Annotated in this window: 52 protein-coding genes and 1 pseudogene (1 of these 53 running past the window's edge); 32 read left to right on the top strand and 21 right to left on the bottom strand. The window is 65.1% G+C overall.

What is annotated here, in order from left to right; all coding sequences use genetic code 11:
* Together lolB and CHB99_RS24090 are read right to left on the bottom strand one after the other, a co-directional pair.
* On the bottom strand, window positions 1-325 hold the 5' portion of the coding sequence (gene lolB, locus CHB99_RS24095) for a lipoprotein insertase outer membrane protein LolB (protein ID WP_042127143.1). The gene continues 293 nt to the left of window position 1, outside the view; only the first 325 of its 618 coding nucleotides appear in the window; the start codon lies at window positions 323-325; its stop codon lies beyond the left edge, outside the window.
* Between the two features lie 4 nt (window positions 326-329).
* Window positions 330-2,063 carry a tetratricopeptide repeat protein gene (locus tag CHB99_RS24090; protein WP_042127141.1) on the bottom strand — a complete coding sequence of 578 codons (1,734 nt, stop codon included), beginning with the start codon at window positions 2,061-2,063 and terminating at the stop codon, window positions 330-332.
* A gap of 177 nt (window positions 2,064-2,240) precedes the next feature.
* Here CHB99_RS24090 and hemA point away from each other — a divergent pair, with 177 nt between their 5' ends.
* The 6 genes from hemA (at window position 2,241) to CHB99_RS24060 (ending at window position 7,608) form a co-directional block, all read left to right on the top strand.
* Window positions 2,241-3,518 carry a glutamyl-tRNA reductase gene (hemA, locus tag CHB99_RS24085; RefSeq protein ID WP_042127139.1) on the top strand — a complete coding sequence of 426 codons (1,278 nt, stop codon included), beginning with the start codon at window positions 2,241-2,243 and terminating at the stop codon, window positions 3,516-3,518.
* Window positions 3,515-4,597, top strand: coding sequence for a peptide chain release factor 1 (gene prfA / locus CHB99_RS24080; protein WP_042127137.1), 1,083 nt, complete (start codon window positions 3,515-3,517; stop codon window positions 4,595-4,597). The genes hemA and prfA overlap by 4 nt, the downstream gene beginning before the upstream one ends.
* Window positions 4,598-5,428 (top strand): peptide chain release factor N(5)-glutamine methyltransferase, encoded by an 831-nt coding sequence (gene prmC / locus CHB99_RS24075; protein WP_042127135.1) that lies wholly within the window; start codon window positions 4,598-4,600, stop codon window positions 5,426-5,428. It abuts the gene before it with no gap.
* Window positions 5,422-6,177 (top strand): molybdopterin-synthase adenylyltransferase MoeB, encoded by a 756-nt coding sequence (locus CHB99_RS24070; RefSeq protein WP_042127132.1) that lies wholly within the window; start codon window positions 5,422-5,424, stop codon window positions 6,175-6,177. Before prmC ends, CHB99_RS24070 begins: the two co-directional genes overlap by 7 nt.
* Window positions 6,170-6,970, top strand: a complete 801-nt coding sequence (gene murI, locus CHB99_RS24065; RefSeq protein ID WP_042127131.1) for a glutamate racemase — start codon at window positions 6,170-6,172, stop codon at window positions 6,968-6,970. The genes CHB99_RS24070 and murI overlap by 8 nt, the downstream gene beginning before the upstream one ends.
* A gap of 113 nt (window positions 6,971-7,083) precedes the next feature.
* Window positions 7,084-7,608 (top strand): acyloxyacyl hydrolase, encoded by a 525-nt coding sequence (locus CHB99_RS24060; RefSeq protein ID WP_042127129.1) that lies wholly within the window; start codon window positions 7,084-7,086, stop codon window positions 7,606-7,608.
* Between the two features lie 57 nt (window positions 7,609-7,665).
* Here CHB99_RS24060 and CHB99_RS24055 read toward each other — a convergent pair whose 3' ends face one another.
* From CHB99_RS24055 to CHB99_RS24035, 5 genes are all read right to left on the bottom strand, one after another.
* Complete coding sequence (locus CHB99_RS24055; RefSeq protein WP_084702837.1) at window positions 7,666-8,364, bottom strand: SDR family NAD(P)-dependent oxidoreductase; 699 nt, start codon at window positions 8,362-8,364, stop codon at window positions 7,666-7,668.
* Window positions 8,354-9,793, bottom strand: a complete 1,440-nt coding sequence (gene phrB / locus CHB99_RS24050) for a deoxyribodipyrimidine photo-lyase (RefSeq protein ID WP_042127127.1) — start codon at window positions 9,791-9,793, stop codon at window positions 8,354-8,356. The genes CHB99_RS24055 and phrB overlap by 11 nt, the downstream gene beginning before the upstream one ends.
* The gene (locus CHB99_RS24045) at window positions 9,784-10,698 is read right to left on the bottom strand and encodes a MerR family transcriptional regulator (RefSeq protein ID WP_042127125.1); all 915 of its coding nucleotides are present in this window, start codon (window positions 10,696-10,698) and stop codon (window positions 9,784-9,786) included. The genes phrB and CHB99_RS24045 overlap by 10 nt, the downstream gene beginning before the upstream one ends.
* On the bottom strand, window positions 10,688-11,644 hold the full coding sequence (locus CHB99_RS24040; RefSeq protein WP_042127170.1) for a YbgA family protein: 957 nt from the start codon (window positions 11,642-11,644) through the stop codon (window positions 10,688-10,690). The genes CHB99_RS24045 and CHB99_RS24040 overlap by 11 nt, the downstream gene beginning before the upstream one ends.
* A gap of 110 nt (window positions 11,645-11,754) precedes the next feature.
* Window positions 11,755-12,741: an NAD(P)/FAD-dependent oxidoreductase gene (locus tag CHB99_RS24035; protein ID WP_042127123.1), complete on the bottom strand. Its 987-nt coding sequence runs from the start codon at window positions 12,739-12,741 to the stop codon at window positions 11,755-11,757.
* Window positions 12,742-12,933: 192 nt separating this feature from the next.
* On the opposite strand from CHB99_RS24035, the gene CHB99_RS24030 reads away from it, so the two are divergent.
* A complete protein-coding gene (locus CHB99_RS24030) occupies window positions 12,934-13,836 on the top strand; it encodes a TIGR01777 family oxidoreductase (RefSeq protein ID WP_042127121.1) in 903 nt (300 codons plus the stop codon).
* 12 nt (window positions 13,837-13,848) lie between these two features.
* Window positions 13,849-14,862, top strand: coding sequence for a ferrochelatase (hemH, locus tag CHB99_RS24025; protein ID WP_042127119.1), 1,014 nt, complete (start codon window positions 13,849-13,851; stop codon window positions 14,860-14,862).
* Window positions 14,863-14,919: 57 nt separating this feature from the next.
* On the opposite strand, the gene CHB99_RS24020 is transcribed toward hemH, so the two are convergent.
* Together CHB99_RS24020 and upp are read right to left on the bottom strand one after the other, a co-directional pair.
* Window positions 14,920-16,194, bottom strand: coding sequence for a uracil-xanthine permease family protein (locus CHB99_RS24020; protein WP_042127116.1), 1,275 nt, complete (start codon window positions 16,192-16,194; stop codon window positions 14,920-14,922).
* 2 nt (window positions 16,195-16,196) lie between these two features.
* Window positions 16,197-16,835, bottom strand: a complete 639-nt coding sequence (gene upp / locus CHB99_RS24015) for a uracil phosphoribosyltransferase (RefSeq protein WP_042127114.1) — start codon at window positions 16,833-16,835, stop codon at window positions 16,197-16,199.
* 164 nt (window positions 16,836-16,999) lie between these two features.
* Between upp and CHB99_RS24010 the strand changes: the two genes are divergently transcribed.
* The 4 genes from CHB99_RS24010 to CHB99_RS23995 all read left to right on the top strand — a co-directional run bounded on the left by CHB99_RS24010 (window position 17,000) and on the right by CHB99_RS23995 (window position 18,942).
* Entirely contained in the window at window positions 17,000-17,557 is a 558-nt protein-coding gene (locus tag CHB99_RS24010) for a hypoxanthine-guanine phosphoribosyltransferase (RefSeq protein WP_042127112.1), read from the top strand.
* 3 nt (window positions 17,558-17,560) lie between these two features.
* Entirely contained in the window at window positions 17,561-18,034 is a 474-nt protein-coding gene (locus tag CHB99_RS24005; protein ID WP_042127110.1) for a WbuC family cupin fold metalloprotein, read from the top strand.
* 78 nt (window positions 18,035-18,112) lie between these two features.
* The gene (locus CHB99_RS24000; protein WP_042127108.1) at window positions 18,113-18,580 is read left to right on the top strand and encodes a hypothetical protein; all 468 of its coding nucleotides are present in this window, start codon (window positions 18,113-18,115) and stop codon (window positions 18,578-18,580) included.
* A gap of 71 nt (window positions 18,581-18,651) precedes the next feature.
* Window positions 18,652-18,942, top strand: coding sequence for a PA4642 family protein (locus tag CHB99_RS23995; RefSeq protein ID WP_042127106.1), 291 nt, complete (start codon window positions 18,652-18,654; stop codon window positions 18,940-18,942).
* Window positions 18,943-19,055: 113 nt separating this feature from the next.
* On the opposite strand, the gene mqo is transcribed toward CHB99_RS23995, so the two are convergent.
* On the bottom strand, window positions 19,056-20,561 hold the full coding sequence (mqo, locus tag CHB99_RS23990) for a malate dehydrogenase (quinone) (protein ID WP_042127104.1): 1,506 nt from the start codon (window positions 20,559-20,561) through the stop codon (window positions 19,056-19,058).
* Between the two features lie 604 nt (window positions 20,562-21,165).
* Entirely contained in the window at window positions 21,166-21,396 is a 231-nt protein-coding gene (locus CHB99_RS23985) for a hypothetical protein (protein WP_042127102.1), read from the bottom strand.
* Window positions 21,397-21,570: 174 nt separating this feature from the next.
* Between CHB99_RS23985 and CHB99_RS23980 the strand changes: the two genes are divergently transcribed.
* A complete protein-coding gene (locus CHB99_RS23980; protein WP_042127100.1) occupies window positions 21,571-22,155 on the top strand; it encodes a YajG family lipoprotein in 585 nt (194 codons plus the stop codon).
* A gap of 148 nt (window positions 22,156-22,303) precedes the next feature.
* Here the strand turns inward: CHB99_RS23980 and CHB99_RS23975 are convergent, their stop codons facing one another.
* A complete protein-coding gene (locus CHB99_RS23975) occupies window positions 22,304-22,510 on the bottom strand; it encodes a hypothetical protein (RefSeq protein WP_042127097.1) in 207 nt (68 codons plus the stop codon).
* Window positions 22,511-22,663: 153 nt separating this feature from the next.
* Here CHB99_RS23975 and CHB99_RS23970 point away from each other — a divergent pair, with 153 nt between their 5' ends.
* Window positions 22,664-22,924, top strand: a complete 261-nt coding sequence (locus tag CHB99_RS23970) for a hypothetical protein (protein WP_042127094.1) — start codon at window positions 22,664-22,666, stop codon at window positions 22,922-22,924.
* A 101-nt stretch (window positions 22,925-23,025) separates the two neighbouring features.
* Here CHB99_RS23970 and CHB99_RS23965 read toward each other — a convergent pair whose 3' ends face one another.
* A complete protein-coding gene (locus CHB99_RS23965; protein ID WP_042127093.1) occupies window positions 23,026-24,192 on the bottom strand; it encodes a 1-acyl-sn-glycerol-3-phosphate acyltransferase in 1,167 nt (388 codons plus the stop codon).
* Window positions 24,193-24,299: 107 nt separating this feature from the next.
* Between CHB99_RS23965 and CHB99_RS23960 the strand changes: the two genes are divergently transcribed.
* From CHB99_RS23960 to CHB99_RS23950, 3 genes are read left to right on the top strand one after another with little or no spacing between them, the layout of a single operon-like run.
* Window positions 24,300-24,482 carry a CPXCG motif-containing cysteine-rich protein gene (locus CHB99_RS23960; RefSeq protein WP_042127091.1) on the top strand — a complete coding sequence of 61 codons (183 nt, stop codon included), beginning with the start codon at window positions 24,300-24,302 and terminating at the stop codon, window positions 24,480-24,482.
* On the top strand, window positions 24,482-24,742 hold the full coding sequence (locus CHB99_RS23955) for a putative signal transducing protein (RefSeq protein WP_042127089.1): 261 nt from the start codon (window positions 24,482-24,484) through the stop codon (window positions 24,740-24,742). The genes CHB99_RS23960 and CHB99_RS23955 overlap by 1 nt, the downstream gene beginning before the upstream one ends.
* A gap of 10 nt (window positions 24,743-24,752) precedes the next feature.
* Window positions 24,753-25,373, top strand: a complete 621-nt coding sequence (locus CHB99_RS23950) for an SOS response-associated peptidase (RefSeq protein ID WP_042127087.1) — start codon at window positions 24,753-24,755, stop codon at window positions 25,371-25,373.
* Between the two features lie 115 nt (window positions 25,374-25,488).
* Here the strand turns inward: CHB99_RS23950 and CHB99_RS30695 are convergent, their stop codons facing one another.
* Together CHB99_RS30695 and CHB99_RS30690 are read right to left on the bottom strand one after the other, a co-directional pair.
* Window positions 25,489-26,232 carry a methyl-accepting chemotaxis protein gene (locus CHB99_RS30695; protein ID WP_410478958.1) on the bottom strand — a complete coding sequence of 248 codons (744 nt, stop codon included), beginning with the start codon at window positions 26,230-26,232 and terminating at the stop codon, window positions 25,489-25,491.
* Window positions 26,233-26,346: 114 nt separating this feature from the next.
* Window positions 26,347-26,547, bottom strand: a pseudogene (locus tag CHB99_RS30690) (HAMP domain-containing protein); the annotation flags it as partial.
* A gap of 1,241 nt (window positions 26,548-27,788) precedes the next feature.
* Here CHB99_RS30690 and CHB99_RS23940 point away from each other — a divergent pair.
* Window positions 27,789-28,607, top strand: coding sequence for a M48 family metallopeptidase (locus CHB99_RS23940; protein ID WP_042127082.1), 819 nt, complete (start codon window positions 27,789-27,791; stop codon window positions 28,605-28,607).
* A gap of 171 nt (window positions 28,608-28,778) precedes the next feature.
* On the opposite strand, the gene CHB99_RS23935 is transcribed toward CHB99_RS23940, so the two are convergent.
* From CHB99_RS23935 to CHB99_RS23915, 5 genes are all read right to left on the bottom strand, one after another.
* Complete coding sequence (locus CHB99_RS23935) at window positions 28,779-29,363, bottom strand: TMEM165/GDT1 family protein (protein WP_170946411.1); 585 nt, start codon at window positions 29,361-29,363, stop codon at window positions 28,779-28,781.
* Between the two features lie 253 nt (window positions 29,364-29,616).
* Window positions 29,617-30,615, bottom strand: a complete 999-nt coding sequence (locus tag CHB99_RS23930) for a methyltransferase (protein ID WP_042127078.1) — start codon at window positions 30,613-30,615, stop codon at window positions 29,617-29,619.
* 51 nt (window positions 30,616-30,666) lie between these two features.
* Window positions 30,667-31,623, bottom strand: a complete 957-nt coding sequence (locus tag CHB99_RS23925) for a 2-hydroxyacid dehydrogenase (RefSeq protein WP_042127075.1) — start codon at window positions 31,621-31,623, stop codon at window positions 30,667-30,669.
* Between the two features lie 19 nt (window positions 31,624-31,642).
* Window positions 31,643-31,999, bottom strand: a complete 357-nt coding sequence (locus tag CHB99_RS23920; protein WP_042127073.1) for a MerR family transcriptional regulator — start codon at window positions 31,997-31,999, stop codon at window positions 31,643-31,645.
* A gap of 12 nt (window positions 32,000-32,011) precedes the next feature.
* Window positions 32,012-32,587, bottom strand: coding sequence for an NAD(P)H-dependent oxidoreductase (locus tag CHB99_RS23915; RefSeq protein ID WP_042127071.1), 576 nt, complete (start codon window positions 32,585-32,587; stop codon window positions 32,012-32,014).
* A 180-nt stretch (window positions 32,588-32,767) separates the two neighbouring features.
* Between CHB99_RS23915 and CHB99_RS23910 the strand changes: the two genes are divergently transcribed.
* From CHB99_RS23910 to qhpG, 9 genes are all read left to right on the top strand, one after another.
* A complete protein-coding gene (locus CHB99_RS23910) occupies window positions 32,768-33,397 on the top strand; it encodes a LysE family translocator (RefSeq protein WP_042127070.1) in 630 nt (209 codons plus the stop codon).
* A gap of 138 nt (window positions 33,398-33,535) precedes the next feature.
* Window positions 33,536-35,218: a fatty acid--CoA ligase gene (locus tag CHB99_RS23905; RefSeq protein ID WP_042127069.1), complete on the top strand. Its 1,683-nt coding sequence runs from the start codon at window positions 33,536-33,538 to the stop codon at window positions 35,216-35,218.
* Between the two features lie 314 nt (window positions 35,219-35,532).
* Window positions 35,533-37,434 carry a DUF1302 domain-containing protein gene (locus tag CHB99_RS23900; RefSeq protein ID WP_042127067.1) on the top strand — a complete coding sequence of 634 codons (1,902 nt, stop codon included), beginning with the start codon at window positions 35,533-35,535 and terminating at the stop codon, window positions 37,432-37,434.
* Between the two features lie 29 nt (window positions 37,435-37,463).
* Window positions 37,464-38,828 (top strand): DUF1329 domain-containing protein, encoded by a 1,365-nt coding sequence (locus CHB99_RS23895; protein ID WP_042127168.1) that lies wholly within the window; start codon window positions 37,464-37,466, stop codon window positions 38,826-38,828.
* A gap of 261 nt (window positions 38,829-39,089) precedes the next feature.
* On the top strand, window positions 39,090-41,798 hold the full coding sequence (locus tag CHB99_RS23890) for a winged helix-turn-helix domain-containing protein (protein ID WP_042127065.1): 2,709 nt from the start codon (window positions 39,090-39,092) through the stop codon (window positions 41,796-41,798).
* Between the two features lie 220 nt (window positions 41,799-42,018).
* On the top strand, window positions 42,019-43,920 hold the full coding sequence (locus CHB99_RS23885) for a sigma-54-dependent Fis family transcriptional regulator (protein ID WP_089266658.1): 1,902 nt from the start codon (window positions 42,019-42,021) through the stop codon (window positions 43,918-43,920).
* Complete coding sequence (locus CHB99_RS23880) at window positions 43,920-45,635, top strand: ABC transporter ATP-binding protein (protein ID WP_042127062.1); 1,716 nt, start codon at window positions 43,920-43,922, stop codon at window positions 45,633-45,635. Before CHB99_RS23885 ends, CHB99_RS23880 begins: the two co-directional genes overlap by 1 nt.
* On the top strand, window positions 45,628-46,293 hold the full coding sequence (qhpE, locus tag CHB99_RS23875; protein ID WP_042127059.1) for a subtilisin-like serine protease QhpE: 666 nt from the start codon (window positions 45,628-45,630) through the stop codon (window positions 46,291-46,293). Before CHB99_RS23880 ends, qhpE begins: the two co-directional genes overlap by 8 nt.
* Window positions 46,290-47,597 (top strand): flavin-dependent monooxygenase QhpG, encoded by a 1,308-nt coding sequence (gene qhpG / locus CHB99_RS23870; RefSeq protein ID WP_042127057.1) that lies wholly within the window; start codon window positions 46,290-46,292, stop codon window positions 47,595-47,597. Before qhpE ends, qhpG begins: the two co-directional genes overlap by 4 nt.
* A gap of 554 nt (window positions 47,598-48,151) precedes the next feature.
* Here the strand turns inward: qhpG and CHB99_RS23865 are convergent.
* Window positions 48,152-49,645: an aldehyde dehydrogenase family protein gene (locus tag CHB99_RS23865; protein ID WP_042127053.1), complete on the bottom strand. Its 1,494-nt coding sequence runs from the start codon at window positions 49,643-49,645 to the stop codon at window positions 48,152-48,154.
* Between the two features lie 410 nt (window positions 49,646-50,055).
* Here CHB99_RS23865 and peaA point away from each other — a divergent pair, with 410 nt between their 5' ends.
* The 5 genes from peaA to CHB99_RS23840 all read left to right on the top strand — a co-directional run bounded on the left by peaA (window position 50,056) and on the right by CHB99_RS23840 (window position 55,196).
* Window positions 50,056-51,633: a quinohemoprotein amine dehydrogenase subunit alpha gene (gene peaA, locus CHB99_RS23860; protein WP_042127052.1), complete on the top strand. Its 1,578-nt coding sequence runs from the start codon at window positions 50,056-50,058 to the stop codon at window positions 51,631-51,633.
* 46 nt (window positions 51,634-51,679) lie between these two features.
* Window positions 51,680-53,110 (top strand): quinohemoprotein amine dehydrogenase maturation protein, encoded by a 1,431-nt coding sequence (gene peaB, locus CHB99_RS23855; RefSeq protein WP_042127050.1) that lies wholly within the window; start codon window positions 51,680-51,682, stop codon window positions 53,108-53,110.
* 1 nt (window position 53,111) lies between these two features.
* Window positions 53,112-53,435 carry a quinohemoprotein amine dehydrogenase subunit gamma gene (qhpC, locus tag CHB99_RS23850; RefSeq protein WP_042127048.1) on the top strand — a complete coding sequence of 108 codons (324 nt, stop codon included), beginning with the start codon at window positions 53,112-53,114 and terminating at the stop codon, window positions 53,433-53,435.
* Window positions 53,436-53,467: 32 nt separating this feature from the next.
* Window positions 53,468-54,589 (top strand): quinohemoprotein amine dehydrogenase subunit beta, encoded by a 1,122-nt coding sequence (gene peaD, locus CHB99_RS23845; RefSeq protein ID WP_042127046.1) that lies wholly within the window; start codon window positions 53,468-53,470, stop codon window positions 54,587-54,589.
* A 151-nt stretch (window positions 54,590-54,740) separates the two neighbouring features.
* Window positions 54,741-55,196, top strand: a complete 456-nt coding sequence (locus tag CHB99_RS23840) for an REP-associated tyrosine transposase (protein WP_042127044.1) — start codon at window positions 54,741-54,743, stop codon at window positions 55,194-55,196.
* Window positions 55,197-56,198 lie beyond the last annotated feature (1,002 nt).

Raw genomic sequence — 56,198 nt, 5'->3', positions numbered from 1 at the left:
AGCGGCCCTGGTTGGCGACTTCCAGCACCACCTGGCCCGGACGTCCGGTCAGGCGCGCGGCGCCGCGACCCAGCGGGCCGGACAGGCGGATGTCGTAGTAGTCCTGGCGCTGCAGCCAGAACAGCGTGCCGCTGCCGGAGTCCTTCGGCGCGCGGATGCCGACCTTGCCGTTGATCTGCCAGCCGTCGAGGGTGCTCAACTGCTGCTTGTGGGCCTTCCACAACTGCGGGCTGCCCTGGCCCTGGACGGCTTCGCGGGAACCGAAGCCGGCGCAACCGGCGAGCAGGGCAATCAGGCTGAAGGTGATGATGTGGCGCAGGAACATAGGCTTAGAGAGTCTCGGATCCGGTCAGGCGCAGGACGGTCTTGCGCAGGATGGGGCTGTCGGGTTGGGCTTCGAAGGCCTTGGCCCAGACCTGGCGGGCCTCGCGGCGCTTGCCGTTGGCCCAGAGCACTTCGCCCAGGTGCGCGGCGACTTCGTGATCGGGGAAGCGCTCCAGGGCACGGCGCAGCAGGCGCTCGGCCTCGTCGAGGTTACCCAGGCGATAGTTGACCCAGCCGAGGCTGTCGAGCACGGCGGGATCTTCCGGGCTGAGCAGGTGGGCTTTCTCGATCAGTTGCTTGGCTTCGCCGTAGCGCGTGGTGCGGTCGGCCAGGGTGTAGCCGAGGGCATTGAGAGCCATGGCGTTTTCCGGCTCGCGGGCGAGGATGCTGCGCAGGTCCTTTTCCATCTGCGACAGATCGTCGCGCTTCTCGGCGAGCATCGCCCGGGTATAGAGCAGGTTGAGGTCGTCCGGGTACTGCTTGATGGCTTTTTCCAGGACACGCAGGGCCTGCTCTTCCTTCTGGTTGTTGCCGAGGGTCTCGGCCTCGATCAGGTACAGCTGGATGGCGTAGTCGGGCTGGCTTTCGCGGGCTTCGTCGAGACGGCGCAAGGCTTCGTCGGTGCGCCCGTTGGCGATGAGGATATCGGCCTGGCGCAGTTGCGCCGGCAGGTAGTCGTTGCCCGGGCCGACCTGGGCGTATTCGGCCAGGGCGCCTTCGAGGTCGTTGCGTTCTTCGCGGATGCGGCCGAGGTTGAGGTGGGCGGCATCGACATGGCTGTCGCGCTCGATCAGGTCGCGCAGATAGCCGGCGGCCTCGTCCCAGGCCTTGGCTTCGAGGCTGACCAGGGCCAGGGAATAGCGCAGTTCGTCGTCGTCCGGGTACTGCTGGAGCAGGCTGGCGAACTCGACCTTGGCGTCGTCGACCCGGTCCTGCTCCACCAGCATGCGCGCGTAGGTCAGGCGCAGGCGCTTGTCGTCGGGGTTGCGCGCGATGCTCTTGCGCAGCAGCGGCAGGGCTTCGGAACCGCGGTCGAGGCTCTGCAGCAGACGTGCGCGCAGGAGGATCGGGGCGATTTCGCTGTCGTCCTTCGGCGGATGGGCTTCGAGCAGCGCCAGGGCCTGCTCGGACTTGCCGTCCTGTTGCAGCAGCAGGGCCTTGCCGAACACCAGCTGGCTGTTGTCGGGGTACTTCTGCAGCAGACGGTCGAAGCTTTTCTGCAGGCCGTCGCGGGTGTCCTGGTCGGTTTCCGCGGCGGACAGGGCGAGGAAGTCGAAGTGGGTGTCGCCCTGGCCCTGCAGGACCTTTTCCATATAGCTCATGGAGTCGTCATAGCGTCCGGCGCGGGCCAGCTGGATGGCCGCGGCGCGCTGGGCGTCGATGTTTTCCGGGTCGTTCTTCGCCCACAGCAGCGAGGTGTCCAGCGCCGACTGGTCGGCGCCGAGGTATTCGGCGATGCGGAAGGCGCGCTCGGAGATTGCCGCGTCCTGGGTCTTCTCGGCCTGGGCCATGTAGTTGTCCAGGGCGATGTCGAAGCGGTTGCGCTGCCCGGCCAGCTCGGCGACCAGCAGGCTGTACAGGGTTTCCTGGCTGAACGAGCCATAGACCGTCGGCTCGGGCGCGGCTGCCGGTGCCACGGCCTGCTGCCCGGCGGGCGCCGTGGCCTCCCCGGCGCCCGGCAGGACCTGGCAGCCCTGGAGCAGGGCAAGAGCGAGAAGCAACGCGGAAGATCTATTCATAATGAGGATTTTGAGCGGCTAACCTGCGGTCGGGCCATCATGACACAAGCGTCATGGCAAACCCACTCGCGATGGGGATTGTGGATACAGTCTATAGAGACAATCGCGAGCGGTGGTTGTTCTCGATCCAGCGAAGTAGGACAATTATCGGCTTCACGTCACAATCAGCGACCTTGAATGGCCTTTCTTGCCCTCGGTATCAACCATAAGACTGCCTCGGTAGACGTACGCGAGCGCGTGGCGTTTACCCCCGAGCAGCTGGTCGAAGCCTTGCAGCAGCTCTGCCGACTGACCGCCAGCCGCGAAGCCGCGATCCTTTCGACCTGCAACCGCAGTGAACTGTACATCGAGCAGGACCATCTGGCGGCGGACAGCGTGCTGCGCTGGCTGGCCGACTATCACCAGTTGAGCATCGACGAGCTGCGTGCCAGTGCCTATATCCATGAGGATCATGACGCCGTCCGGCACATGATGCGGGTCGCCTCCGGGCTCGATTCGCTGGTGCTCGGCGAGCCGCAGATCCTCGGCCAGATGAAGTCCGCCTATGCCGTGGCGCGCGAGGCCGGGACCATCGGCCCGTTGCTCGGACGCCTGTTCCAGGCCACCTTCAGCGCCGCCAAGCAGGTGCGCACCGATACCGCCATCGGCGAGAACCCGGTGTCGGTGGCCTTCGCCGCGGTGAGCCTGGCCAAACAGATCTTCAGTGATCTGGGGCGCAGCCAGGCGCTGCTGATCGGCGCCGGCGAGACCATCACCCTGGTCGCCCGCCACCTGCATGAGCAGGGCGTGCGCCGCATCGTCGTGGCCAACCGCACCCTGGAGCGCGCCAGCACCCTGGCCGAACAGTTCGGCGCCCACGCGGTGCTGCTGGCGGACATCCCGCAGGAGCTGGTCAACAGCGACATCGTCATCAGTTCCACTGCCAGCCAGTTGCCGATCCTCGGCAAGGGCGCAGTGGAAAGCGCGCTGAAGCTGCGCCGGCACAAACCGATCTTCATGGTCGACATCGCCGTGCCGCGGGACATCGAGCCGCAAGTCGGCGAACTGGACGACGTCTACCTGTATACCGTCGATGACCTGCACGATGTCGTCGCGGAAAACCTCAAGAGCCGCCAGGGTGCCGCCCAGGCCGCGGAGGAACTGGTCACCGTCGGCGCCGAGGATTTCATGTCGCGCCTGCGCGAGCTGGCCGCGGTGGATGTACTCAAGGCCTACCGCCAGCAGAGCGAACGCGTGCGCGACGAAGAACTGCAGAAGGCCCAGCGCCTGCTGGCCAACGGCGCCAGCGCCGAGGACGTGCTGGTGCAACTGGCCCGGGGCCTGACCAACAAGCTGCTGCATGCACCCAGCGTGCAATTGAAAAAGCTCTCCGCCGAAGGCCGCGTCGATGCGCTGGCCATGGCCCAGGAACTCTTCGCCCTCAACGAGGGCCCGACGGATAAAACCCCGCAATGAAAGCGTCACTGCTGAACAAACTGGACATACTCCAGGACCGCTTCGAGGAACTGACCGCCCTGCTCGGCGATGCCGAAGTCATTTCCGACCAGACCCGTTTCCGCGCCTATTCCCGCGAATACGCCGAAGTCGAACCGGTGGCTGCCGGCTATATGCAGTGGCGCAAGCTGCAGGACGATCTGGAGGGGGCCCAGGCCCTGCTCAAGGACAGCGATCCCGATCTGCGCGAGATGGCCGTGGAAGAAGTGCGCGAAGCCAAGGAGCAGTTGCAGGAGCTGGAAAAGCAGCTGCAACGCATGCTCTTGCCCAAGGACCCCAACGACGGGCGCAACGTGTTCCTGGAAATCCGCGCCGGTACCGGCGGTGACGAGGCGGCGATCTTCTCCGGCGACCTGTTCCGCATGTACTCGCGCTACGCCGAGCGGCGCGGCTGGCGCCTGGAAATCCTCTCGGAAAACGAGGGCGAGCACGGCGGCTACAAGGAGATCATCGCCCGGGTCGAGGGCGACAGCGTCTACGGCAAGCTCAAGTTCGAGTCCGGCGCGCACCGCGTGCAGCGCGTTCCCGAGACCGAGTCCCAGGGCCGCATCCACACCTCCGCGTGCACCGTGGCGGTGCTGCCGGAGCCGGACGAACAGGTCGCCATCGAGATCAATCCGGCCGACCTGCGCGTCGATACCTACCGGGCTTCCGGCGCCGGCGGTCAGCACGTGAACAAGACCGATTCGGCGATCCGCATCACCCACTTGCCCACCGGCATCGTGGTGGAGTGCCAGGAAGAGCGCTCGCAGCACAAGAACCGTGCGCGAGCGATGTCCTGGCTGTCGGCCAAGCTCAACGACATGCAGACCAGCGCCGCGCAGAGCGCCATGGCCTCGGAACGCAAGCTGCAGGTGGGCTCGGGCGACCGTTCCGAGCGCATCCGTACCTACAACTATCCACAGGGCCGGGTCACCGACCACCGCATCAACCTGACCCTGTACTCGCTGGACGACGTGCTGGCGGGTGGCGTGGACGCCGTGATCGAACCGCTGCTGGCGGAATACCAGGCCGACCAACTGGCCGCTTTGGGTGACTAAATGACCATCATCGCCAGCCTGCTCCGCGGCGCGGAGCTTCCCGACTCGCCCACCGCGCGTCTGGACATCGAACTGCTCCTGGCCGCCGCCATCGGCAAGACCCGCAGCTACCTGCACACCTGGCCGGAGCGCATCGTCTCCAGCGAGGCGGCGCAGACCTTCGCCGACTATCTGCAACGCCGCCGCGCCGGCGAGCCGGTGGCCTACATCCTCGGGCAGCAGGGTTTCTGGAACCTGGACCTGGAGGTCGCTCCGCACACCCTGATCCCGCGTCCGGAAACCGAGTTGCTGGTGGAAACCGCCATGCGCCTGCAGCCGGGCGACCCGGCCCGGGTCCTCGATCTCGGCACTGGCACCGGTGCCATCGCCCTGGCCCTGGCCAGCGAGCGCCGACAGTGGCAGGTGACCGCGGTGGATCGCGTCGAGGAGGCCGTGGCCCTGGCCGAGCGCAACCGCCAGCGCCTGCAACTGGACAACGTCAGCGTGCTCGCCAGCCACTGGTTCAGTGCCTTGGCTGGGCAGCGCTTCGAACTGATCATCAGCAACCCGCCCTATATCGCCGCCGCGGACCCGCACCTGGTCGCGGGCGACGTGCGTTTCGAGCCGAGCAGCGCCCTGGTCGCCGGGCAGGACGGTCTGGACGACCTGCGCCTGATCATCGCCGAGGCCCCGGCGCATCTGGTCGCGGGCGGCTGGCTGCTGCTGGAGCATGGCTTCGACCAGGCTGCCGCGGTGCGTGAACTGCTGGCCCGACACGGCTTCGAGCAGATCGAAAGCCACCTCGACCTGAACGCTCACGAGCGCATTACCCTGGGGCGCCTGCCGTGCTGAGCGACGAAGAACTGCTGCGGTACAGCCGGCAGATTCTGCTGGCGCAGATCGATATCGACGGCCAGTTGCGCCTGAAGAGCGCCAGCGCCCTGATCGTCGGCCTTGGCGGCCTCGGCTCGCCGGTGGCTCTCTACCTGGCGGCGGCGGGGGTTGGCAGCCTGCACCTGGCGGACTTCGACACGGTCGACCTGACCAACCTGCAACGGCAGATCATTCATGACGTCGCCGCGGTCGGCCAGTCCAAGGTGGATTCGGCGCTGGTGCGCTTGCGTGGGCTGAACCCGGACATCGAGCTGGTCGCCCACCGCCAGGCGCTGGACGAGGATTCCCTCGCCGCCGCGGTGGCCGCTGTCGATCTGGTGCTGGACTGCTCGGACAATTTCGCCACCCGCGAGGCGGTCAATGCCGCCTGCGTCAAGGCTGGCAAGCCCTTGGTCAGTGGCGCGGCGATTCGCCTGGAAGGGCAGTTGTCGGTGTTCGACCCGCGCCGCCCGGAGAGCCCGTGCTACCACTGCCTGTATGGTCACGGCAGCGACGCCGAACTGACCTGCAGCGAGGCCGGCGTGGTCGGCCCGCTGGTGGGCCTGGTCGGCAGCCTGCAGGCGCTGGAAGCGCTGAAGCTGCTGGCCGGCTTCGGCGAGCCGCTGGTGGGGCGCCTGCTTCTGGTGGATGCGCTGGGTACGCGCTTCCGCGAGCTGCGGGTCAAGCGCGATCCGGCCTGCGCCGTGTGCGGGAGCACTCATGGCTGACGCCGCGGCGGCGCCGGTAGGCGTGTTCGATTCCGGCGTCGGCGGTCTGTCGGTGCTGGCCGAGATCGCCCGCCTGCTGCCTGACGAGTCGCTGCTCTACGTGGCGGACTGCGGCAACATTCCCTATGGCGAGAAGTCTCCCGAGTTCATTCGCCAGCGCTGCCGCAGCGTGGCCGAGTTTTTCCAGGAACAGGGCGTCAAGGCCGTGGTCCTGGCCTGCAATACCGCCACCGTGGCCGCCGCCGCCGACCTGCGCGAGCGCTTTGCGCAGTGGCCCCTGGTGGGGATGGAACCGGCGGTGAAACCGGCTGCCGCGGCGACCCGCAGCGGGGTAGTGGGGGTCCTCGCCACCACCGGTACCCTGCAGAGCGCCAAGTTCGCCGCGCTGCTCGATCGCTTCGCCAGCGATGTACGGGTGGTGACCCAGCCATGTCCCGGCCTGGTGGAACTGATCGAGGCCGGCGACCTGAACAGCCCGGTCCTGCAACGGTTGCTACAGGGCTATGTCGAGCCCCTGCTCGCCGCGGGTTGCGACACCATCATCCTTGGCTGCACCCACTATCCCTTCCTGCGCCCGCTGCTGAGTCGAATGGTCCCGGCCTCCGTGGCGATCATCGACACCGGCGCCGCGGTAGCCCGTCAGCTGCAGCGCCTGCTCGCCGAGCGCAACCTGCTGGCCAGCGGGCCGGCACGGCCGACGCAATTCTGGACCAGCGCTGACCCCGATCATTTGAGAAACATCCTGCCTTTGCTGTGGAAGAAATCCGACGCTGTGCAAAGCTTCACTCGGTAAGTCGACAAGATTTTTACAAAGTGTCGAAATGCCACTGAACTCCTTTGTAAGCGCTGATTTCTACTAAGTTGTCTGATGAGACAAAAACCAACGAACAGGATTTCCTATAAAGGATGTTTCTCATGAAGAAACTTTGCTTGGCTGTGGTTGCAGCCGCAACCTTGGGGTACGTATTCACTGCGCAGGCCGCTGACGTCACGTTCGCCGTGGGACAGACCAGCGACTCCACCATGACCTATCGCCTCGGCCTTGAATCCGCCTGGGACGTCAGTTGGTGGCAGACCAGCGTCGGTCGCCTGACCGGCTACTGGGACGCCGGCTACACCTATTGGGACGGCGACAAAACGTCGAGCAACCACAGCCTGTCGTTCGCGCCGGTGTTCGTCTACGAGTTCGCCGGCGACTCGGTCAAGCCGTACATCGAGGCCGGTATCGGGGTCGCGGCCTTCGCCAACACCGAGCTGGAAGACAACGATCTGGGGTCCTCGTTCCAGTTCGAAGACCGCATCGGCTTCGGCCTGCGTTTCGCCGGCGGACACGAAGTCGGCATTCGCGCCATCCACTATTCCAATGCCGGACTCAGCCAGCCCAATGACGGGCTCGAGAGCTATGCCCTGCATTACCGCATGTCGCTCTGAGGCATGAACGAAAACCCCGCCGGATGGCGGGGTTTTCTTTTGCGCGGTCGTCCGCGGTCAGCGCCGCAATGGCCACAGGCTGCTCATCGACAACGCTTCCAGGACCATCTCCGGCATGCGCAGCGGCAAGCGATCGATGATCGCCAGGGCGGCGCTCTCGGCCGTCCATTGCTGGGGCAGGGCAATGCTCTGGGTGATCGGCTTCTTCAGGGTCTGCGGCGCGACCAGGGTCAGATCGATTTCCATCGGCGACAGACGAGCGCGAGCCTCGCTGAACCATTGCCCCAGGCTGTTCTGCGCGGTGGGCCATTGACTGCTTTCGTGCTGCTGCAGCGCCGTGAGGCTGCTCAGAATTCCCACGACATGGGCTTGCTGCCCGGCCACCAGCAGCGGCAGGGCACTGTCGAGGCCGTTGCGGCTGGCGGCCAGGTTACTGGCGATCAAGGCTTCGAGCATCGCGGTGCCTTGCGCCTGGTCGTCGAGGTAGTCGCAGGTGCCTGCGTTGAGGATCAGGGTGTCCAGCGCGCCCCAGTGTTCCTGGATGCATTGGGTCATGCGCTCGGCGTGGGCACTGTCGCTGAGGTCGCCGTCGAGGATCAGGCATTGTCCGGCCAGTTGTTCGGGGAGAGGGGCGAGCGGGGCTCGGCCGCTGACCGCCACCTGGTGACCGAGGGTGAGCAGGTGCAAGGCCAATGCATGACCGAGGCCGTCTCCGGCGCCGGTGACCCAGATTCGTTTTGGATGCTCAGTATTCACGGGCTGGCTCTACTTCTTGTGCTTTAGGGAGCTGCCTGAATGCGTCTATCGCTCGCTGGCGACTCATGGCCAGGTCGACGATGGGCTGTGGATAACCCTTTACCGCAAACAGGCCGCCGGGGCTGTGAACATCCTTGTCATCCAAATCTCTCAGTTCCGGTAACCAGTGTCGCAGGAAGCGTCCCTTTTTGTCGAAGCGCTCGGACTGACTCACGGGGTTGAACACCCGGAAATAGGGTACGGAGTCGGTCCCGGTGGAGGCGCTCCACTGCCAGCCACCATTGTTTGCCGCCAGATCTCCATCGATCAGGTGACGCATGAAGAATTCTTCACCCTTGCGCCAGTCGATCAGCAGGTTCTTGCTGAGGAACATCGCCACTACCATGCGCAAGCGATTGTGCATCCAGCCGGTGGCGAGCAACTGGCGCATGGCGGCGTCGACGATCGGCACGCCGGTGCGACCTTGCTGCCAGGCTGCCAGGTCTTCGGGGGCATCGCGCCATTTCACCGCCTCGGTGGCGGGACGGAAGGCCCGATGCCGCGACACCCGTGGGTAGCCGCTCAGCACATGCTTGTAGAACTCGCGCCAGAGCAACTCGTTGATCCAGCTCACCGCGCCGGGATTGCCGCTTTCGAACTCGCCCTGGTTGTTCGCCAGTGCCGCATGCAGGCACTGCCGCACCGAGATCACCCCCGCCGCCAGGTACGGCGACAATTGGCTGGTGCCGTCGATGCTCGGCACATCGCGCTGTTCAGGATAGTTGGCCATGGCATCGGCGACGAACTCTTTCAAGCGTTCACGCGCATGCTCCTCACCGGCCGGCCAGCACTCGCGCAGCGCCTCCGGCGGCGCAGGAAAACCCTCGATCGCCGTGGGGATCTCGTCACTGGCGATGCCGGTCGGTTCCTGCTTCTTCGGCAGCCTGTGCAGGGGCGGGAGGCCATGGTGGAGGCGCTGGTAGCAGACCTTGCGGAACTGGGTGAAGACCTTGAAATAGTCGCCGCTGCGGGTCAGCACCGTGCCGGGGCGGAACAGCAGCTGGTCGAGATGGGCGTGCAGGCGGATGTCGTGACGCGCCAGCAGGTCAGCGACCGCACGGTCGCGGTGCTCCTCGTTGATCCCGTATTCCTCGTTCACATGCACGTCCTGCACGCCATGCGCGCGGCAGACCTCGTGGATCACCTGGGGCGCGTTTTTCCAGTGCTCGGCGTGACGAATCAGCAGGGGGATGCCGTAGGGCGCGAGGTCGTTCTTCAGTTGGCGCAGGTTGCGCAGCCAGAAGTCGATCTTGCAGGGGGCGTCGTCATGTTCTTGCCATTGGCCGGGGCTGATCAGCCACAGGGCCAGGGTGGGGCCGCGCTCGCAGGCGGCGGCCAGGGCGGTGTTGTCGTGAATACGCAGATCGCTGCGCAGCCAGATCAATTGCATGCTGGGTTTCCGGGGACAGAGGTGTTCGGGGCAAGTGCGCCAAGTCCTTTCAGGCAGCGCAGTGCGGCCAACGGCGAGTCGAGCAGGTACCACTCGGCATCAGGTCGCGCGGCTTGCCTATGTAGAGTGACCGCGGCGCCGAACAGGAGTTTCGGCACCTCGATCAGGGTGAGACTGCGGTGCAGGCGTTCGCTGTCGGCCGCGCTATTGATGCTGAGCAGCAGGGCGCGGGCGTGCAGCCGCTCGATCGCCAGTGCCAGGTCGCGGCCCTGCAGAGGCAGGTCGAAGACCTCCACCGGATAGCCGGCATCACTGACCAGCCAGGCACACAGCCACAGCGCGGGGTCGACGGGGTACGTGTCGGCGCTGATGAGCAGTACCGGCGCGCCATTGGACTGGCGGTTGTTGTGGTACACCCGCAGCCCCAGCTTGCTGCGCAGCCAGCTATGGAAAAACGCCTGCTCGACGTTGGCGCAGGGATGCACCTGCCAGCGGGTTTCCAGATGGTCGAGCAACGGCAGCAGCAAGTGCTCGCAGAGGGTGAACGCCGGGTACAGCGCCATCGCCTGGTTGAACTGCTGGTCGAGGCGGCGCTCGGCAAGATGGGCGATGCAGTCGGTGAGCATTGCGCGCTGCGCCTGCCAGTCGTCTCCCGGGGTGGGCTGCTGCGCCGCCTGCTCATGTTCCAGCAGCGGCAGGACCTGGCTGACCGCGACGCCACGGTTGAGCCAGGACAGGATCGTCTGGATCCGTTGTACCTGCTCCTGGCTGTACAGTCGGTGCCCTTTGCTGGTGCGTTGTGGCACCACCAGGCCGTAGCGCCGTTCCCAGGCGCGCAGGGTCACCGGATTGACCCCGGTCAGCCGGGCGATTTCGCGGATCGGCAGCAGAGGCTCAGATGGCATTGCGCAGGCTCAGGTTTTCCGGGTGGGGTTGCAGGTAGACCTGGCCCAGCAGGTAGGGATCGGGGTGGTGACGCAAATGGTGTTTGAGCAGGGTCAGCGGCACGACAAGAGGCACCACGCCGGCCATGTACTGGTCGATCAGGTGGCGGATTTCCTGTTTGTCCTGCGGACCGAGGACAGGCCGCAGGTAGCCGCTCAGGTGCATCAGCACATTGCCGTGGGTGCCGCGGCTGGCGCAGCGCCGCAGGGCGGCCATCAACTGGCTGAAGTAGCGGGCGCCGAGCGCTTCGGCGTCGTCCTGGCGGGTCATGCTGCCGAGCAACTTGCCGAGGACCCGGTACTGCTCGGGGTTATGCGCCATCAACTGGTACTTGTAGCGTGAATGAAAGGCGATCAGCGCATGCCGGCTCAGGCCTTCGGCGCGCAGACGCTGCCAGTCGGCATGGGCCAGCACCCGGGTGACGAAGTTTTCCCGCAGCACCGGGTCGCACAGGCGTCCTTCTTCCTCCACCGGCAGGTCCGGACGCAGCTCGCAGAAGCGCGCGGCATACAGCCCGCTGGCGCGCTGCCGGGCCGGATAGCCGTTGGCCTGGTAGACCTTGATGCGCTCCAGCCCGCAGGACGGCGACTTCTGCATGAAGATGTAGCCGCAGATATCGTCCAGGTGCGCGGCGGTGTGTTCCGCGTAGTCACGCAGGGCGTCGGACACGTCCAGGGAGGGATCGCGACTGCCGGTCGCGCGGGGATGCTCGGGATCGCCGCTCAGGTGAATCGCCGCCCGTGGCGTGCCCAGGCCGATCGCCACTTCCGGACAGACCGGCACCAGTTCGAAATGCTCCGCCAGGACCTCGGTGCACAGGCGCGACTGCTTGTGACCGCCATTGAAGCGGACTTCCTCACCTGCCAGGCAGGCGCTGATGGCGATTTTGGGCTTGGTGTCGGGCATGATGAAACGACCTTTCTTGTACAAAGATAAAAACATGTACAACGTCACTCAGCATAGGCCGGGCGTTGTACAAGTCAATATCCTTGTAGAGGTCGTGTGGCCCGCGGGCTTTACTCCAGGTGTTCGATCAACCGGCGTGCGGCTTCCTGGCCGCTCAGCCAGGCGCCTTCGACCCGGCCCGACAGGCACCAGTCGCCACAGGCGTAGAGGCCCTGGTCGGCATCGGCGAGGACGCCCCATTCATGATTGCCGGCGGGGCGTGCGTACAGCCAGCGATGGGCCAGGCTGAAGCTCGGCGCCGGCACGGCGCAGCCGACCAGTTCGGCGAAGTCGCCGAGCAGTTGTTCGATCACGGTTTCCTTCTGCAGGTCGATGTGCTGCTTGCTCCAGGCCGACGTGGCGTGCAGGACCCAGGTGTCGAGGTGTTCTTCGCGCCCCGGTTTGCTGCGGTTGCGCGCCAGCCAGTCGAGGGCGCAGTCCTGGACGAAGCAGCCCTGCATGGGGGTGTCGAGCGGGGTGTCGAAGCCGAGGGCGACGGCCCAGGTCGGCTCCATCTGCACGCCGGCGGCGGCGGCGGCGAGTTTCGGCGTGGCGGCCAGCAGCGGTGTGGCCTGGGGCGCCGGCACGGCGACGATGACCCGGCTGAACGGGCCGTGGCTGCAGCCTTCGGTGTCCTGCAGATGCCAGTACTGCTTGCCGCGGAACACCTCGGTGATGCGGCAGCTGAAGTTCACCGTGACGTCCTTGAGCAGGCCGCGGGTGATGGCGCTCATGCGCGGTACGCCGACCCAGCGCACCTGTTCATCCGGCGAGGGCGTCAGTTGGCCGTCGCGGTAGTTGTACAACTGCGGTTTCCACTCCGCGACCCAGCCTTTCTCCTGCCATTGCTGAATCTGCTCGACGAAGCGTCGGTCGCGGGCAGTGAAGTACTGCGCGCCGAGATCGAGTGCACCGACCTCGCTGCGCTTGCTGGCCATGCGGCCGCCGCTGCCGTGCCCCTTGTCGAACAGGTGGACGGTCAACCCTTCTTTCTGCAATGCCTGTGCTGCGGAGAGTCCGGCGATGCCGGCACCGATGATCGCGATAGGTACAGTCATGATGGCCTCTTCGAACCTGTGTGAGGTACAGACAGCCGCGGCTGTCGACAAACCTGTACAACTCTGATGTTTTGTATAAGATTGATCGGCTCGTTACGACAGGTTGGCCTAATGTTTATCCCAGAGCGAACGGTCAAAAAAGTGCCTTGCTCTTAAAAATAGACCAGCCCACGCACTAGAGAGGACACGGCCATGAATATATTGCTGACCGGCGGTACCGGCCTGATTGGACAGCAACTGTGTCGTCTGTGGCTCGATCAGGGGCACCACCTGACGGTGTGGAGCCGGCACCCCGAGCAGGTTGGAAAACGCTGCGGCGCCGGCGTTCGCGGGATCGCCGAATTGCACGAATATGGCGACGCGCCGCTGGATGCGCTGGTCAATCTCGCGGGTGCGCCGATCGCCGATCGTCCCTGGAGTGCGTCACGCCGGGCCCTGCTCTGGGGCAGCCGGATCACCCTGACCGAACACCTGCTGTCCTGGCTGGAGCAGCGCGAGCAACGCCCGGCGGTGCTGGTTTCCGGTTCCGCGGTGGGCTGGTACGGCGACGGCGGCGAGCGTGAGCTGACCGAGGCCTCGCGACCGGTGAAGGAGGATTTCGCCAGCCAGTTGTGCATCGCCTGGGAAGAAACCGCGCTGCGTGCCGAAGCCCTGGGCATTCGCGTGGTGCTGGTGCGTACCGGCCTGGTCCTGTCGGCGCAGGGCGGCTTTTTGTCGCGCCTGCGCCTGCCGTTCAAACTCGGGCTGGGCGGGCCTCTGGGTGATGGTCGGCAGTGGATGCCGTGGATTCATATCGACGACGAAATCGCCCTGATCGATTTTCTCTTGCAGCGCGATGACGCCAGCGGTCCTTATAATGCCTGCGCTCCGGAGCCGGTGCGCAATCGCGAGTTCGCCCGGCGTCTGGGTCGTGCTCTGCATCGCCCGGCATTCCTGCCGCTGCCGGCACCGCTGCTCAAGGTCGGCCTGGGCGAGCTGTCGACGCTGCTGCTCGGTGGCCAGCGCGCCCGCCCGGTAAGGGCGCTGGCGGCGGGGTTCACCTTCCGTTTCAACGATGTGCAATCGGCGCTGGACGACTTGTCCCCGCGCCTCTGAAAAGGATGTTGCATGACCGATCATGCTCTGCTGCTGGTCAACCTGGGGTCGCCGGCGTCCACGTCCGTGGCCGACGTGCGCCGTTACCTCAATCAGTTCCTGATGGATCCCTGTGTCATCGATCTGCCCTGGCCGGTGCGGCGCCTGCTGGTGTCGCTGATCCTGATCAAGCGCCCGGAGCAGTCCGCCCATGCCTACGCCTCGATCTGGTGGCCGGAGGGTTCGCCGCTGGTGGTGCTGACCCGGCGCTTGCAGGAGGCCATGCGGCCGCACTGGCCCCATGGTCCGGTGGAGATCGCCATGCGCTATGGCGAGCCGGCCCTGCCCTCGGTACTGCAGCGCCTGGCTGCCCAGGGTGTGCGCAAGGTAACCCTGGCGCCGCTTTATCCACAGTTCGCCGACAGCACCGTGACCACGGTGGTGGAGCTGGCCAGGGCGACCATCGCCGAGCACAAGCTGGCGCTGGAGATGAAGGTATTGCGTCCTTTCTATGACCAGCCGGAATACGTCGACGCCCTGGTCGCCAGCGCCAGGCCTTATCTGGAGCAGGATTTCGACCATCTGCTGCTGAGTTTCCACGGCCTGCCGGAGCGCCACCTGAAGAAGCTCGATCCCACCGGTACGCACAACTTCCAGGACGCCGACTGCTGTCGCGATGCCTCGGCGGACATGCTCGCGGTCTGCTATCGCGGCCAGTGCCTGCGCACCGCCCAGGCCTTCGCGAAACAGATGGGCCTGCCCGATGGCAAATGGTCGGTGTCGTTCCAGTCGCGCCTGGGCAAGGCCAAGTGGATCGAACCGTACACCGAGGCGCGCCTGGACGAACTGGCCAGGGCCGGGGCGAAGAAGCTGCTGGTGATGTGCCCGGCATTCGTCGCCGACTGCATCGAGACCCTTGAGGAAATCGGCGACCGCGGTCGTGAGCAGTTCATCGAGGCGGGCGGCGAGGAGCTGACCCTGGTGCCGTGCCTGAACGACCACCCGCAGTGGGTCGAGGCCCTGACCACGCTCTGCGAGCGGGCCTGAAACAACGAAGGGGCTGCAGATGCAGCCCCTTCGTCATTCAAGCGAGGATGATTCCGCTCACGGCAGATGATCGTCCATCACTTTGTTCTTCCAGCCATCGTTGCCCGGCAGCAGCAAGTTCAGGGCAATCGCCACCACCGCGCACAGGGCGATGCCTTTCAGGCCCCAGTCATCCGGGCCGTCGCCGCTGCCCACCAGCACGCCACCGATGCCGAACACCAGGGTCACCGAGACGATCACCAGGTTGCGCGCTTCGCCGAGGTCGATCTTGTGGCGGATCATGGTGTTCATGCCCACCGCGGCGATGGAGCCGAACAGCAGGCAGAGAATGCCGCCCATCACCGGTACCGGAATGCTCTGCAGCAGCGCGCCGAACTTGCCGATGAAGGCCAGGGTGATGGCGAAGACCGCCGCCCAGGTCATGATCTTCGGGTTGTAGTTCTTGGTCAGCATCACCGCGCCGGTGACTTCGGCGTAGGTGGTGTTGGGCGGGCCGCCGAACAGGCCGGCGGTGGTGGTGGCGATGCCGTCGCCGAGCAGGGTGCGGTGCAGGCCAGGGGTCTTCAGGTAGTCGCGACCGGTCACGCTGCCCACCGCGATCACCCCGCCGATATGCTCGATCGCCGGGGCCAGGGCCACCGGAACGATGAACAGGATGGCCTGCCAGTTGAATGCCGGGGCGGTGAACTTCGGCAGTTCCAGCCAGGGCGCGGCGGCGATCTTGGCCACGTCGACCACGCCGAAGGCGAACGACAGGGCGAAGCCCACCAGCACGCCGGCGATGATCGGCACCAGGCGGAAGATGCCCTTGCCGAACACGGCGACGATCAGGGTGGTCAGCAGCGCCGGCATGGAGATCATCATCGCCGTGCTGTACGGCAGCAGGACCGTGCCGTCACCGGCCTTGCCCATCGCCATGTTGGCGGCGATCGGCGCCATGGCCAGGCCGATGGAAATGATCACCGGGCCGATCACCACCGGCGGCAGCAGGCGGTCGATGAACCCGGTGCCCTTGATCTTCACCGCCAGGCCCAGGAACGTGTAGACGAAGCCCGCGGCCATCACGCCGCCCATGGTCTCGGCCAGGCCGAACTGGCCCTTGGCGAGGATGATCGGGGTGATGAAGGCGAAGCTGGAGGCCAGGAACACCGGAACCTGACGGCCGGTGACGACCTGGAACAGCAGGGTGCCGAGGCCCGCGGTGAACAGCGCGACGTTGGGATCCAGCCCGGTGATCAGCGGCATCAGCACCAGCGCGCCGAAGGCCACGAAGAGCATCTGCGCGCCGGAAAGCACCTGGCGCCACAGCGGGTCGTTGAACTCGTCCCGCATGCTCAGGTGTCCTTCTGCTTGGTGCCGAAGATCTTGTCGCCGGCATCGCCCAGGCCGGGGATGATGTAGCCGTGTTCGTTCAGGCGCTCGTCGATCGAGGCGGTGTACAGCTTGACGTCCGGGTGGGCCTTCTCGACCACGGCGATGCCTTCCGGCGCGGCGACCAGGACCATGGCGCGGATGTCCTTGCAGCCGGCGCGCTTGAGCAGGTCGATGGTGGCGACCATGGAGCCGCCGGTGGCCAGCATCGGGTCGATGATCAGGGCCAGGCGCTGGTCGATCTCCGGCGCGAGCTTTTCCAGGTAGGTGTGCGCTTCGAGGGTTTCCTCGTTGCGCGCGACGCCGACGGCGCTGACCTTGGCGCCCGGAATCAGGCTGAGGACGCCGTCGAGCATGCCGATACCGGCGCGCAGGATCGGCACCACGGTGATCTTCTTGCCGGCGATCTTCTCGACCTGGACTTTGCCGCACCAGCCATCGATCTCGTAGTTCTCCAGCGGCAGATCCTGGGTGGCTTCATAGGTCAGGAGCGCGCCGACTTCCTGGGCGAGTTCGCGAAAGTTCTTGGTGCTGATATCGGCGCGGCGCATGAGGCCGAGCTTGTGGCGGATCAGCGGATGGCGGATCTCACGGATGGGCATGGGGAGGGCTCCGGAATGCGGGCAAAAAAACCGCGCTAGATTAATCTATTCGGCCACGCGTGTCCTATAGGCACACTGGACGTTAGTCCAGAAATGCTTGATCTGGTGCGTGTGGATGCGTACCTTTGCCCGCTTTTCCAAATCCTGACCACTTGGAGAGCAACATGTCCGCTGATCTCGAGCACATCCGTCAAGTCATGCGAGAAGCCGACTGCCTGCACAGCGAAGCCGACGTCGAGGCGGCGATCGTCCGTGTCGGCGCGCAGATCAGCGAAAGGCTCGCCGAGAGCAACCCGGTGGTCTTCTGTGTGATGAACGGCGGCCTGATCTTCGCCGGCAAGCTGCTGACCCAGCTGCAGTTCCCGCTGGAAGCCTCCTACCTGCACGCGACCCGCTACCGCAACCAGACCAGCGGCGGCGACCTGTTCTGGAAGGCCAAGCCGGAAGTCTCGTTCATCGATCGCGACGTGCTGATCATCGACGACATCCTCGACGAGGGGCACACGCTCAGCGCCATCGTCGACTTCTGCCGTCACGCCGGCGCCCGTGCCGTGTATACCGCCGTGCTGGTCGACAAGGACCACGAGCGCAAGGCCAGCGCCGGGCTGAAGGCCGATTTCACCGGCCTGAGCTGCGTCGACCGCTATGTCTTCGGCTACGGGATGGATTACAAAGGCTACTGGCGCAACGCCAATGGTATCTACGCCGTCAAAGGACTCTGAAGCATGAGCAAGTCGTCTTACCTGGATCAGTCGCTGTTCACCGAGATGGCGCAGAAGGCCGCGCAGAGCCCGCGCGGGCGCCAGCACCACAATTTCCACGAGATGGACGATCCCTGCCATCGCATGGCCGTTGGCCTGCAGCCGGAAACCTACATCCCGCCACACCGCCATCAGGCCCTGGACAAGGCGGAAACCCTGATCGTGCTCAAGGGCACGCTGGGCCTGCTGATCTTCGACGAGGCCGGCCAGGTCATCGACAAGCGGGTGATGCAGGCCGGCGGCGATTGCCTGGGCGTCGATCTGCCGCCCGGCACCTTCCATGGCCTGGTGGTGCTGGAGCGTGACAGCGTGATGTTCGAATGCAAGGCCGGGCCCTACCGTCCGGTGGGTGAGGGCGACATGGCGAGCTGGGCGCCGAAGGAAGGCGAACCGGAAGTGGCCGCCTACCAGGCCTGGATGCGCGCGCAGTTCGATTGATCGTTCCCGGGGCCCTGGCGCGACGCTTTGGGCCCTTGCCGCATGCTAGAGTGCCAGGCCGCCCACAAGGAGCCTGTCATGCGTGCGATTCTCCCGCTTCTCCTGTTCATCAGCCTCCCCGTGGCTGCCGCGCCGATGCACAGCCAGTTCCTGCCGCCGGATGAACAGGCGGTGCGCCAGGAGAGCCCCGAAGCCCAGCAGTTGCTGCAGGTCACCAGTTATTCGGTGGTGGTCGGCAACCAGCGTCAGTCCAATCAGCAGCCGTTGCCGATCACCTCGTCCCAGGTCATGCGCCTGAAGGGCAAGCCGTTGAGCCAGGGCGCGACCATCAGCCAGGTGCTGATCAGCTTCGACGGCGAGGGCAAGAGCCTGCGCAAGCCGGTCTACGACAGCGAAAGCCGCACCCTGACCCTGAATTATCCGCCGGCGCAGTACCAGGTGATCCTCGACCTGCTGCGCAACGACACCGTCTATGTGCAGTTCCTCAGTTACCCCAACGGACATATCTGGGCCGATGTGCACACCGGAACCCTTCGCGCGCGTTGAGTGGCGGGCCCACCGGGGGGTACACTGCCGGCCCGTGGAAAATGTCCTTGATGGTTCAGTTGGAGTCGGTAATGCGTAAAGACAAGAAGCAGGTGATTGGCGACGAAATCAGCGACGACTACGTCAAATCGTTCCTTATTTTCGAGCCGGCCGATGGCCTGACCTCGCCGTCGCACCACAAGCTGATCAAGGGCTACCGCGGTCTGCGCATCGACGACTTCGAGCGCTTCGTCGGCTTCTTCGTCGAGGCCGGCTACGACCTGGACGGCAAGGACGAGCATGGCAAGACGTTCGCCGAGGTGATCGCCGACCAGCGCAATGCGCCGGATTACATCGAGATCATCGAGAAGGCGCGCGGTTGATCTGATGGCCTCATCGCTGCGGTTCGGCGCCCCGACTTGCCAGCGATTGAATACACTACAGATCCCACAGCCATGAAAAAACGCCCAGAAGGGCGTTTTTTCATGGGAGCAGATCAGGCGTAGCTTGGCGCCGGGCTGTTCTCGACCAGGCCCAGGGCCTCGTCGTTGAACGCCGCGACCTTGTGGTACAGGTCGGCGTCGGCGGCCAGGACTTTTTCCCGCGCGGGGAAGATTTCCTTGAGCTTGGCAGCCCACTCGCCCTTGGTCTTGTCGGCGAAGCAGCGCTCGATCAGTTCCAGCATGATCGACACGGTGACCGAAGCACCTGGCGAGGCGCCCAGCAGGGCGGCCAGCGAACCGTCCTGCGCGGCCACCAGTTCGGTACCGAACTGCAGGATGCCGCCTTTCTTCGGATCCTTCTTGATGATCTGCACGCGCTGGCCAGCCACTTCCAGGCGCCAGTCCTCGGCTTTCGCCTCGGGGTAGAAGCGCCGCAGGGAGTCCAGGCGCTGCTCCATCGACTGCATCACTTCGCTGACCAGGTACTTGGTCAGGTCCATGTTGTCGCGGGCCACGGCCAGCATCGGGCCGATGTTGCCCATGCGCACCGACAGCGGCAGGTCGAGGAACGAACCGTGCTTGAGGAACTTGGTGGTGAAACCGGCATACGGTCCGAACAGCAGGGACTTCTTGCCGTCGACGACGCGGGTGTCGAGGTGCGGCACCGACATCGGCGGCGCACCCACCGCGGCCTGGCTGTAGACCTTGGCCTGGTGCTGCTTGACGATTTCCGGGTTGTCGCAGCGCAGCCACTGGCCGCTTACCGGGAAGCCGCCGAAGCCCTTGCTTTCCGGAATGCCCGACTGTTGCAGCAGCGGCAGGGCCGCGCCACCGGCGCCGAGGAAGACGAAGCGGGCGTCGACGTCGCGGCTGCCGCCGCTGTTGACGTCCTTGATGCTGACGGTCCAGCCGCTGCCGTTACGGCGCAGGCCGGTGACCCTCTTGGAGTACTTGACCTGCGCGTCGGCGCTGTTGCCCAGATGCTTGAGCAGCTTGTTGGTCAGTGCGCCGAAGTTGACGTCGGTGCCCTTGATCACGCGAGTCGCGGCAATCTTCTGGTCAGCCGGGCGGCCCGGCATCATCAGCGGCATCCATTCCTTCATCACCGATTGGTCTTCGGTGTATTCCATTTCGGCGAAGGCGTGATGCTGCTTGAGCAGCTCGTAGCGCTTCTTGAGGAAGGCAATGCCTTTCTCACCCTCGACATAGCTCAGGTGCGGCACGGGGTTGATGAACGCCCGTGGCGAACTGAACGCGCCTTTCTTGCTCAGGTAGGCCCAGAACTGCCGGGATACCTCGAACTGGGTGTTGATGTGCACCGCTTTCTTGATGTCGATGCTGCCATCGGCAGCCTGAGGCGTGTAGTTCAGTTCACACAGCCCGGCATGGCCGGTACCGGCGTTGTTCCACGGATTGGAACTTTCCGCGGCACCCGAATCCATCAACTCGACGACTTCCAGCTTGATCGCCGGATCGAGTTCCTTGAGCAGCACGGCCAGGGTGGCACTCATGATGCCCGCCCCTACCAGTACCACATCGACTGTTTCGTTCTGCGCCATTTAACGCATCTCCAAAATCTTCAGCACCTAATTGACAGCATAGGATCCCGGTCACGCGGGATCGCCATATCCGCTACTTCACAGTTTTTCCAACGTTCACGGACACCGCCAACCGGGCTCTCGACGTTGCATATGAACGCATTCGAGGGCCGGCGCGGCAATTCGACTTATGGTCGAGGCGCCCGTCGTGCGCTGTGCACCGGCTTCAGTCATCCACCGCGGATGAAGACTGATACCGGCTGATCGGGGCTGTTCGGGACACTGATGATGCTTTTGCACATACCAGACTGTTCATGCTCGCCACACTCTCGTGAAGTTGTGAAAACCCGTTTTTTCACGCTCTTTTGGAGACGTGAACCTCAAAAAGGAGCCGTGCAGGGCAGGCTCGGCAGGTTCAGGCAGAGCGTGGGGCCGAAAAAAAGCGGGCACACCGGCTTCGCAAGACCTGTGTGAACGGCTCTCTGTGGGCGTTTTGGGGGATGCCGATGCATGACATTGGCGGTGCTGCGGGGCCCGATCAGGAGACGTCCTTATAATCGGGGGCAGATTATAACGATGTCGCGGGCAGAAATGGCCTTTATTAACGACTTTTCTTGCTGACCGGTCAGGCGGCGAGGGCGCGTTGCAGCAGATTGCCGCGATGCTGTCGCACCACCCGGGCGCTGGCGGGCAGTGGGCGGTTCAGCCAGTGCAGGCCGGACTCGCTGACTTCGACCCAGCCGGCCCCGGCGGGCAACTGCTCGCAGCACTTGAAGGCCTGGCACAGACCCTGGCTGTCGAGGCGGGCGAAGTGGCGGCGTGGCTGGCGCTTGAAGAGGGACCAGAGGCTGGACATGGCGAGATACCTGTTGGGAGCTGGCGCAAGGATACGGGGCGGATGATGAAACCCGTATGACAGCCGGGAATCCGCCAGGTGAAAGTGCGGTCCCATGCATGGCGAGGCCGATGACTGGCGCATGGGGCGCTGGGTATACTGGCAGCCTTTGCCGCTATTCCAGGAGAGATGAGCATGTTGCAACGTTTGTTGTTCGGTTTGATCGCTGTGACCAGCCTGACCCTGGCGGGTTGCGCCCATAGTCCGCAACAACTCAGCCCGCAACCGAAACTCACCGCCCAGCTCGCGCCCGTTGGCCATGGCCAGCCGGTCGTGGTGCGGGTGGTCGACGGCCGTGGCACCCAGACCCTCGGCACCCGCGGTGGTCTGTACCCGGAAACCAGTGCCATCACCGTCACTGGCAACGATGTCCTGCCCAAGCTGCAGGCCCAGGCCGAAGCCGCGGTGCGCCTGCTCGGCTTCACTCCGACGCCGAACGCCTACAACGCGCCGCAGTTGACCGTGACCCTGGCCGAGCTGAAGTACCAGTCGCCCAAGGAAGGCATGTACGTGACCGAAGCCACCATCGGTGCCACCTTCAAGGCTGACGTGAACAACGCCAACCGTCGCTACAGCGGCCGTTACGGTGCGTCCCTGGACCAGCGTTTCGGCATGGCGCCGAACCAGGAAACCAACACCAAGCTGGTCAGCGACGTGCTCAGCGATGCCCTGACCCGGCTGTTCAAGGATCCGACCATCGGTCAGGTCCTGGGCGAATAAGCCTTACCGTAGAAAGACAAAACCCGCGTCCTGTCGCCAGGACGCGGGTTTTTTGATTTTCGGACGATGTACAAAACCCTTGTGGGAGCGAGCTTGCTCGCGAAGGACCGCGTAAGCGGTCCCGCAGGTAGGTATCAGTGGCTGGGTTTCAGGCTGCTTCGATATGGAAATTGAGCACGCTGATGCCGGTCTGGCTGTCGACCTCCGGCAAATGATCGTGTGGATGGCCGCCCAGGGCGCAGTAGACCAGCCACTGGCGGTCCTGGACGTTGATGGCCAAACCGTCGATCAGTGCTTCCTGCTCCTCGCTCTGGGCTATCAGATAGAGGCGATCCTGGTTTTCGGCGTGCAGCATGACGGGCTCCGGTGCGTTGCGAGGGCGACAGAGTGGCCTGTGATGATGACCGGCGTGTGACGGCGACCTGTTGTTGGTCATTTGGTCGTAAAGGGCGGGCGAAAGCGGTCGGCTTGGGTAGAATGCGCGCGTTCCGTTTTTCGAGGTAAGGCGATGTCGCTGCAAATGCTCTGGGGGCTGTTCGCCGGCCACCCGGCCAAACTGATCAATCTGTTCGCCCTGCTGCTCACCTGCCCGGGTGGCATGCTCCTGCACAACGCACGCCGCCGCGCTTCGCGGGCGGTGGCCAGCCTGCCGGCGGGCGAGGCGGCGATCGACCTGCTGACGCAGCGGGTCAACCGCTTCTACTACAGCCTGGGTGGGGCGTTCCTGGCCATGGCCCTGCTGCTGTCCTGGGTCAGTACCTGGATCTGAGGTGGTACCGCTTCGCAGGCAAGCCAGCTCCTACAAGGGGCGTGTCTATCCCGTAGGAGCGTGGCTTGCCCGCGAAGGGCTGCAAAGCAGCCCCAAAAGACTCAAAGGGGCAACCCGGCCTTGACCCGATACTGATTCCGCACCGGCATCGCGTACTGCAACACCAGGTACGGCTGGTGCTCCACCGGGCACGCTTCCAGTCGCCGCTGCCACTCGGCCTGGGCCTTGGCCAGTTCCTCGGCGCCGAACACCTCGCTGGCCTTCGGCACCTGCAACTGCGGATCGGCCTCGGCCCATTGCGCATAGGCCAGGTAATGCGCCGGGAACAGCCGGTAGCCACCGAGAATCTGCTTGTCGATATGCGCGGCCAGTTGCTTGGTGTCCTCGAACTGCGCGGTCACCGGCGGGGTGAAGTTGATGTGCACCCGGCCTTTGTAGCCGGTGATGCCCAGGCCGATGCTCAGGTCATCCTCGCCTGGCGCCTTGCTGTAGCTGCCGGTGGTGGCGCGGATGTACAGCTCGCGGGCCTTGGCCTGGTCGCAGGGGTCGTATTCGTAGCTGATCGACACCGGACTCAGGTTCAGCGACTGGATCACCGTACCGAACGGCTCGTCCTTGCGGCTCATGTGGAACATCTTGAGGATCGCCGAGTCGGTGCGGTCGTCGCCGTCCTTGGCCCGGCCTTCGGCCTGGGCGATCCAGATCGATGCGCCATCGTTGCGGATCGAATGATTGATGTACGCCGAAAGCAACTGATAGGCCGCCAGCTTCTCGCGCCGGCCGCTGATGGAGCGGTGCACGATGAAGCTCTTGTTCAGGCGCATCATGTCGCTGACGAATGGCTTCTGCAGCAGGTTGTCGCCGATGGCGATGCGCGGGGTCGGCAGGCCGGCGTGATAGACGGCGTAGTTGACGAAGGCCGGGTCCATGACGATGTCGCGATGGTTGGCCAGGAACAGATAGGCGGTACCCGACTTGAACTGCTCGACACCGGTGTAGGTGACGCCATCGGTGGCACGCTCGATGGTGTGATCGACGTAGAACTCGACCTTGTCCTGCAGGGTCGCGACGCACTTCACCCCGGCGAACTCCTTGCGCAGGCGGCGGGCGATCAGCGGTTTGAGCAGCCAGCCGAAGCTTGTCGCCATCCGCGGAAAGCGGAACCGGGTAAGGATATCGAGGAATGCCGGATCGCTGAGCAGGCGTGCCAGAACGGCAGGGACCTCAGCGTCGTCATACGGTCGGATGGCATCGAATTCGCCCATCATGCTCTCTTGTTGTGAAACGGCTAGGGTAAAGGTAGGGCTGCGCCGCAAAACCGGGCTCGGGGGCGCAGGACCGGCAATTATACGCACAAGTAACAGCGGAGGCCGCGATGCTGGAGACCGAGTTCTACGTTTGTCCCTATTGCGGTGAACGGGTCGAGACCACGGTCGACCTCTCCGGTGGCGACCAGACCTATATCGAGGACTGCGCCGTCTGTTGTCGTCCGATCGTCTTCACTCTGCAGGTGCATGGTGACGAATGGATGCTCGATGTGAAACGCGAGGACGATTGATGCAGCGCATCTACGAACCGGAAAACCTGATGGAAGCCGAGGTGCTGATCGGCATGCTCGACAACGAGGGCGTCGAGGCGCATCTGGTGGGGCGCGATCTGCTCGGGGCGATCGGCGAGTTGCCGTTGCATGGCCTGCTGGGGCTGGCCGTCGCCGATGAACAGGCCGAGTACGCACGGCAACTGATCGCCGCGTACAATGCCGCCCAGCCACTTCCTGGCGATGAGCCGGAGAGTTATCCCGGAGTTCTGATTTGCTAGGTTTCGCCTGATGTGTGGACGCTACGCTCTCTTCCGCTGGTCGCCGGCCTTTGCCGCGCTGCCCGGCTTTCCCGCTGACCAGAAGGCACAGTGGAACATCTCCCCCGGCGCCCAGGTGCTGATCCAGCGCCTGGACGAGGGGCGCATGACCCTGGCCCGTGCCCGCTGGGGCCTGACCCCGCCCTGGCTGACCGACCTGACCCGCACCCCGGCCCACGCCCGCGCGGAAACCCTGGCCGACCAGCCGATGTTCCGCGACGCCTTCGCCAGGCGCCGCTGCCTGCTGCCGGCCAACGGTTTCTACGAATGGCGCGGCAACGTGCGCAAGCGCCCTTACTGGCTGACGCCGGGGGAGGGTTCGTCGTTGTTCTTCGCCGCGATCTGGGAGGCCTATCCCGTGCAGGAGCAGGTCTGGCTGAGCGTGGCGGTGGTGACCCAGGCGGCGATGAACCAGCGTCGGCCGTTGATCCTCGACGCGGCGGGGCAGGCCGCCTGGCTCGATGCGGATACGCCGCCGGCCGACCTGCACAGCCTGCTGGCCAGCTCGCCCGCCGCCTTGCGCGAGCGGGTGCTGGCGAATTTCGTCAATGATCCGAAGCTGGATGCGCCGGAGTGCCTGACCCCGGCCTGACTGGGGCCGCTTTGCGGCCCTTCGCGAGCAAGCTCGCTCCCACAGGAGTTCATGCCGCTGGTTCCTTGTGGGAGCGAGCTCGCTCGCGAAGGGCTGCGGAGCAGCCCCAAAACCTCTATACCCGGAACTGATTGATCAACCGCCGCTGCTGCTCCGCCAGCTTGGTCAACTCGGCACTGGCAGTGCTCGACTCATCGGCACCGCCCGCCACTTCATTGGCCACCTGGCCGATGTTGATCACGTTGCGGTTGATGTCCTCGGCCACCGCGCTCTGCTCCTCGGCGGCGCTGGCGATCTGGGTGTTCATGTCGTTGATCACCGACACCGCGCGGGTGATGCTTTCCAGCGCATCGGCGGCCCGCGCCGCCTGCTGCACGCTGACGTCGGTCTTGCTCTGACTGTCTTCCATGACCCGCACCACATCGCGGGTGCCCTGCTGCAGTTGCTGGATCATCTGCTGGATTTCTTCGGTGGCCTGCTGGGTCTTCTGCGCCAGGTTGCGCACTTCGTCGGCGACCACGGCGAAGCCGCGGCCTTGCTCGCCGGCCCGGGCCGCCTCGATCGCGGCATTGAGCGCGAGCAGGTTGGTCTGCTCGGCGATGGCGCGGATCGCCACGAGGATGGCGTTGATGTTCTCGCTGTCGCGGGCCAGGTTCTGCACCACGCCCACCGCGCGGCCGATCTCGTCGGCCAGGGCGGCGATGGACTGCGAGGTGTCGCGGACGATGGACAGCCCCTGGTTGGCGGCCTGGTCGGCATTGCTCGCGGCCTGGGCGGCGTGGGTGGCATTGCGCGCCACGTCCTGGGCGGTGGCGGTCATCTCATGCACCGCGGTGGCGACCAGGTCGATTTCGGCCATCTGCTTGTGCACACCCTGGTTGGTGCGGATGGCGATATCTGCGGTGTGTTCCGACGAATCGCTGACCTTCTGCACCGAACTCACCACCTGGCTGATCATGCTCTGCAGCTTGCCGAGGAACGTGTTGAAGCCCTTGGCGATGGAGCCCAGTTCGTCGTGGCGGTCGCTTTGCAGGCGGCGGGTCAGGTCGCCTTCGCCCTGGGCGATATCGTCGAGCATCGCCACCATCTGCCGCAGCGGACGGGCGATGCCGTGGGCCAGCAGCCAGATCACCAGCAGGCCGCCGGCGGCGATTGCCAGGCCGACCAGGGTCATGCCGGTGATGTCGGCACGGCGCTGGTCGCTGAGGTCGTTCTGCAGTTTTTCCGCGGCGGCCATCACCACGTTCAACGGCAGGTCCAGGAGCAGGGTCCAGCGCTGGGCGGTATCGCCGATCTGGAAAGGCAGGAACAGACGGATCTGGCCGGCTTCGCGGTCGACTTCATACACCGGTGCATCGCCGCTGACCTTCTTCAGGCTGGCGGCTTCGGCGGCTGGCAGCACGTCGCTGGCCTTCTCGCCGAACTTGCTTTCGTCCCGGGTATAGGCGACCAGGCGACCGTTGTTGGCGATCAGCGCCAGCTCGCCGGCACCGTTGTAGAGCTGGTTGTCGGCGGCCTTGAGCAGGTCCTGGATGAAGTTCACCGACAGGTCGACGCCGACGATGCCCTGGAACTGGCCGTCGATGAGCACCGGTTCGACGAAGGAGGCGAGCATCACCATCTTGTCGCCCACCTTGTAAGGCGCGGGGTCGATGGTGCAGGCGCGCTTGCTTTCCTTCGAGCACAGGTAGTACTCGCTGGCGCGCACGCCGGTGGAAAGCAGGGTGTTGTTGTTCAGGTCGACCAGTTTTTCCAGGCCGAAGCTGCCATCGGTATTGCGGTACCACCAGGGCTGGAAGCGGCCAGTGGCCGGATCGATACCCTCCACCGCTGTGCCGACGTAGCTGGCGTCGTCACGGTCCACGCCGTTCGGCTCCCAGGCGACGTAGGCGCCGAGCAGCAGCGGGTTGTCCACCAGGCTCTGCTTGAGCAGGGTGATCAGTTGCGCGCGGTCGGCTTTCAGGCGCGGGTTGCCGGCCTCGTCCTTCAGGCCCAGTTGCGCGTGGGTGGTGGCCACGCCGCGGGCGACCAGCAGCGGTGCTTCGAGGCGGCGCAGGATCTGGCTGGCCTGGGTCTGCGCCAGGGCAGTCAGGCGCTGCTCGATGACTGTGTCGAACTGTTCCTGTGTTCGCTGCTGCACCAGTTCCTGGGTCCGCGCTCCGGAAAACACCGCGTACAGCACCAGGGCGGCGACGATACTCAACACGATGGCCCCCGCGAGGGCGGCAACGGACAACTGGATCGACTTGAACTTCATGGAGAGCTCCGAGCGCAGGGAATGGTCGCCTTACCCCCGTGATATCGGCGTGAAACCGAAAAACCATTAGCCTGTCAGAGAGAAATCTTTACTTACGGCTGTGGCGCGTTCCCCTGCGCCGTCCTAGGATACGGCCCACGTCAGACGGGAGTTTTTACATGCGTAATTGGGTTGTTGTCGGTGCTTTGGGCGCTTCGCTCCTGCTGGCAGGTTGCCAGGCGGTGAACACCACCAGCGGTGGAGCGGTCGGTGTCGAGCGCAAGCAATACATGTTCAGCATGCTGTCGACCGACCAGGTCAACCAGATGTATGCGCAGTCCTACCAGCAGACCCTGGGGGAGGCGACCAACCAGGGCGTGCTCGACAAGACCAGCGCCAATGCCCGGCGCGTCCAGGCCATCGCCGATCGCCTGATCGCCCAGGCGCCGCAGTTCCGTCCGGATTCGGCGCAGTGGCAGTGGGAAGTCAACCTGATCAAGAGCGACGAGCTCAACGCCAACTGCGGTCCTGGCGGCAAGATCATTTTCTACAGTGGCCTGATCGACAAGCTGCAACTGACCGATGACGAGATCGCCGCGGTGATGGGCCATGAAATCGCCCACGCCCTGCGCGAGCATGGCCGTGAAGCGATGTCCAAGGCCTATGGCATCCAGATGGCCCGTTCCGGTGCCGGTGCCTTGCTGGGCCTGGGTGAAGACAGCCTGCAACTGGCCGATACCGTGGTCCAGTACAGCCTGACCCTGCCCAACAGCCGCAGCAACGAGAACGAAGCCGACCTGATCGGCCTGGAACTGGCGGCCCGCGCCGGCTACAACCCGAACGCCGCGATCACCCTGTGGAACAAGATGGCCAAGGCCTCGGGTGGCAGTTCGCAGCCGGAGTTCATGAGCACTCACCCGGCTTCGGACAGCCGGATTTCGTCGTTGCAGGCGGCGATTCCGAAGGTGATGCCGCTGTACGAGCAGGCCAAAAAGTAGCGGTCTGGCTACGCGCTCTCTGTAGGAGCTGGCTTGTCGTGTGACGAACCACTGCGATGGACCGCGCAGCGGTCCCGGTAGGCCTCCTCCTGGCTGTAGATCAGGAACCGGGACCGCTTCGCGGTCCATCGCGGGCAAGCCACGCTCCTACAGGGATAGCTTCAAGTTCGGCTAACCCACCCAGCCACTGGCCTGCATCGCCGCATACACCGCGATGATCGCCAGCACCACGAACGCACTCGCCGCCAGGCGCCGAATCAGGGTCAGCGGCAGTTTCTCGGCGGCGAAGTTGCCGGCCAGCACCACCGGCACGTTGGCGATCAGCATGCCCAGGGTGGTGCCGATGATCACCATGATCAGGTGCGGGTACTGCGCCGCCAGCATCACCGTGGCGACCTGGGTCTTGTCGCCGATCTCGGCCAGGAAGAAGGCGATCAGCGTGGTCACGAACGGCCCGAAGCGTCGCGCGGTGCCGGCTTCGTCGTCATCCATCTTGTCCGGGATCAGGGTCCACGCGGCCGTGGCGAGGAAGCTCGCGGCGAGAATCCAGTGCAGCACGGTGTCGCTGAAGAAACTGCCGACCCAGGCCCCCACGGCACCCGCGGCGGCATGGTTGGCCAGGGTGGCGGCGACGATCCCGGCGATGATCGGCCAGGGTTTGCGGAAGCGCGCGGCGAGGATGAGGGCAAGCAGTTGGGTCTTGTCGCCGATTTCGGCGAGGGCAACGATTGCGGTGGGAACGAGCAGCGATTCCAGCATCAGGATTCCTACGGGGGCGGGTCGACACGGCTATGACACGTACAGCCTTCCCGCCCCGGGTAAGGTGTGCGTGTCATAGGTCTTGTCAAACCCTGGATCCGTCTGATGCGGACCGTGGGTCGTGCGCGCCATGGTCTGTGGACCAAGTATGTTGACGTCGCACCGGGCGAGCAGGGCGCTCGCGGGAGACTACTCCCCTAGGACGGAGCGGATTCTGCCTACACGGGTTCGTTTGCGCAAGTGCTGTTTTTCAGCCGCGCAGGGCCCGGTAGATCTTGAATCCATTGGCCTGGGCACGCGTTTCGCAGTTGCCCAGGGCGCCTTCGATCAGCGGTTGATAGCGCAGGAAGCTGTTCGCCACCAGGCGCATTTCGCCGCCTTTTTTCAGGTGATCGGCGGATTTTTTCAGCAGGTTTTCCGATGCCTGGTAGTTGGTATGGACACCGCTGTGGAACGGCGGATTACTCAGAATGACGTCGAGTCCGCGAGGTGCGAAGTCGATGCCGTCGGCGGCGATCACCTCGCCTTCCAGACCATTGGCGGCCAGGGTCAGGCGACTGCTGGCCACAGCGAAGGCATCGACGTCGAGCAGGGTCACCCGGCTCTGTGGATAACGTCGCTTGATGGTGGCCCCGAGCACACCGGCGCCGCAGCCGAAATCCAGGACATGACCAGACGGCAACCCGTCCAGATGCTCCAGCAACAGCGCGCTACCGCGGTCCAGGCGGCCATGGCTGAATACCCCCGGCAGGCTGACGATCTGCAGCGGGCCATCGGCCAGTGGCAGTTCGAAACGCAGGGCGAGGCTGTCCAGCGACTGCGCCACCGGCGGGTTTTCCACGGTGACCTGCCACAGCTGGCAGTGTCGCGCGCTGTCCAGCTTGCGGGGCTTGCCGAAGGCATGCAGCTGTTTCGCCGCGGCCTCGATGCCGCCGCGTTTTTCCCCGACCAGATACAGCACGCGGCCGCCCAGGCGCGAGGCCAGGGCGTTGAGCAGGTAGTTGGCCAGATCGCGGGACTTGGGCAGGAACAGCACGGCGCCGTCGAACGCCACGTCCGGAACCTCCACGCCGAAATCGCTGCGGCCGGCGAAACGGGCGTTCAACAGCGCCTGGTCGCCGGCATGCCAGCTCCAGCCCCGGGCCTGTGGAAAACTGCTCAGCAGGCTGTCGGCGGGTAACCCGGCAAGCAACAGCGGGCCGGTGAACAGATCAGCCTGACGAAGCAATACTTCACTGCGCGGGTCCATGGACGGCGGCTCCTGAAAAAAGGGGCGAATTCTAGCAGAAGCCGACGCCGCTCAGCTGACCACGCGGCGTGGCGTGCCGGCGAGGAAGGCGCGGGCGTTCTCGCCGAGCTGATCGACGATGCGTTGCCGTGCCTCCACCGCGCCCCAGGCGCTGTGCGGGGTGACGATCAGGCGCGGGATATCGCCGGCCAGCAGCGGGTTGCCGTTGACCGGCGGTTCGACGCTCAGCACATCGCTGGCCGCGCCACCCAGATGGCCGGCGCGCAAGGCGTCGGCCAGGGCCTGTTCGTCGATCAGCCCGCCACGGGCGGTATTGACGATGAAGGCGCCGGGCTTGAGCAGGGCCAGTTGCGCCGCGCCGATCATGTGGCGGGTGTTGTCGTTGAGCGGGCAGTGCAGGGTCAGGGCGTCCACTTGCGGCAGCAGCTCTTCCAGACTCAGGCGGTCTTCGCGGGGCGGACGGCCGGGCAACTGGCCGAGCAGCACGCGCATGCCGAAAGCCTCCGCCAGGCGCGCCACCGCGCCTCCCAGTTCGCCGTGACCGAGCAGGCCGAGGGTCTTGCCTTCCAGCTCGACGATGGGGAAGTCCAGCAGGCAGAACTGTTTCGCCTGGGCCCATTTGCCGGCGGCGACCGCCTGCTGGTAGTCCGGCAGGCGGGTGGCCAGGGCCAGCAGCAGGGCCAGGGTGTGCTGGGCCACCGACGGCGTGCCGTAGCCCTGGCAATTGCTGACCACGATGCCCTGTTCGCGGGCGGCCTGCAGGTCGACGTTGTTGGTGCCGGTGGCGGCCACCAGGATCAGCTTGAGGTCCGGGCAGGCCTTGATCGTCGTCGCATCGAGCACGACCTTGTTGCTGATCGCCACGCTGGCGCCGCGCAGGCGCTCCACGACCTGTTCGGGCGCCGTCGCCGAATGCACGTCGAAGCGCTCGAAGCAGTCACGCAGAGCACCGAGGTCGAGGTCGCCGAGGTCCAGTGAGCTGTGATCGAGAAAGACGGCGTGGGTCATGGCGGGGCTCCTGTGGATTTCAGAGAGGGAAACAGCGATCGGGCAGTTGCTGGAGGTCGGCATCGAACGCCTGCAGCTCGCCGAGCTGGTGTTGCAACTGGTCGATCCGCTGGCGCAGCTGGGCGCTCTTCGCGGCGATGGCGGCGCGGATGTCGTCGCGGCGGGTCTGGCCGTCGGCCATTAGAGCCTGCATCTCCTTGAGGGTAAAGCCGAGCTTCTGCGCGCACTTGATCAGTACCAGCAGGTCGACGTCATGTTGCGCATACACCCGGTACTTGCCCTGGCGCCGGGGCGCGGGCAGCAGGCCGATGCTTTCGTAATGGCGAATGGTCTTGAGGGTGGTGCCGGAAAGACGGGCGGCTTCGCCGATGAACATTGCACTTCCTTGTCAGCGCAGGGCCAGGGCGCGGGTTTGCGCCAGCCAGGCCTGGCGGCGTTGCGGGGTGGAATCGAGAACCGGGCCGAACGTTAGCGTCTTTTCCGGGCGGATGCCACAGAACGCCAGGGTGGTCCGGCGCATCTGGTGCAGGCCGGGCATGCTCTGGAACCAGCGGTAGTACCACGGCGGGGTGTCCATGGTCACCAGCAGGTGGGCGTGGCGGCCGGCCAGGAGTTTTTCCGGGAACGCCGAGCCGGACTTGTAGCGGAAGGCGAAACCCGGTTGCAGGACACGGTCGAGGAAGCCCTTGAGCAGGGCGGGCACGCCGCCCCACCAGATGGGGAAGACCAGGACCAGGCGCTCGGCCCAGGCAATGGCCTGCTGGGCTTCGAGCAGGGCGGGTTCAAGGGGCTGTGGCAGGCGGTAGCCGTCGCGCAGGACGGGGTCGAAGTCGAGGCTGCCGAGGCTGATGAGGCGCACATCGTGGCCGGCGTGGAGGGCGGTGTCGCGGTAATGCCCGGCCAGGGCGGCGCAGAAGCTGTCGCTGGAGGGGTGGCCGAGGAGGATCAGGATGCGCTTGCTCATGGTGGGTTCCTGCTGGAAAGCAGGGCAGGGTGGGGGATGACCCATGGGGGAGAGTCAAGGGTTCGTGGTGATGCTCAGGGCCTCATCGCTGGCAAGCGGAGTCCCCCTCGCAAGCCCTGTTGTAACAAGTTATTAATGGGTAAGGTATCCACCCCTATTCGTTACCAAGAGCCGTCATTCGTGTACTGGGCAGAATTTCTCACCGTAGCCTTGATCCACCTGCTCGCCGTGGCCAGTCCCGGCCCGGACTTCGCCGTGGTCGTGCGGGAAAGTGTTACCCATGGCCGCCGCGCCGGGACCTGGACCGCCTTCGGCGTCGGTACCGCGATCTTCCTGCATGTCGGTTACTCGCTGCTGGGCATAGGCCTGATCGTGTCGCAGTCGATCATGCTGTTCAACGTGCTGAAATGGGCCGCCGCCGCCTACCTGATCTACATCGGCTTCAAGGCCTTGCGCGCCCAGCCCGCGGCGGCGGGGGCCGAGTCGATCCAGGTGTCGACCGTCGAGCGCACCCCGCGCGCCGCCTTCGTCGCCGGTTTCATGACCAACGGCCTCAATCCCAAGGCCACGCTGTTCTTCCTCTCGCTGTTCACCGTGGTCATCGACCCGCATACCCCGCGTCTGGTCCAGGCCGGCTACGGCGTCTACCTGGCCATGGCCACCGGCCTGTGGTTCTGCCTGGTGGCGATGCTGTTCAGCCAGGCCCGGGTGCGCGCCGCGTTCGCCCGCATGGGCCACTGGTTCGACCGCACCATGGGCGCCGTGCTGATCGCCCTCGGGGTGAAGATCGCCTTCAGCGAAATCCGCTGAACAGAGGCGCCCTGGGGCGTGACCGTTCGGTCGAAACACGGTCAAATCATTCCTTTGGCTGATTTGACCGCCGCCGCCCCGTTCTAGAGTAGTGACAGCTTTGTCCATGCCCCGTGCAACTCCAGAAAAGGGATTCCCATGTTGCAGACTCGCGTCATCGCCCCCACCGAGGGTGCGTATCAGTTCCCGCTGCTGATCAAGCGCCTGCTGATGTCCGGCAGTCGCTACGAGAAAACCCGCGAGATCGTCTATCGCGACCAGTTGCGCTACAGCTACCTGACCCTCAACGAGCGCATCGCGCGGCTGGCCAACGTGCTCACCGAGGCCGGGGTCAAGGCGGGCGATACCGTGGCGGTGATGGACTGGGACAGCCATCGCTACCTGGAGTGCATGTTCGCCATCCCGATGATCGGTGCCGTGGTGCACACCATCAACGTGCGTCTGTCGCCGGAGCAGATCCTCTACACCATGAACCACGCCGACGACCGCTTCGTGCTGGTCAACAGCGATTTCGTCGGGCTTTACCAGGGTATCGCCGGGCAACTGACCACGGTGGAAAAGACCCTGCTGCTCACCGACGGTGCGGAGAAGACCGCCGACCTGCCCAACCTGGTCGGCGAATACGAGCAACTGCTGGCCGCCGCCAGCCCGCACTACGACTTCCCCGACTTCGACGAGAACTCCGTCGCCACCACCTTCTACACCACCGGTACCACCGGCAACCCCAAGGGCGTGTACTTCACCCACCGCCAACTGGTGCTGCACACCCTGGGCGTGGCCACTGTTACCGGTAGCATCGACAGCGTGCGGCTGCTCGGCACCGACGATGTGTACATGCCGATCACCCCGATGTTCCACGTCCATGCCTGGGGCATCCCCTACGTGGCCACCATGCTCGGGCTCAAGCAGGTCTATCCCGGGCGCTACGAGCCGGACATGCTGGTCCGCCTGTGGCGCGAGGAGAAGGTCAGTTTCTCCCACTGCGTGCCGACCATCCTGCAGATGCTGCTCAACTGCAAGAACGCCCAGGACCAGGACTTCGGCGGCTGGAAGATCATCATCGGCGGCAGCGCGCTGAACCGCGCCCTGTACGAAGCGGCCAAGGCCCGCGGGATCCAGCTCACCGCCGCGTATGGCATGTCGGAAACCTGCCCGCTGATCTCCTGCGCCCACCTCAACGATGAACTGCTCGCCGGCAGCGAGGACGAGCGCATCACCTACCGGATCAAGGCCGGGGTGCCAGTGCCGCTGGTGGAAGCGGCGATCGTCGATGGCAATGGCAACTTCCTGCCGGCCGATGGCGAGTCCCAGGGCGAACTGGTACTGCGCGCACCCTGGCTGACCATGGGCTACTTCCGCGAGCCGGAGAAGAGCGAGGAGCTCTGGGACGGCGGCTGGTTGCACACCGGCGACGTGGCGACCGTCGACACCATGGGCGTGATCGACATTCGCGACCGCATCAAGGACGTGATCAAGACCGGCGGCGAGTGGATTTCGTCACTGGACCTGGAAGACCTCATCAGTCGCCATGCCGCGGTACGCGAAGTGGCCGTGGTCGGTGTTCCCGATCCGCAGTGGGGCGAACGCCCGTTCGCCCTGCTGGTGGTACGCGAGGGCGCGAGCATCGACGCGCGGGAACTCAAGGAACACCTCAAGCCGTTCGTCGAGTTGGGACACATCAACAAGTGGGCGATTCCCAGCCAGATTGCCCTTGTTACCGAAATTCCCAAGACCAGCGTCGGCAAGCTCGACAAGAAGCGTATTCGCGTCGACATCACCCAGTGGCAGGCCAGCAACAGCGCATTCCTTTCCACCCTGTAAGCCGCGCCGGCTCGTGCCTTGACCGGTGCGAGCCGCGTTCCAGAGGCTTCGCCGCCTTGTGAAATGAAAAAAATCAGCCATCCTTGCCCGGCCAGTCTTCGTGTCGCCCGCGATGGCGCTGCCATGGGCGAGGGTAATGTGCAAATCACACTTTAGAGGGATCAAGCACTACTACCTGCTGGCTATAGTCGGGTCAGGGGATTTTGAGGAATGGGGAATGCGCAAGCAGCGCACCGACATGCGGCCTGGTGTCCATCGGCCCGTTTCTTTGAAGGACTCACTGCCATAAAAATAAAGTACATGGAGTAGCGTCGATGACATCAGTAAATCTGTTCTGGCGCCGGGCGAAACTGCCCCTGGCCGTCAGCCTCGCTTCTACGCTTGCAAGTCCTGCATTCGCGGTCAGTTTCAACATCGGGGAGATCGAGGGGAGCTTCGACTCGTCGCTGTCGATCGGTGCCAGCTGGTCCACCGAGAGCCCGAACAAGAACCTGATCGGGGTGAACAATGGCGGTCGCGGCCTGTCGCAGACCTCCGACGACGGTCACCTGAACTTCAAGCGCGGTGAAACCTTCTCGAAGATTTTCAAGGGTATCCATGACCTCGAACTGAAGTACGGCGACACCGGCGTCTTCGTTCGCGGCAAGTACTGGTACGACTTCGAGCTGAAGGACGAGAGCCGCGAGTTCAAGGACATCAGCGACTCCAATCGCAAGGAAGGCGCCAAGTCCTCCGGCGGGCAGATTCTCGACGCATTCGTCTACCACAACTACTCCATCGCCGATCAGCCAGGCTCCGTGCGCCTGGGCAAGCAGGTGGTGAGCTGGGGTGAAAGTACCTTCATCGGTGGCGGCATCAACAGCATCAACCCGATCGACGTGGCCGCGTTCCGTCGTCCGGGGGCCGAGATCAAGGAAGGCCTGATTCCGGTCAACATGTTCTACGTGTCCCAGAGCCTGACCGACAACCTGTCGGCCGAGGCCTTCTATCAGCTGGAGTGGGACCAGACCGTCGCGGACAACTGCGGCACCTTCTTCTCCCAGCCGGACGTGATCGCCGATGGTTGCGATCGCAACCTGGCGGTATTGGCGCCGAACTCGAGCATCGCCTCGCCTGCCGTGCGCAATGCCCTGGCACAACTGGGCGTGACCCGTGGCTCGCCTGACGAAGGTGTGGTGGTGCGGCGCGATGGCGACCGTGATGCCCGTGACAGCGGCCAATTCGGCGTGGCGCTGCGGTACATGTTCGAGCCGCTGAACACCGAGTTCGGTGGCTACTTCATGAACTATCACAGCCGCGCGCCGATCTTCAGCGGCAAGGGCGGTCCAGCCAGCTCCTACAGCCCCAACGCCCTCGTCGGTCGCCTGGTGGCCAATGGTATACCACTGGCTCAGGCCGCAGCCCTGGCACCCACGCTGTTGCCGCTGGTGGTGGCGGGCAACTCCAGCTACTACGTCGAATACCCGGAAGACATCCGCCTCTACGGTCTGAGTTTCTCCACCACGCTTCCTACCGGCACTGCATGGAGCGGCGAAATCAGCTACCGGCCGAATGCCCCGGTCCAGCTCAACACCACCGATATCCTGTTCTCCGGCCTGACGCCGCTTGATCCGACCGCATCGGTACTCCAGGGCCGTGCAGGCCAGGACCAGCCGGGCTACCGTCGTAAGGAAATCACCCAGTTGCAGACCACCTTCACCCACTTCTTCGACCAGGTGATGGGCGCCAGCCGCCTGACGCTGGTGGGCGAAGTCGGCTGGACCCACGTCGGCGGCCTGGAAAGCAACTCCGAAGCCCGATACGGCCGCGACCCGGTCTACGGTCCAGGCCCGCTGCCGAACGGTCGTTGCCGTTCGCTCAACGCCAGCACCCTGGGCGCTGGCCCGAAGAACAACCTGACCCGCTACTGCGAAAGCGACGGTTACACCACCTCCGACTCCTGGGGCTACCGTGCCCGTGCCATCTGGGACTACCCGGACGTGTTCGCCGGTGTGAACCTCAAGCCGAGCGTGGCCTGGTCGCATGACGTCGACGGCTATTCGCCTGGCCCTGGCGGCAACTTCGAGGAAGGTCGCAAGGCCGTCAGCCTCGGTCTCGATGCCGACTATCTCAACACCTACACCGCCAGCCTGTCGTACACCAACTTCTTCGACGGCAAGTACACCACCGTGGATGATCGCGACTTCGTCGCCCTCAGCTTCGGCGTGAACTTCTAAGCGCATTTTTCAGGAAGAAGCACATGACCATGAAAAGCACCAAGACCTTTCTGAAAGCCGGCGTATTGGGCCTGTCCCTGCTGGCGAGCAGCGTGATGGCGGCGGTTTCCGCCGACGAAGCGGCCAAGCTGGGCACCACCCTGACCCCGATGGGCGCGGAAAAGGCTGGTAACGCCGACGGCTCCATCGGTCCGTGGGAGCCGCTGTCGAAGACCGCCGGCACCGCCGATGCCCGCGGCTTCCTATCCGACCCCTATGCCAGCGAAAAGCCGCTGTTCACCATCACCGCGCAGAACGTCGATCAGTACAAGGACAAGCTGTCCCCAGGCCAGCTCGCGATGTTCAAGCGCTACCCGGAAACCTTCAAGATCCCGGTGTACAAGACCCACCGCGGCGCCACCGTGCCGGACCACGTCCTGGCTGCCATCAAGCAGAACGCCACCCAGACCACCCTGGTCGAAGGCGGCAACGGCCTGAACAACTTCCACGTCTCCATACCGTTCCCGATTCCGAAGAGCGGCGTCGAGGTGATCTGGAACCACATCACCCGCTACCGCGGCGGCAGCGTGACCCGCCTGGTGACCCAGGCCACGCCGCAGCAGAACGGCAGCTACAGCCTGGTGTACTTCCAGGACCAGTTCGTCTTCCGCGATCAGATGAAGGACTTCAACCCGCAGGAACCGGGTAACGTGCTGTTCTACTTCAAGCAGGAAGTGACCGCGCCGGCGCGTCTGGCCGGTACCGTGCTGCTGGTTCACGAGACCCTCGACCAGGTCAAGGAACCGCGCAAGGCGTGGATCTACAACGCCGGTCAGCGTCGTGTGCGCCAGGCGCCGCAGGTGTCCTACGATGGTCCGGGTACCGCCGCCGACGGCCTGCGTACCTCCGACAACCTCGACATGTACAACGGTGCGCCGGACCGCTACGACTGGAAGCTGGAAGGCAAGAAGGAGCTGTACATCGCCTCCAACAGCTACAAGCTGGACTCGCCGACCCTGAAGTACGACGAAATCATCAAGCCAGGCCATATCAACCAGGATCTCGCCCGTTACGAGCTGCGCCGCGTGTGGCACGTGGTGGCGACCCTGAAGCCAGGCCAGCGCCACATCTACGCCAAGCGTGACTTCTACATCGACGAGGACACCTGGCAAGCCGCGGTGATCGACCAGTACGACGGTCGCGGCCAGCTGTGGCGGGTATCCGAGGCTCACTCCCAGAACTACTACAACGTCCAGGTGCCGTGGTACACCCTGGAAGCCATCTATGACCTGCAATCCGGTCGTTACCTGGCGCTGGGCATGAAGAACGAGGAGAAACGCTCCTACGACTTCGGCTTCACCTCGACCAAGGCCGAGTTCCAGCCGGCAGCCCTGCGTCAGTCGGGCGTGCGTTAACGTTTGACCCACTCCGTGTGATCCCCCAGAACGCCCCGGCTTGCCGGGGCGTTTTGATTGGCGGGTATCAGAAATAATCCCCCTTCCTGGCTGATTTATTACTCCTCAGCGTCATTCCTTGCCTCCAATCAATGTTGTTCTTGTTGCTTCTTGTTGTAGTCTTTTTTTCCGTACTTGCGGCAATCGCCTTCAAATGTGCCGGTTAACCCGCTAGTCTGCGCCAATCCCTCTCGCCGAGATTCCCCCAGGAAAGAACCGGCCATGACCGATCTGTCCAGCACGCAAGGGTTCACCAGCCAGACCGTGTCCGCGCTGGAAGGACGCTTCTACCGGCCGCCACTGCCCGATGGGCATGTGCCGCGGGCACGCCTGTGCCAGCGTTTGCAGGCCGGGCTCGGCGGTCGCCTGTTGCTGGTCAATGCCCCGGCCGGATTCGGCAAGAGTTCGCTGGCGGTGGAGTTCTGTCAGGGGCTGCCCGCGCAATGGCGCAGCCTGTGGCTGGGCCTGAGCAAGCGCGATGCCGATCCCGGACGCTTTCTCGAACGCCTGCTGGAAGGCCTGCAACAGCATTGCCCCAGCCTGGGCAGCCAGGCCCTCGGCCTGTTGAAGATGCGCCAGCGCCACCAGCCGTTCGCCTTCGAGGAATGGCTCGATAGCCTGCTCGACGAACTGACCCTGCACCTGCAGGGTTCGGCGCCCATTCTCCTGGTGCTGGACGACTATCACCTGGCCCAGGGCCCGGTCCTCGATCGCTGCCTGCAGTTCTTCCTCAATCACCTGCCGCCCGGGTTGGTGCTGCTGGTCACCTCGCGCCTGCGTCCGGACTGGCACCTGGCGCGCCTGCGCCTGTCGCGGCAATTGCAGGAACTCACCGAACAGGATCTGCGCCTGACCCCCGACGAGTCCTTTGCCGTGCTCGGCCAGCACCCCACGGCATTGCGCGGCCAGGCCCTGGACAACCTGGTGCAGCGCAGCGATGGCTGGGTCGCCGGGCTGCGCTTCTGGCTGCTCGCCGCCACCGAGTCCGGTGTCGACAACGCTTTGCCCCAGGCCCTGCACGGTGGCGAAGGGCTGATCCGCGACTACCTGCTGGAGGAAGTGATCGACTGCCTGCCGGCGGAGGTCCAGGCCTTCCTCAACGACACGGCCTGCCAGGACCGCTTCTGCGGCGATCTGTGCGACGCCCTGCGGGAAAGCCACGACAGTGGCGAGATCCTGCGTTACCTGCAGTCCCACCAGGTGTTCCTGGTACCGCTGGACGAGCACGGCTACTGGTTCCGCTATCACCATCTGTTCTCCGACCTGCTGCGCACCCGCCAGGCCAGCCTGCCCCTTTCCAGCCTGCACCTGCGTGCCTGCCGCTGGTTCCATGGCCAGGGCCTGCTCGACGAGGCGGTGGAGCAGGCCCTGCGTGCCGGGCACCTGGATGTCGCGGCCAACCTGGTGCAGAACCTCTCCGAGGAGCAACTGCTGGCCGAGCAGAATGTCGGCATGCTCCTGCGCTGGAAGATGGACCTGCCCGACAGCCTGCTGATCAGCACGCCGCGGCTGATCGTGCTGTACAGCTGGGCGCTGGGCCTGGCCTGTCAGCTGGACGCCGCCGAGGAGCTGGCCAGTCATCTCAGCCGCTTCCTCCCGGCGCCCTCGGCCACCGCGCAGAAATCCATGCTGGCGCAATGGCTGGCGCTGAGCGGAATCATCGCCCGCGGGCGCGGCGATCGCGAACGCACCCGGTCGTTCTGCGAGCAGGCCCTGCAGAGCCTGCCGCACAAGCGTTACGGACAGCGCCTGATGTGCCTGTCGACCCTGTCCAACCTGGCCATCGCCGACGCCGACTTCTGGCGTGCCCGCGGCTGGAACCGCGAAGCCCTGGAACTGGCCCAGCGGGTCGGCAATCCGTTGTTCGAGGCCCTGGCCCACTACGACCGCGCGCGGGTGCTGCATGCCCGCGGCGAAATCCTGCGGGCCATGGACGAAGTGCGCCAGGGCCTGCACCGCCTGCGCGGGTTGTCGTCGCAGCGGCTGTATGCGGTGCGCGCGCGGCTGATGCTCTATGAGGGTTATCTGCTGGTGGGACGCCTGCAGGCGGAAGCCGGGCGCAGTCGCCTGCGAGCCGGGCTGATCGAGGCGCGGGCCTGTCGTGATATCAGTGTGCTGATCGGCCATTGCGCCCTGGCGACCCTGGACGGGCGCGAAGGGCGCTTCGCCGAGGCCTTCGCCGAACTGGCCGAGGCCGAACGCCTGATGCATATCTGGGATGTGCCGCCGATCTTCTACCTGGCGATGATCACCCTGGTGAAATGCGAACTGTGGCTGGCCCAGGGCCGCAACGACCTGGCCGAGTCCTGGTTGCTGCGCCTGAGCCAGACCTATGGCGGCCAGCAGGCTGCCGCGGCGCCGGAGTTCCACCCGCTGCTGGCGCTGCATATCGAATGGCAGCAGGCGCTGCTGGAGCAGGCGCAAGGGCGTGTCGCCCAGGCCGGCCAGCGTCTGCAGGCGCTGCTCAATCGTGGCCAGGCCAGTGGCGGGCAGTTGCTGTGCCTGGTCACCCTGTGCCAGCAGGTCGGGCTGGCGTTGGCCCAGGGCGATCAGGCGGGCGCGCGCGAGCGTCTGGCCCAGGCCCTCGACGCCGCGCGAGGAGGCGCGCTGCAACCGTTCCAGCGGCTGCTCAACGAACATCCCGACTGGTTGCGCGAACAACTGCAGGCGCAGCCTTCGAGCCCGACGCAGATCAGCCTGCTCGCCCTGCTGCCGAGCCAGGAAAGCGCCATCAGCGCGGAAACCCTGAGTGTGCGTGAACACGCGGTGCTCAAGCTGATCGCCCAGGGCTGTTCCAACCAGGAAATCAGCGAGCAGCTGTTCATCTCCCTGCACACCGTGAAGACCCACGCCAGCCATATCAACAGCAAGCTGGGGGTCGAACGGCGCACCCAGGCGGTGGCCCGGGCCAAGTCGCTGGGGCTTTTGTAACAGGCTTATACTCCAAACTCTCCGTAGGAGCGCGGCTTGCCCGCGAAAGGACCGCAAAGCGGTCCCTGATGACACCTCAATTGGGACCGCTTTGCGGTCCTTTCGCGGGCAAGCCGCGCTCCTACGGCGGCCCGTCATCTCCACGGGTTTCCAGGGAAGTGTTACCAAAGGGATATGGCGCAGCTTTTGCTTGTATCGGATAACCGATCCGGAGCCGCCGATGAGCACAATAAAAACCGCCCCGACCTCGAATCCTCGCCTTGCCCGCGAACGCCTGTCCGTCGAGGGGCAATTGCCCGACGGTTTCCTGCGTGCCGAAATCGATGCCTCCTGGCGTCGCAGCCTCGGCCATGGGGTCACCGGTAACGCCGGCCAGGAAGTCAGCCTGACCTCCGCCGCCAGTCTCGACCTGCTGCTGGCCTGCAATCGTCCGCTGCTGGATGCCGCCAGCGCCGAGCTGGACTTTCTTGGCGCGCGCCAGGGAGAAGACAGCCTGATCATTCTGGCCAACGCCGACGCCACCATCCTCGCCATCCAGGGCGAGTCCGGCGTGCTCAGGCGCCGCGGCCTCGACGATATCGCCCCCGGCACCTGCTGGAGCGAAGCGGCCCGCGGCACCAACGCCCTGGGCACCGCGCTGGTGGAGGCGCGCACGGTGCAGATCGATTGCGGCGAACACTTCCTCGAACGCCTCAGCGACTTTTCCTGCACCTCGGTGCCGATCCACTGCCCGCAGGGCGAGCTGTTCGGTGTCCTCGACCTGACCCGCCAAGGGCCGCTCGGTCGCCTGCACGACCGCACCGCGCTGCTGGCCATGGCGGTGATGCAGATCGAAAGCCGGCTGTTCAGAAACAGCTTCCCGGAACAGATCGTCCTGGCCTTCCACAGCCGCCGGCAGTACCTCGATTCCTGCTGGCAGGGGCTGCTGGCGATCAGCCTGGACGGGCGCATTCTCGCCGCCAGCAACCAGGCCTGCCAGTTGCTGCGCTGCGAGCGTGCCAGCCTGATCGGCCAGCGCTGCGACAACCTGCTGGGCATGCGCGTCGAGCAGTGGCTGGCGCGCCTGCAGCAAGGCCAGGTCGATAGCGTCGAGACCGCCAAGGGCGCCTTTCACTACAAGACCCTGCACCTGCCGCAGCGCTCGCTGGCGGTGTCGGTGCCGGCGATCGTCAGTCGCACCGCGCCGGCGTCCGTCACTCCCACGCTGGCGTCACTGGGGGCCGGCAACGCCCGTTTCGCCCGCACCCTGCGCATGGCCCGCCAGGGCCTGGCCAGCGACCTGCCGGTGGTCCTGCTGGGAGAGACCGGCAGCGGCAAGGAAGTGGTCGCCCGTGCCCTGCACCAGGACAGCGCGCGCGCCAGCAAACCGTTCATCGCGGTGAACTGCGCGGCGATTCCCGAGGGCCTGATCGAGTCGGAGCTGTTCGGCTACCGCGAGGGCGCCTTCACCGGTTCGCGTCGTGGCGGCATGGTCGGGCGCCTGCAACAGGCCCATGGCGGCACGCTGTTCCTCGACGAAGTGGGCGACATGCCGCTGGCCCTGCAGGCGCGGCTGCTGCGGGTACTGCAGGAGCGCAAGGTGGCGCCGCTGGGCGCGGCCCAGGAGCAGGACCTGGATATCGCCCTGATCTGCGCCACCCACCGCGACCTCAAGCAGCAGGTGGCCGACCAGCAGTTCCGCGAAGACCTCTACTACCGCATCAACGGCATCAGCGTGCGCCTGCCGGCCCTGCGCGAGCGCGACGACCTGCCGGCACTGATCGACAGCCTGCTGGGCAGCCTCGGCGGCCATGGCGTGCGGCTGTCCGACGAGCTGGCACGGCTGTTCGAGGCCTATCACTGGCCGGGCAACATCCGTCAGCTGGAGATGAGCCTGCGCCTGCTCCTGGCGATGCGCGAGGAGGGCGAACAGGTGCTCGACCTCGATCACCTGCCCGAGCCGCTGCTCGATGAGCTGCGCAGCGGCGCGCCAGGGGCGCAGCCGGAGAACCTGCGCGACAGCCAGCTGGAGCTGATTCGCCAGGCCCTCGACCGTCATCATGGCAACGCCACCGCCGCCGCGGTCGCCCTGGGGATCAGCCGGGCGACGCTGTACCGCAAGCTCAAGCGGATCGCGCCGTGATCCAGCGTCTGCTCAGCCGCCTGATCGAGCATCAGGACCGGCCCGCCCTGTGTGACGCCCTGCACTGGCTGTACGGCTTTATCCGCCCGCAGCGGCTGGCCATCGTCGGTCTGCTGGGGCTGTCGATGTGCGCTACGGCGCTGGTGCTGGTGCAGCCCTGGCTGACCAAGCTGCTGATCGACGACGGCTTGCTGGCCAAGGACTTTGCGCGGCTGGCGTCGATCGCCGGGCTGATGGTTCTCGCCGGTATCCTCGGCACCCTGCTTTCCGGCCTCAATCGCTACCTGCACACGCGGCTGTCCGGGCGCATCCTGTTTGCCCTGCGCGACGCCCTGTATCGCCACCTGCAACGTCTGTCGCCGAGCTTCTTCGGCCAGCGCCGCCTGGGCGACCTGATGTCGCGGCTGGACGGCGATGTCGCCGAGATCCAGCGCTTCGCCGTGGATTCGCTGTTCTCCGCGGTATCCAGCGTGATCGGCCTGGTCTGCGCCGTGGGCATGCTGCTGATGCTGTCGTGGCAACTGTCGCTGCTGGCGCTGCTGCTGATCCCGCTGGATGTGCTCTGGTTGCGCTGGATGCGGCGCAAGGTCGAGCGCGAGGTGCGCCAGTTGCGCGAGCGCTCGGCGGACGTCTCGTCGTTTCTGGTGGAAACCCTGCCGGCGATGAAGTTCATCCAGTCCGCTGGCCAGCAACAGCGCGAGGCGCGGCGCCTCGACGGGCTGGGGCAGGGCTACATGAATCAGCTGTTGCGCGTGCAGGTCACCGAATTCTTCACCCAGGCGGTGCCCGGCACCCTGACCTCCCTGTCGCGCGCCTGCGCCTTTCTGGTCGGGGGCTACTGGGTGGTGCAGGGCACCTGGCAACTGGGCGCGCTGATCGCCTTTTCCACCTACCTCGGCATGGCGGTCGGGCCGGTGCAGAGCCTGCTCGGCCTGTACGTGGCGGTGCAGCGCATGAGCGTCAGCCTGGGCCGGGTCATGGAGTTGCGCGGGGTGGCGCCGGAAGTGGACAGCCCGGCGCGGACAACGCCGATGCCGGAACGCGGCGATCTGCAACTGCGCGGCGTGTGCTTCGCCCATCCGGGGCGCCCGCCGCTGTTGCAGCAGGTCGAAGCGAGCATCCCGCACGGCTGCAAGGTGGCCTTGAGTGGCATGTCCGGCGCCGGAAAGTCGACCCTGATCGACCTGCTGCAACGCTTCTACGATCCCCAGGACGGTCAGATCCTGCTGGGCGGTGTCGATCTGCGCGAACTCGATCTGCATGCCCTGCGCCAGCGCGTGGCGGTGGTCAGCCAGGACATCGTGCTGTTCCGCGGCAGCCTGGCCGACAACCTCGCCTACAGCGTGCCCGAGGCCAGTCGCGAAGCCATTGCCGAAGTCGCCCGCCTGGCGCGACTGGACGGGTTGATCGCCAGCCTGCCGCAAGGGCTGGACAGCCCGCTGGGCGAGCGTGGCCAGCAACTTTCCGGCGGACAGAAACAACGTATCGCCATCGCTCGCGCATTGCTCCAGAATCCCCTGCTGCTGGTGCTGGATGAAGCCACCTCACAAGTCGATGAAGACACGGAGCGAGAAGTGATTGCCGCGATAGACCAATTGTTCGCCGACCGGACCCGGATCCTGGTCAGCCACCGCCCTTCGACCCTGGCCAACGCCGATCTGCACCTGCTGCTGCAGGACGGTCGGCTGCGCGTGCGGGAGGCCGGGCATGTCTGAGGTCCGCATCGGCGTGGTCGACAGCGGCGGTCCAGCGGAGCGCCTGGCCGATGCCCGGCGCTTTCAACTGGCGGCGGTCGGCGTCAGCGAGCAGGCGGCGCGGGAGGATGCCCTGGGCCACGGCACGGCGGTGGTCGAACTGATCGCGGCGGGGGCGGGTGACCTGCCGATCCATGTCGCCCAGGTGTTCGACGAACGCGGCGTCACCAGCGCCTTGCAGGTTGCCGCCGGGATCGAATGGCTGGTCATGCGCGGCGTGCGCCTGATCAATCTCAGCCTCGGCCTGCGCGAGGATCGCCCGGCGCTGCGCGAGGCCTGCGCGGCGGCCCAGGACGCCGGCGTGCTGATCTGCGCCTCGACCCCGGCCCAGGGCCTGCCGGTGTATCCCGCCGCCTATCCGGGCGTGCTGCGCATCACCGGCGATGCCCGTTGCCAGCGCGACGAGTGGAGCTGGCTGGACAGTCCCCAGGCCGATTTCGGCGCCTGCGTGCGGGCCAAGGAGAGCCCTTTGTCCGGTGCCAGTTTCGGCTGCGCGGCGCTGACCGGACATATCGCCGCGTTCCTCCGCGACCAGCCGCATGCCAGCAACGCGCTGGTGATGGCCTGGCTGCTGCACAACGCCCATTACCGTGGCCGTGAATATCGGGGGCGGGCTTGAAGTCCATCGTCGTACTCGGTGCCGGCCCGGCGGGCGCGGCGGTTGCCCTGGGCCTGAAACGACTGGGCCACGATGTTCGCGTGGTCAGCGAATGGCGGCGTTTCGCCGCGCTGGAAGGCGTTTCGCAACGCGTGCTGGAAGCGCTGCGCAGCACGGGCCTGAAGCAGGCGCTGGCGGTGGCGGGGGAGCCTTCGCGGCGGCATGCGCGGTGGAACAGCGAGGCGCAGAGCCGCAATGTCGAGTTCCTTCTGGACCGTCCCCGTTTCGATCAGGGCTTGCGTGACGACCTGCACAACGCCGGGATCGAGGTGATCGAAGCGCGGGTGCTCGGCGTGCGCGTCGAAGACGGGCGCAGCCTGATCGAACTGGAGGGTGCGCCTGCCCTCGGTGCCGATTTCCACGTCGAGGCCCGTGGTCGCCAGGCGCCGCAACACGACAGATCCCTGGGGCGCGCCGAGCGCGGACCGGAAACCCTGAGCCTGCTCAATCGCTGGCAGGGCCCGCCCGGCAAGAGCGCCAGCGCCGTGGAAAGCCAGCCCGACGGCTGGGTGTGGATGGCGCGCCAGGCCGATGGCCGCTGCTACTGGCAGTGGACCCTGGATGTCGCCGCCACCGCGCTGCCGGACAAGGCGGCGCTGCTGGAGTTCTGCCGTGAGCGGCGCTGGCAGTCGCCATTGGCCCGGGCCTTCTTCGACAGCGATCAGGAACACGACCTGCAACTGCATGCGCGCAGCAGCACGGCGATCCTCACGCCCCTCTGCGGCGGTGCCAACTGGCTACGGGTAGGGGATGCGGCGATGGCGGTGGACCCGCTGTCGGGCAATGGCATTTTCCAGTCGCTGTCTTCCGCACTGCAGGCGCCGGCGGTGATCAACACCTTGCTGACTCATCCCGAACGCCGCGACCTGGCCCTGCGTTTCCATCAGCAACGGGTCGAGCACCTGTTCTGGCGGTTCGCCCGGCTGGGGCGGGATTTCTACCTGGAAGAACGGCGGTGGGCCGAAGAGCCCTTCTGGCAGGCGCGGCGCCACTGGCCGGACGCCGAGCCGGTGCATGCCGAAGCGGATTTCTCCAGCCTGCGCATAGAACAGGCGCCAGTGCTGCGCGAGGGTCTGGTGGACCTTGCGCCGGTGGTGATCAGCCCCGATCAGCCATTGGGCATCTGGCACCTGAATGGCGTCGAACTGGCGCCGCTGGTCAGCCGCTTGCGCGATGAACCGGCCGAACAGGTGCTGGCGCCATTGAGTCCTGAGCAGCAGCGGTATGTGCGCAGTTGGTTGCTGAGTCAGGGCTACCGCCCCTGAAACAAGGTAAAGGCGCGACACGGGACCTCATCATTGCGCTTGCTGGCCTTATCGCTGTACGGGTTCTACACAATCCTGAACGCCTGACGGTAAACCGCATCAGGGCCGCCAGGTGTTCGTCTCAACATGTGCAGCGCCCTCAAGATCGAGCGCCGCCCGCGCGGCGCATCGCGAGCTCGCTCGCTCCTACATTTTTTGCAACGTGCCATGGCCTGTGAGAGCGGCGTTGCCAGCCTTTGGCGCTTGGCGATCTATCGCGGGGAAGCTTTTAGGGGCGACGCGATACCACGTCGTACACACAAGGCGGTCAACCATGGCCTGTCAGGCATAGGCACGTTGCAAAAAATGTAGGAGCGAGCGAGCTCGCGATGCGCCGCGCGGGCGGCGCTCGATCTGAAGGGCGCTACAAGTCTCAAGACATGTGCTTCAAAAATACGTAGATACCCATGCCCACAGGGCCCATGTCGCGCTATCTACAGTGTGGATCAGGCACCAGACCCCCGTTTCGTGATGATCAGCCCCGATCAGCCCTGAGCATCTGGCACCTGAATTCTTCAAAGCTTGATCAACACCGACTTCAACTCGGTGTAGTGCTCGATCGCCGCCGCACCCATCTCGCGACCGACGCCGGACATCTTGTAGCCGCCGAACGGCAGTGCCGGGTCCAGTGCGCTGTGGCAGTTGACCCAGACCGAGCCCGACTTGATGCGCGGGATCATGCGGTGGACCGCGCCCAGGTTGTTCGACCAGATGCTCGCCCCCAGCCCGTACGGGCTGTCGTTGGCCAGGCGCAGCGCTTCGGCTTCGTCATCGAAGGGGATGGCCACCAGTACCGGACCGAAGATCTCTTCCTGCACCAGCGGGTGCTTCTGGTCGACGTCGACGATCACCGTCGGCTTGACGAAGTAGCCCGGGCCGAACTGCTCGCCGCCGCAGGCAATGGTGGCGCCGCTGCCGCGGCCCTGCTCGATGTAGTCGAACACACGTTTCTGCTGGCGCGCGGAGATCAGCGGGCCCATCTGCACGCTCGGGTCGAGGCCGTTGCCCAGCTTCATGGCGTTGGCGATCCCGGCGATGTCCGCGACCACGTTGTCGAAGTGCTTGCGGTGCACGTACAGGCGCGAGCCGGCGCAGCACACCTGGCCCTGGTTGAAGAAGATCGCCTGTGCCGCGCCCGCGGCGGCGGTGGCGAGGTCGGCGTCGGCCATGACGATGGTCGGCGACTTGCCGCCCAGTTCCAGGGTGACCCGGGTCATGTTGTCCATGGCCACCCGACCGATTTGCTGGCCGACGGCGGTGGAGCCGGTGAAGGTCAGCTTGTCGACGCGCGGGTCGCGGGTCAGGGCATCGCCGGCGACCGCGCCGACGCCGGTGACCACGCTGAGCACGCCGCTCGGGTAGCCGGCCTCAAGCACCAGTTCGGCCAGTTTCAAGGCGCTCAGCGGGGTTTCGTCGGCGGGCTTGAGGACCACGCTGCAACCGGTCGCCAGGGCCGGGCCGAGCTTCCAGCAGGCCAGCAGCAACGGGAAGTTCCAGGCGACGATGGCGCCGACCACACCCACCGCTTCGCGGCGGATGAAACCATGGAACTGGTCGTCGGGCATCAGTGGCAGCGATACATCGACGGTATGGCCTTCGATCTTGGTCGCCCAGCCGGCCATGTAGCGCAGGAAGTCGATGGACAGTTGCACGTCCATCACCCGCGCCACGACCGCGCTCTTGCCGTTGTTCAGGCATTCCAGCTGGGCCAGGATCTCGGCATCGCGCTCCATCAGGTCGGCCAGGCGCAGCAGCAGGTTCTGCCGCTCGCGCGGGCGGGCACGGCTCCATGCCGAATCATCGAAGGCCTGGCGCGCGGCACCCACCGCTCGTGCCACGTCGGCCGGTGTCGCCGCCGGCACCTGGCACAGTGCCTCGCCCGTGGCCGGATTGCGCAGGGTCAGGCGCTCGCCATCGCTGGCCTCGACCCAGTCGGCGCCGATCAACATGGTCGGCGCGCGCCGGATGAAGGCCTCGACGGCCGGATGCAGGGGGGCGGTGGTGGACATGGCAGACCTCTTTTTTCTTGTGAGTGAATGCCAGGACATGGCAACCGCTGTGCCAAGGTCGCCAATACCGGCGCGGGCCCGATGAATCCAAGGCCGCGCCGTGGGGCCGCACGCTGTGGGTGGTCCGCCGCCTGTCGCAAATTGCGACAGTTGCTGAGACTGTCTCATCAGCCTGAGACAGCTGTATCGGACTGTCTCAGGCTGTCTCAAATGTCGCGAAACGAGCCGGAAGGCTTGTCTGTCGTGGCTCGCAAGCCGCGTAAACCGGTGCCTGCAGCGTTTGGCACGCAATATGTATCGACCCCTGCAAGCGGCTCTTCGGTGTGCGCTCTGCCGCAATGTGGCCGACGGAAGAGACCTATAAGAAGTGTACGAACAATAAGAAGAACCCCGTGGGAGGTCAGTCATCGATGAAGAGAACACTCAGGTTCGCCAGCGCCGGTGGCCTGCTGGCAGTGGCGGTCAGCCTTGCTTTGCAGCCCCAGGTCAGCCAGGCCCGGGAAGGCCGGCAGATCCTTATGGAGACGTGTCAGGGTTGTCACTTGCCCGAGGGCAACGATGCCCTGAGCCGCATCAGCCACCAGCGCAAGACCCCGGAAGGCTGGCTGATGACCATCGGCCGCATGCAGACCATGCACCAGTTGCAGATCAGCGACGACGACCGGCGCACCCTGGTCAAGTACCTCGCCGACACCCAGGGCCTGGCGCCCAGCGAAACCGACGGCGTGCGCTACGCCCTCGAACGGCGGCTGAACACCGTCGAGCAGATCGAGGAACCCACCAAGCAGATGTGTGCCCGCTGCCACTCCGGGGCGCGGGTTGCCCTGCAGCGGCGGCCGGCTCAGGAATGGGAGCGGCTGGTGAATTTCCATCTCGGCCAGTGGCCGTCGCTGGAATACCAGGCACTGTCCCGCGACCGCGACTGGTTCGAGCTGGCGAAGAAGGACATGGTCCCCTTGCTGGCGCAGAAATATCCGCTGGATACCCAGGCCTGGAGCGACTGGCGCAAGTCCATGCCCAAGGCCGCGACCCTGGCCGGCGACTGGAGTTTCAGCGGTCATCTGCCGGGCAAGGGCGAGCTCAACGGGGTGATGAAGGTCAGCGCCGAGGACGGCGACCACTTCAAGGTCAGCCTCGACGGTCAGTACGCCGACGGCTCGCCCTTCAAGGGCGAGGGCAGCGCGGTGCTGTACAGCGGCTACGAATGGCGTGGCACGGTGGAGGTCGATGGCGTGAGCATGCGTCAGGTGTTCGCCGCCAGTAACGGCCAGCTGACCGGGCGCATGTTCGACAAGACCCACGACGAACGCGGCCTCGATTTCACTGCCGCGCAGCAGGGCAAGGCCCGTCTGCTGGCGGTACAGCCCGGCTACCTGAAGGCCGGCGGCGAAAGCGAACTGACCCTGGTCGGCAGCGGCCTCAGCGGCACGCCGTCGTTCGGCGCGGGCGTGGAAGTGCTGCAGGTGATCGAGAACACCCCGCAACGGATCAAGGTCCGGGTCAAGGCCGCCGCCGATGCCGCCAGCGGTCTGCAGGAGGTCAAGGTCGGTGCCCTGGGTGGCCAGCAACTGGCGCTGTACCGCGAGATCGCCGAAGTGAAGGTGGTCCCGGCCTTCTCGGTGGCGCGCGTGGGGGACAACGGTGGTTCCACGCCGAAAGTCCAGGGGCGTTTCGACGCCGAGGCCTGGGGCCAGGGTGCCGATGGCAAGGCTTATCGCATCGGCGTGTTCCCGGCCAGATGGACGGTCGAGCCCTTCGACGAGCGCGCCCGCGAGGACGAGGACGTCAAGTTCGCCGGTGTGATGCAGGCCGAAACGGGGGTCTTCACCCCGGGCGATGCCGGCCCGAACCCGGCGCGCAAGATGTCCACCAACAACGCCGGCAACCTCAAGGTCATCGCCGCCGTGGACGACGCCGGCAAGGCGCGCACCGGCGAAGGCCAGATGATCGTGACCATCCAGCGCTGGAACAACCCGCCCATCCCGTGAGTCGGCGGTTTGACCTGGCCATATCCGAGTTTTCGAGGAGGTTGTGATGGGCGCCATCCTGAACCTGGTAGAACGCAATCTGCATGAAGTGCGGGTCGACGAGGCCCGCATGCTGTTCCACATCCCCAGCAGCTCGCTGTTCGCCAGCGACGCCCTGACCGGGGAAATCATCGACGCACTGCGCCGTGAAAGCTGCTCCAGCGATGCCCTGGTGCAGCGTCTGGCGGCGCGTTTCGACGGTGCGGAAATCAACGAGACCCTGCGCGAGCTGATCGCGCTGGAGCTGGTCAGCGACGGCTCGCCGCTGAGCCCGGAGACGGCGCTCAAGCGGGTCGAGCGCACGGCGCTGAATACCGTGGTGCTCAACGTCAACACCGGCTGCAACCTGAGCTGCACCTACTGCTACAAGGAAGACCTGGACAAGCCCTCGGCGGGCAAGCGCATGGACGTCGAGACCGCGGTGGCCTCGGTGGAGATGCTGCTCAGGGAGTCGCCGGACGAGCCGGTCTACACCGTGGTGTTCTTCGGTGGCGAGCCGTTGAGCAATCGCAAGCTGATCGAGTACATGGTCGATTACTGCGAGCGGCGTTTCGCCGAGGCGGGCAAGCGTGTGGAGTTCGTCATGACCACCAACGCCACCTTGCTCACCGAGGAGATCGTCGATTACCTCAATGCCCACCGCTTCGGCTTGTCGGTGAGCATCGACGGGCCGAAGACCGTGCACGACCGCAACCGCATCACCGTGGGCGGGCAGGGCACCTACGACGTGGTGCGGCGCAAGGCCGACATGCTGCTCTCGCGCTACGACAGCCGCCCGGTGGGCGCGCGGGTGACCCTGACCAAGGGCGTCACCGATATCGAGACCATCTGGAACCACCTGTTCAACGAGATGGGCTTCGCCGAAGTCGGTTTCGCCCCGGTGACCTCGGGTGATATCAGCGCCTACAACCTCAGTGGCGAGGAACTGATCGAGGTCTTCGCCAACATGAAGGCCCTCGGCCGGCGCTATCTGGAGGCGGCGCTGGAGCATCGCAATATCGGTTTCTCCAACCTGCACCAACTGCTCACCGACATCCACGAGGGGCACAAGAAGGCGCTGCCCTGCGGCGCGGGCCTGAAGATGCTGGCGGTGGACCACAAGGGTGAATTGAACCTCTGCCATCGCTTCACCGGCTCGTCGCTGCCGACCTTCGGCAACGTCCACAGCGGGGTGAAGCAGGTCGAGCTCAACGACTTTCTCTCGCAGCGCCTGGACCGCACCAACACCGGCTGCGACAGCTGTCGCATCCGCAACCTGTGTTCCGGTGGCTGCTACCACGAGAGTTACGCCCGTTACGGCGACCCGACCCATCCGACCTACCACTACTGCGAACTGATGCGTGACTGGGTGGACTTCGGCATCGAAGTCTACAGCCGGATCATGGCCGAGAACCCGGCCTTCATCAGCCGCTACATCACCGCGCGCAAGGTCCACTGACATGAAGCATCTGAAACCGATCAACAACAAAGCGCTGAAACTGGAACAGGCCGCCGAGGAAAACCGTATCGAGGAAGTGCTGGCGATGAACTCGATCGCCGGTTGCGCCTCGACCACCGACCCGGGTTGGGAAATCGACGCTTTCGGTGGTGTCTCGTCGCTGTGCCAGCCGATGGAGTCGGACCTCTACGGCTGCTCCGACCCCTGCTGGTGGCCGGCCCAGGTGCCGGACATGATGAGCACCTTCCCCGACTGGAACAAGGACGCGCAGTCCTCCGGGGACAGCTGGCGCAACCTCGGGACCGTGTTCCCGGACGACAAATGAGCCCCCAGGCGAACAAGAAGAGGGATATCCGCATGCTCCAGATTGCAACCCGCGGCCTGGCCGCCCTGGTGGCGCTCGGCGCGACCGCCGGCCTGGCCCAGGCAGCCGACGAAGGCAAGGCGCTGAAAGCTGGCCAGGAGTACATGGCCGTCACCAACTACCCGAACAACCTGCACGTCATCGATCTTGCCAGCGACAAGCTGTACAAGACCTGCGCCATGCCCGACGCCTTCGGCCCGGGCTCGGTGCAGATGTCGCCGGACCGGCGTATCGCCTACGTGCTCAACAACCACTATGCCGATATCTATGGCGTCGAACTGGACAGTTGCAAACAGGTGTTCCACGCCAGCATCACCCAGTTGCCGGGGGAAAAGGCGCGTTCGATGTTCTCCTTCACCGTCAGCCATGACGGCAAGGAAATCTACACCGTCGCCAACCCGACCAAGCTGTTCAGCGATCACTACGAAGTGCAGGCGCCGCGGCTGGATGTCTACGGCACCGATGGTGGATTGAATGCCAAACCGCTGCGCAGCTTCCCGGCGCCGCGCCAGCTGACCATCATGCAGAGCGGCGACGACGGCACGTTGTACGTGGCCGGGCCGGACATCTACAAGGTCGACGTGAAGACCGGCAAGTTCGACGTCATCGTGCCGAGTCGCAACTGGAAACGTCCCAACTACAGTGCGCCGGACGTGCTCTACGTATGGAACCAGCAGACCTGGCGGCATGATTTCTCGCTGCTCTACACCACGGCGAAATACACCGACGAGAAGCAGGACCCGGCGACCGCAGAGAACCTGTATGGCTTCTTCAACATCGACCTGAAGACCGGCAAGACCCAGACCGTGGATTTCGGTCCGCTGACCGAGATCTACTTCAGCGGCATGCGCTCGCCGAAGGACCCGAACGTGGTGTACGGCGTGCTCAACCGCCTGGCCAAGTACGACATCAAGGAGAAGAAACTGGTCAAGGCCGCGACCCTGGATCACTCGTACTACTGCATCTCGATGAACCGGGCGGGGAGCAAGGTGTACCTGGCGGGGACGTACAACGACGTGGCGATCTTCGATGCCGACAGCCTGAAGCCACTGGGCAAGATCACCTTGCCGGGTGGGGATATGGCGATTACTACGGCGCAGGTGTTCGTGCGGTAGTCCGACCTGACGTGTTCTTGTTGTAGTTGTGGGAGCGAGCTTGCTCGCTCCCACAATGGTCTGTATTCCAGGGATACATCTCGAACGACTTCATCGCGACTGCTCTCATGTGGACTGACTACCTTGGAGGTTTTGCTCAAGGAAGTCGGTCATGTCTTATGCAGCCTCTGGACGCCTGCGTCTTGGACGGTATTCCGAGCGTGGGCGGTTGTATCTGTTGACCTGTCAGGTGGAAGGACGTTTGCCGGTCTTTCAGGAACTGCAGCCGGCCCGGATGGTGATCCGGCAGTTCCGTCAGGCGCAGGATGAAGGGGGCATCCATTCATTGGCCTGGGTGGTGATGCCCGATCACATTCACTGGCTGGTCGATTTGCAGCGGGGATCGCTGGCGTGTTTGATGCAGCGTTTCAAGTCCCGTAGTGCCCGGGCCGTCAATCAGGTCAGGCAGGGTTCGGGGCGTTTGTGGCAGCCGGGCTTTCATGACCGTGCGTTACGGCGGGAGGAGGATGTGAAGGCGGTGGCGCGTTACATCATCGCCAACCCGTTACGCGCGGGGCTGGTTGAACGGGTTCAGGATTATTCACATTGGGATGCTGTCTGGCTCTAGCCCTGGTGCCGCCTCTGGCTTGTCGGGTGTGGCATCGCGGATGAGCTGAAACAGTGCCAGGGTGACCGGGCTCAGTCTGGCAACGACACCTCTGTGGGAGCGAGCTTGCTCTCGAAGGACTGCGCAGCAGTCCCAGATCGGGTTGTTATGTTTTGCGGCCGCTGCGCGTCCGTTCGCGAGCAAGCTCGCTCCCACGGGTTGGTGGGCTTGTCGGGTGTGGTATCGCAGATGAGCTGAAACAGTACCAGGGCGACCGGGCTCAGCCTGGCAACGACACCTCTGTGGGAGCGAGCTTGCTCGCGAAGGACTGCGCAGCAGTCCCAGATCGGGTTGTCATGTTTTGCGGCCGCTGCGCGCCCGTTCGCGAGCAAGCTCGCTCCCACGGGTTGGTGGGCTTGTCGGGTGTGGCATCGCGGATGAGCTGAAACGGTACCAGGCAACTGGGCTCAACCTGGCAACGACACCTCTGTGGGAGCGAGCTTGCTCGCGAAGGACTGCGCAGCAGACCCGGATCCGGGTTGTCATGTTTTGCGGCCGCTGCGCGCCCGTTCGCGAGCAAGCTCGCTCCCACAGGACAGGTGGGCTTGTCGGGTGTGGCATCGCGGATGAGCTGAAACGGTGCCAGGCAACCGGGCTCAGCCTGGCAACGACACCTCTGTGGGAGCGAGCTTGCTCGCGAAGGACTGCGCAGCAGTCCCGGATCGGGTTGTCATGTTTTGCGGCCGCTGCGCGCCCGTTCGCGAGCAAGCTCGCTCCCACGGGTTGGTGGGCTTGTCGGGTGTGGCATCGCGGATGAGCTGAAACGGTGCCAGGCAACCGGGCTCAGTCTGGCAACGACACCTCTGTGGGAGCGAGCTTGCTCGCGAAGGACTGCGCAGCAGTCCCGGATCGGGTTGTCATGTTTTGCTGAGCTGGTCAACTTTTTCCGGACACCGCAATGTGGGAGCTCAGGCTATCTGCCGCTCATACCGGTTGGGCGGTAGATAGCCCAGGGTCGAATGC

This window comes from Pseudomonas japonica (genome assembly GCF_900188455.1).
Taxonomy (GTDB): domain Bacteria; phylum Pseudomonadota; class Gammaproteobacteria; order Pseudomonadales; family Pseudomonadaceae; genus Aquipseudomonas; species Aquipseudomonas japonica.
The sequence above is the reverse complement of the archived record's forward strand: the minus strand, read 5'-3'. Positions and strand labels throughout refer to the sequence as shown.

Coding starts and splice junctions, on each gene's coding strand:
- CHB99_RS24060 (WP_042127129.1), top strand. CDS start 7,084: ATGTTTCTCATGAAGAAACTTTGCTTGGCTGTGGTTGCAGCCGCAACC.
- CHB99_RS24020 (WP_042127116.1), bottom strand. CDS start 16,194: ATGCGGGACGAGTTCAACGACCCGCTGTGGCGCCAGGTGCTTTCCGGC.
- murI (WP_042127131.1), top strand. CDS start 6,170: ATGGCTGACGCCGCGGCGGCGCCGGTAGGCGTGTTCGATTCCGGCGTC.
- CHB99_RS23930 (WP_042127078.1), bottom strand. CDS start 30,615: ATGGACCCGCGCAGTGAAGTATTGCTTCGTCAGGCTGATCTGTTCACC.
- CHB99_RS24030 (WP_042127121.1), top strand. CDS start 12,934: ATGAATATATTGCTGACCGGCGGTACCGGCCTGATTGGACAGCAACTG.
- CHB99_RS23915 (WP_042127071.1), bottom strand. CDS start 32,587: ATGAGCAAGCGCATCCTGATCCTCCTCGGCCACCCCTCCAGCGACAGC.
- qhpE (WP_042127059.1), top strand. CDS start 45,628: ATGTCTGAGGTCCGCATCGGCGTGGTCGACAGCGGCGGTCCAGCGGAG.
- CHB99_RS24000 (WP_042127108.1), top strand. CDS start 18,113: ATGCGTGCGATTCTCCCGCTTCTCCTGTTCATCAGCCTCCCCGTGGCT.
- peaD (WP_042127046.1), top strand. CDS start 53,468: ATGCTCCAGATTGCAACCCGCGGCCTGGCCGCCCTGGTGGCGCTCGGC.
- prmC (WP_042127135.1), top strand. CDS start 4,598: ATGACCATCATCGCCAGCCTGCTCCGCGGCGCGGAGCTTCCCGACTCG.
- peaA (WP_042127052.1), top strand. CDS start 50,056: ATGAAGAGAACACTCAGGTTCGCCAGCGCCGGTGGCCTGCTGGCAGTG.
- CHB99_RS24035 (WP_042127123.1), bottom strand. CDS start 12,741: ATGACTGTACCTATCGCGATCATCGGTGCCGGCATCGCCGGACTCTCC.
- CHB99_RS23955 (WP_042127089.1), top strand. CDS start 24,482: ATGCAGCGCATCTACGAACCGGAAAACCTGATGGAAGCCGAGGTGCTG.
- CHB99_RS23950 (WP_042127087.1), top strand. CDS start 24,753: ATGTGTGGACGCTACGCTCTCTTCCGCTGGTCGCCGGCCTTTGCCGCG.
- CHB99_RS23865 (WP_042127053.1), bottom strand. CDS start 49,645: ATGTCCACCACCGCCCCCCTGCATCCGGCCGTCGAGGCCTTCATCCGG.
- phrB (WP_042127127.1), bottom strand. CDS start 9,793: ATGCAATTGATCTGGCTGCGCAGCGATCTGCGTATTCACGACAACACC.
- CHB99_RS23940 (WP_042127082.1), top strand. CDS start 27,789: ATGCGTAATTGGGTTGTTGTCGGTGCTTTGGGCGCTTCGCTCCTGCTG.
- CHB99_RS23895 (WP_042127168.1), top strand. CDS start 37,464: ATGAAAAGCACCAAGACCTTTCTGAAAGCCGGCGTATTGGGCCTGTCC.
- upp (WP_042127114.1), bottom strand. CDS start 16,835: ATGCCCATCCGTGAGATCCGCCATCCGCTGATCCGCCACAAGCTCGGC.
- CHB99_RS23965 (WP_042127093.1), bottom strand. CDS start 24,192: ATGATGGGCGAATTCGATGCCATCCGACCGTATGACGACGCTGAGGTC.
- CHB99_RS23925 (WP_042127075.1), bottom strand. CDS start 31,623: ATGACCCACGCCGTCTTTCTCGATCACAGCTCACTGGACCTCGGCGAC.
- CHB99_RS23905 (WP_042127069.1), top strand. CDS start 33,536: ATGTTGCAGACTCGCGTCATCGCCCCCACCGAGGGTGCGTATCAGTTC.
- CHB99_RS23960 (WP_042127091.1), top strand. CDS start 24,300: ATGCTGGAGACCGAGTTCTACGTTTGTCCCTATTGCGGTGAACGGGTC.
- CHB99_RS23890 (WP_042127065.1), top strand. CDS start 39,090: ATGACCGATCTGTCCAGCACGCAAGGGTTCACCAGCCAGACCGTGTCC.
- CHB99_RS24005 (WP_042127110.1), top strand. CDS start 17,561: ATGAGCAAGTCGTCTTACCTGGATCAGTCGCTGTTCACCGAGATGGCG.
- CHB99_RS23985 (WP_042127102.1), bottom strand. CDS start 21,396: ATGTCCAGCCTCTGGTCCCTCTTCAAGCGCCAGCCACGCCGCCACTTC.
- CHB99_RS30695 (WP_410478958.1), bottom strand. CDS start 26,232: ATGGCCGAAATCGACCTGGTCGCCACCGCGGTGCATGAGATGACCGCC.
- peaB (WP_042127050.1), top strand. CDS start 51,680: ATGGGCGCCATCCTGAACCTGGTAGAACGCAATCTGCATGAAGTGCGG.
- CHB99_RS24040 (WP_042127170.1), bottom strand. CDS start 11,644: ATGCCCGACACCAAGCCCAAAATCGCCATCAGCGCCTGCCTGGCAGGT.
- CHB99_RS23970 (WP_042127094.1), top strand. CDS start 22,664: ATGTCGCTGCAAATGCTCTGGGGGCTGTTCGCCGGCCACCCGGCCAAA.
- prfA (WP_042127137.1), top strand. CDS start 3,515: ATGAAAGCGTCACTGCTGAACAAACTGGACATACTCCAGGACCGCTTC.
- CHB99_RS23975 (WP_042127097.1), bottom strand. CDS start 22,510: ATGCTGCACGCCGAAAACCAGGATCGCCTCTATCTGATAGCCCAGAGC.
- hemH (WP_042127119.1), top strand. CDS start 13,849: ATGACCGATCATGCTCTGCTGCTGGTCAACCTGGGGTCGCCGGCGTCC.
- CHB99_RS23900 (WP_042127067.1), top strand. CDS start 35,533: ATGACATCAGTAAATCTGTTCTGGCGCCGGGCGAAACTGCCCCTGGCC.
- CHB99_RS24045 (WP_042127125.1), bottom strand. CDS start 10,698: ATGCCATCTGAGCCTCTGCTGCCGATCCGCGAAATCGCCCGGCTGACC.
- CHB99_RS24010 (WP_042127112.1), top strand. CDS start 17,000: ATGTCCGCTGATCTCGAGCACATCCGTCAAGTCATGCGAGAAGCCGAC.
- qhpC (WP_042127048.1), top strand. CDS start 53,112: ATGAAGCATCTGAAACCGATCAACAACAAAGCGCTGAAACTGGAACAG.
- CHB99_RS23885 (WP_089266658.1), top strand. CDS start 42,019: ATGAGCACAATAAAAACCGCCCCGACCTCGAATCCTCGCCTTGCCCGC.
- CHB99_RS24090 (WP_042127141.1), bottom strand. CDS start 2,063: ATGAATAGATCTTCCGCGTTGCTTCTCGCTCTTGCCCTGCTCCAGGGC.
- mqo (WP_042127104.1), bottom strand. CDS start 20,561: ATGGCGCAGAACGAAACAGTCGATGTGGTACTGGTAGGGGCGGGCATC.
- CHB99_RS23920 (WP_042127073.1), bottom strand. CDS start 31,999: ATGTTCATCGGCGAAGCCGCCCGTCTTTCCGGCACCACCCTCAAGACC.
- hemA (WP_042127139.1), top strand. CDS start 2,241: ATGGCCTTTCTTGCCCTCGGTATCAACCATAAGACTGCCTCGGTAGAC.
- CHB99_RS23840 (WP_042127044.1), top strand. CDS start 54,741: ATGTCTTATGCAGCCTCTGGACGCCTGCGTCTTGGACGGTATTCCGAG.
- CHB99_RS23980 (WP_042127100.1), top strand. CDS start 21,571: ATGTTGCAACGTTTGTTGTTCGGTTTGATCGCTGTGACCAGCCTGACC.
- CHB99_RS23995 (WP_042127106.1), top strand. CDS start 18,652: ATGCGTAAAGACAAGAAGCAGGTGATTGGCGACGAAATCAGCGACGAC.